Annotated in this window: 49 protein-coding genes and 1 riboswitch (1 of these 50 running past the window's edge); of the genes, 22 read left to right on the top strand and 27 right to left on the bottom strand. The window is 48.1% G+C overall.

Annotation, left to right across the window (positions count from 1 at the left end; all coding sequences use genetic code 11):
* A partial coding sequence (locus BMZ54_RS32860) for a transposase (protein ID WP_143081197.1) occupies nucleotides 1-284 on the bottom strand: 284 nt, incomplete at its 3' end.
* A 308-nt stretch (nucleotides 285-592) separates the two neighbouring features.
* On the opposite strand from BMZ54_RS32860, the gene BMZ54_RS30900 reads away from it, so the two are divergent.
* The 3 genes from BMZ54_RS30900 (at nucleotide 593) to BMZ54_RS30910 (ending at nucleotide 5,936) form a co-directional block, all read left to right on the top strand.
* Nucleotides 593-1,339: a DeoR/GlpR family DNA-binding transcription regulator gene (locus BMZ54_RS30900; RefSeq protein ID WP_089920921.1), complete on the top strand. Its 747-nt coding sequence runs from the start codon at nucleotides 593-595 to the stop codon at nucleotides 1,337-1,339.
* Between the two features lie 178 nt (nucleotides 1,340-1,517).
* Nucleotides 1,518-4,622, top strand: a complete 3,105-nt coding sequence (locus BMZ54_RS30905; protein ID WP_202909406.1) for a SusC/RagA family TonB-linked outer membrane protein — start codon at nucleotides 1,518-1,520, stop codon at nucleotides 4,620-4,622.
* Between the two features lie 18 nt (nucleotides 4,623-4,640).
* Nucleotides 4,641-5,936, top strand: a complete 1,296-nt coding sequence (locus BMZ54_RS30910; protein ID WP_089920922.1) for a RagB/SusD family nutrient uptake outer membrane protein — start codon at nucleotides 4,641-4,643, stop codon at nucleotides 5,934-5,936.
* Nucleotides 5,937-6,013: 77 nt separating this feature from the next.
* On the opposite strand, the gene pyrF is transcribed toward BMZ54_RS30910, so the two are convergent.
* Nucleotides 6,014-6,838, bottom strand: a complete 825-nt coding sequence (gene pyrF, locus BMZ54_RS30915) for an orotidine-5'-phosphate decarboxylase (protein WP_089920924.1) — start codon at nucleotides 6,836-6,838, stop codon at nucleotides 6,014-6,016.
* A gap of 431 nt (nucleotides 6,839-7,269) precedes the next feature.
* Here pyrF and BMZ54_RS30920 point away from each other — a divergent pair, with 431 nt between their 5' ends.
* A complete protein-coding gene (locus tag BMZ54_RS30920) occupies nucleotides 7,270-8,127 on the top strand; it encodes a sugar phosphate isomerase/epimerase family protein (RefSeq protein ID WP_162277723.1) in 858 nt (285 codons plus the stop codon).
* An 86-nt stretch (nucleotides 8,128-8,213) separates the two neighbouring features.
* A complete protein-coding gene (locus BMZ54_RS30925) occupies nucleotides 8,214-9,572 on the top strand; it encodes a Gfo/Idh/MocA family protein (protein WP_089920930.1) in 1,359 nt (452 codons plus the stop codon).
* A 76-nt stretch (nucleotides 9,573-9,648) separates the two neighbouring features.
* Here BMZ54_RS30925 and BMZ54_RS30930 read toward each other — a convergent pair whose 3' ends face one another.
* Together BMZ54_RS30930 and BMZ54_RS30935 are read right to left on the bottom strand one after the other, a co-directional pair.
* Nucleotides 9,649-10,263, bottom strand: coding sequence for an FMN-binding negative transcriptional regulator (locus tag BMZ54_RS30930; RefSeq protein ID WP_089920931.1), 615 nt, complete (start codon nucleotides 10,261-10,263; stop codon nucleotides 9,649-9,651).
* A gap of 80 nt (nucleotides 10,264-10,343) precedes the next feature.
* Nucleotides 10,344-11,441 (bottom strand): Mrp/NBP35 family ATP-binding protein, encoded by a 1,098-nt coding sequence (locus BMZ54_RS30935; RefSeq protein ID WP_089920933.1) that lies wholly within the window; start codon nucleotides 11,439-11,441, stop codon nucleotides 10,344-10,346.
* 134 nt (nucleotides 11,442-11,575) lie between these two features.
* On the opposite strand from BMZ54_RS30935, the gene BMZ54_RS30940 reads away from it, so the two are divergent.
* Nucleotides 11,576-12,223: a carboxypeptidase-like regulatory domain-containing protein gene (locus tag BMZ54_RS30940; protein WP_089920934.1), complete on the top strand. Its 648-nt coding sequence runs from the start codon at nucleotides 11,576-11,578 to the stop codon at nucleotides 12,221-12,223.
* Between the two features lie 159 nt (nucleotides 12,224-12,382).
* Nucleotides 12,383-13,270, top strand: coding sequence for a 3-hydroxyacyl-CoA dehydrogenase family protein (locus tag BMZ54_RS30945; RefSeq protein WP_089920935.1), 888 nt, complete (start codon nucleotides 12,383-12,385; stop codon nucleotides 13,268-13,270).
* Between the two features lie 58 nt (nucleotides 13,271-13,328).
* Here the strand turns inward: BMZ54_RS30945 and BMZ54_RS30950 are convergent, their stop codons facing one another.
* The 5 genes from BMZ54_RS30950 to ribD form a co-directional block, all read right to left on the bottom strand.
* Nucleotides 13,329-16,079, bottom strand: a complete 2,751-nt coding sequence (locus BMZ54_RS30950; RefSeq protein ID WP_089920937.1) for a glycoside hydrolase family 78 protein — start codon at nucleotides 16,077-16,079, stop codon at nucleotides 13,329-13,331.
* Between the two features lie 24 nt (nucleotides 16,080-16,103).
* Nucleotides 16,104-17,603: a RagB/SusD family nutrient uptake outer membrane protein gene (locus tag BMZ54_RS30955; RefSeq protein WP_089920938.1), complete on the bottom strand. Its 1,500-nt coding sequence runs from the start codon at nucleotides 17,601-17,603 to the stop codon at nucleotides 16,104-16,106.
* A gap of 17 nt (nucleotides 17,604-17,620) precedes the next feature.
* Entirely contained in the window at nucleotides 17,621-20,752 is a 3,132-nt protein-coding gene (locus BMZ54_RS30960) for a SusC/RagA family TonB-linked outer membrane protein (RefSeq protein ID WP_089920940.1), read from the bottom strand.
* 418 nt (nucleotides 20,753-21,170) lie between these two features.
* A complete protein-coding gene (locus BMZ54_RS30965) occupies nucleotides 21,171-21,779 on the bottom strand; it encodes an IMPACT family protein (protein ID WP_089920942.1) in 609 nt (202 codons plus the stop codon).
* A gap of 92 nt (nucleotides 21,780-21,871) precedes the next feature.
* Nucleotides 21,872-22,909 (bottom strand): bifunctional diaminohydroxyphosphoribosylaminopyrimidine deaminase/5-amino-6-(5-phosphoribosylamino)uracil reductase RibD, encoded by a 1,038-nt coding sequence (ribD, locus tag BMZ54_RS30970; RefSeq protein WP_238386740.1) that lies wholly within the window; start codon nucleotides 22,907-22,909, stop codon nucleotides 21,872-21,874.
* Nucleotides 22,910-22,968: 59 nt separating this feature from the next.
* Between ribD and prmC the strand changes: the two genes are divergently transcribed.
* On the top strand, nucleotides 22,969-23,838 hold the full coding sequence (gene prmC, locus BMZ54_RS30975) for a peptide chain release factor N(5)-glutamine methyltransferase (RefSeq protein ID WP_089920945.1): 870 nt from the start codon (nucleotides 22,969-22,971) through the stop codon (nucleotides 23,836-23,838).
* Between the two features lie 389 nt (nucleotides 23,839-24,227).
* Here the strand turns inward: prmC and BMZ54_RS30980 are convergent, their stop codons facing one another.
* From BMZ54_RS30980 to pepT, 3 genes are all read right to left on the bottom strand, one after another.
* Nucleotides 24,228-24,638, bottom strand: a complete 411-nt coding sequence (locus BMZ54_RS30980; RefSeq protein WP_089920947.1) for an ExbD/TolR family protein — start codon at nucleotides 24,636-24,638, stop codon at nucleotides 24,228-24,230.
* A 91-nt stretch (nucleotides 24,639-24,729) separates the two neighbouring features.
* Nucleotides 24,730-25,446 carry a MotA/TolQ/ExbB proton channel family protein gene (locus tag BMZ54_RS30985; RefSeq protein WP_089920949.1) on the bottom strand — a complete coding sequence of 239 codons (717 nt, stop codon included), beginning with the start codon at nucleotides 25,444-25,446 and terminating at the stop codon, nucleotides 24,730-24,732.
* A gap of 143 nt (nucleotides 25,447-25,589) precedes the next feature.
* Nucleotides 25,590-26,837, bottom strand: coding sequence for a peptidase T (pepT, locus tag BMZ54_RS30990; protein ID WP_089920950.1), 1,248 nt, complete (start codon nucleotides 26,835-26,837; stop codon nucleotides 25,590-25,592).
* Nucleotides 26,838-27,034: 197 nt separating this feature from the next.
* A riboswitch (cobalamin riboswitch) is annotated at nucleotides 27,035-27,240 on the top strand.
* Between the two features lie 182 nt (nucleotides 27,241-27,422).
* Between pepT and metE the strand changes: the two genes are divergently transcribed.
* From metE to BMZ54_RS31005, 3 genes are all read left to right on the top strand, one after another.
* Nucleotides 27,423-29,723, top strand: a complete 2,301-nt coding sequence (gene metE / locus BMZ54_RS30995; protein ID WP_089920952.1) for a 5-methyltetrahydropteroyltriglutamate--homocysteine S-methyltransferase — start codon at nucleotides 27,423-27,425, stop codon at nucleotides 29,721-29,723.
* A 179-nt stretch (nucleotides 29,724-29,902) separates the two neighbouring features.
* Nucleotides 29,903-30,145, top strand: a complete 243-nt coding sequence (locus tag BMZ54_RS31000; RefSeq protein WP_089920954.1) for a cysteine-rich CWC family protein — start codon at nucleotides 29,903-29,905, stop codon at nucleotides 30,143-30,145.
* A 4-nt stretch (nucleotides 30,146-30,149) separates the two neighbouring features.
* Nucleotides 30,150-30,545, top strand: coding sequence for an acyl-CoA thioesterase (locus tag BMZ54_RS31005; RefSeq protein ID WP_089920956.1), 396 nt, complete (start codon nucleotides 30,150-30,152; stop codon nucleotides 30,543-30,545).
* Between the two features lie 205 nt (nucleotides 30,546-30,750).
* On the opposite strand, the gene BMZ54_RS31010 is transcribed toward BMZ54_RS31005, so the two are convergent.
* On the bottom strand, nucleotides 30,751-31,179 hold the full coding sequence (locus BMZ54_RS31010) for an FKBP-type peptidyl-prolyl cis-trans isomerase (protein WP_089920958.1): 429 nt from the start codon (nucleotides 31,177-31,179) through the stop codon (nucleotides 30,751-30,753).
* 319 nt (nucleotides 31,180-31,498) lie between these two features.
* On the opposite strand from BMZ54_RS31010, the gene fmt reads away from it, so the two are divergent.
* Nucleotides 31,499-32,437: a methionyl-tRNA formyltransferase gene (gene fmt / locus BMZ54_RS31015; RefSeq protein ID WP_238386741.1), complete on the top strand. Its 939-nt coding sequence runs from the start codon at nucleotides 31,499-31,501 to the stop codon at nucleotides 32,435-32,437.
* A gap of 208 nt (nucleotides 32,438-32,645) precedes the next feature.
* On the opposite strand, the gene BMZ54_RS31020 is transcribed toward fmt, so the two are convergent.
* From BMZ54_RS31020 to BMZ54_RS31040, 5 genes are all read right to left on the bottom strand, one after another.
* On the bottom strand, nucleotides 32,646-33,701 hold the full coding sequence (locus BMZ54_RS31020; protein ID WP_089920960.1) for a LysM peptidoglycan-binding domain-containing protein: 1,056 nt from the start codon (nucleotides 33,699-33,701) through the stop codon (nucleotides 32,646-32,648).
* Between the two features lie 92 nt (nucleotides 33,702-33,793).
* The gene (locus tag BMZ54_RS31025) at nucleotides 33,794-35,191 is read right to left on the bottom strand and encodes a methyltransferase RsmF C-terminal domain-like protein (protein WP_089920961.1); all 1,398 of its coding nucleotides are present in this window, start codon (nucleotides 35,189-35,191) and stop codon (nucleotides 33,794-33,796) included.
* Between the two features lie 118 nt (nucleotides 35,192-35,309).
* Complete coding sequence (locus BMZ54_RS31030) at nucleotides 35,310-36,707, bottom strand: NAD(P)(+) transhydrogenase (Re/Si-specific) subunit beta (protein ID WP_089920964.1); 1,398 nt, start codon at nucleotides 36,705-36,707, stop codon at nucleotides 35,310-35,312.
* 3 nt (nucleotides 36,708-36,710) lie between these two features.
* Nucleotides 36,711-37,007, bottom strand: coding sequence for an NAD(P) transhydrogenase subunit alpha part 2 (locus BMZ54_RS31035; protein WP_089920965.1), 297 nt, complete (start codon nucleotides 37,005-37,007; stop codon nucleotides 36,711-36,713).
* 83 nt (nucleotides 37,008-37,090) lie between these two features.
* A complete protein-coding gene (locus tag BMZ54_RS31040; RefSeq protein ID WP_089920967.1) occupies nucleotides 37,091-38,227 on the bottom strand; it encodes a Re/Si-specific NAD(P)(+) transhydrogenase subunit alpha in 1,137 nt (378 codons plus the stop codon).
* Nucleotides 38,228-38,519: 292 nt separating this feature from the next.
* Between BMZ54_RS31040 and BMZ54_RS33275 the strand changes: the two genes are divergently transcribed.
* Complete coding sequence (locus BMZ54_RS33275) at nucleotides 38,520-39,347, top strand: DoxX family protein (protein WP_202909407.1); 828 nt, start codon at nucleotides 38,520-38,522, stop codon at nucleotides 39,345-39,347.
* Here the strand turns inward: BMZ54_RS33275 and hemG are convergent.
* Together hemG and hemH are read right to left on the bottom strand one after the other, a co-directional pair.
* Nucleotides 39,277-40,644, bottom strand: coding sequence for a protoporphyrinogen oxidase (hemG, locus tag BMZ54_RS31050; RefSeq protein WP_089920968.1), 1,368 nt, complete (start codon nucleotides 40,642-40,644; stop codon nucleotides 39,277-39,279). The genes BMZ54_RS33275 and hemG overlap by 71 nt on opposite strands.
* 112 nt (nucleotides 40,645-40,756) lie before the next feature.
* Nucleotides 40,757-41,794 carry a ferrochelatase gene (gene hemH / locus BMZ54_RS31055; RefSeq protein WP_089920969.1) on the bottom strand — a complete coding sequence of 346 codons (1,038 nt, stop codon included), beginning with the start codon at nucleotides 41,792-41,794 and terminating at the stop codon, nucleotides 40,757-40,759.
* Nucleotides 41,795-41,918: 124 nt separating this feature from the next.
* Here hemH and hemA point away from each other — a divergent pair, with 124 nt between their 5' ends.
* The 7 genes from hemA to hemL all read left to right on the top strand — a co-directional run bounded on the left by hemA (nucleotide 41,919) and on the right by hemL (nucleotide 49,280).
* The gene (gene hemA / locus BMZ54_RS31060; protein ID WP_238386742.1) at nucleotides 41,919-43,262 is read left to right on the top strand and encodes a glutamyl-tRNA reductase; all 1,344 of its coding nucleotides are present in this window, start codon (nucleotides 41,919-41,921) and stop codon (nucleotides 43,260-43,262) included.
* A gap of 8 nt (nucleotides 43,263-43,270) precedes the next feature.
* Nucleotides 43,271-44,191, top strand: a complete 921-nt coding sequence (gene hemC, locus BMZ54_RS31065) for a hydroxymethylbilane synthase (RefSeq protein WP_089920972.1) — start codon at nucleotides 43,271-43,273, stop codon at nucleotides 44,189-44,191.
* Nucleotides 44,181-44,912, top strand: a complete 732-nt coding sequence (locus BMZ54_RS31070) for a uroporphyrinogen-III synthase (RefSeq protein WP_089920978.1) — start codon at nucleotides 44,181-44,183, stop codon at nucleotides 44,910-44,912. The genes hemC and BMZ54_RS31070 overlap by 11 nt, the downstream gene beginning before the upstream one ends.
* Before the next feature lie 9 nt (nucleotides 44,913-44,921).
* Nucleotides 44,922-45,947, top strand: a complete 1,026-nt coding sequence (gene hemE / locus BMZ54_RS31075; protein ID WP_089920980.1) for a uroporphyrinogen decarboxylase — start codon at nucleotides 44,922-44,924, stop codon at nucleotides 45,945-45,947.
* 99 nt (nucleotides 45,948-46,046) lie between these two features.
* A complete protein-coding gene (hemF, locus tag BMZ54_RS31080) occupies nucleotides 46,047-46,958 on the top strand; it encodes an oxygen-dependent coproporphyrinogen oxidase (protein WP_089920981.1) in 912 nt (303 codons plus the stop codon).
* Between the two features lie 24 nt (nucleotides 46,959-46,982).
* On the top strand, nucleotides 46,983-47,954 hold the full coding sequence (hemB, locus tag BMZ54_RS31085) for a porphobilinogen synthase (RefSeq protein WP_262487628.1): 972 nt from the start codon (nucleotides 46,983-46,985) through the stop codon (nucleotides 47,952-47,954).
* Between the two features lie 33 nt (nucleotides 47,955-47,987).
* Nucleotides 47,988-49,280 (top strand): glutamate-1-semialdehyde 2,1-aminomutase, encoded by a 1,293-nt coding sequence (hemL, locus tag BMZ54_RS31090; RefSeq protein ID WP_089920985.1) that lies wholly within the window; start codon nucleotides 47,988-47,990, stop codon nucleotides 49,278-49,280.
* 74 nt (nucleotides 49,281-49,354) lie between these two features.
* On the opposite strand, the gene BMZ54_RS31095 is transcribed toward hemL, so the two are convergent.
* From BMZ54_RS31095 to BMZ54_RS31110, 4 genes are all read right to left on the bottom strand, one after another.
* Nucleotides 49,355-49,909 carry a FecR family protein gene (locus BMZ54_RS31095; protein WP_089920987.1) on the bottom strand — a complete coding sequence of 185 codons (555 nt, stop codon included), beginning with the start codon at nucleotides 49,907-49,909 and terminating at the stop codon, nucleotides 49,355-49,357.
* A 91-nt stretch (nucleotides 49,910-50,000) separates the two neighbouring features.
* On the bottom strand, nucleotides 50,001-50,792 hold the full coding sequence (locus BMZ54_RS31100) for a carboxylesterase family protein (RefSeq protein WP_202909408.1): 792 nt from the start codon (nucleotides 50,790-50,792) through the stop codon (nucleotides 50,001-50,003).
* Nucleotides 50,793-51,122: 330 nt separating this feature from the next.
* Nucleotides 51,123-51,917, bottom strand: a complete 795-nt coding sequence (locus BMZ54_RS31105; protein WP_238386743.1) for an O-methyltransferase — start codon at nucleotides 51,915-51,917, stop codon at nucleotides 51,123-51,125.
* Nucleotides 51,918-52,107: 190 nt separating this feature from the next.
* Nucleotides 52,108-52,845 carry a glycosyltransferase family 2 protein gene (locus BMZ54_RS31110; protein WP_089921183.1) on the bottom strand — a complete coding sequence of 246 codons (738 nt, stop codon included), beginning with the start codon at nucleotides 52,843-52,845 and terminating at the stop codon, nucleotides 52,108-52,110.
* Nucleotides 52,846-53,001: 156 nt separating this feature from the next.
* Here BMZ54_RS31110 and BMZ54_RS31115 point away from each other — a divergent pair, with 156 nt between their 5' ends.
* Both BMZ54_RS31115 and BMZ54_RS31120 read left to right on the top strand, forming a co-directional pair.
* Nucleotides 53,002-54,261 (top strand): hypothetical protein, encoded by a 1,260-nt coding sequence (locus BMZ54_RS31115; protein ID WP_143081198.1) that lies wholly within the window; start codon nucleotides 53,002-53,004, stop codon nucleotides 54,259-54,261.
* A gap of 166 nt (nucleotides 54,262-54,427) precedes the next feature.
* Nucleotides 54,428-55,393, top strand: coding sequence for a hydrogen peroxide-inducible genes activator (locus tag BMZ54_RS31120; protein WP_089920990.1), 966 nt, complete (start codon nucleotides 54,428-54,430; stop codon nucleotides 55,391-55,393).
* Between the two features lie 128 nt (nucleotides 55,394-55,521).
* On the opposite strand, the gene BMZ54_RS31125 is transcribed toward BMZ54_RS31120, so the two are convergent.
* From BMZ54_RS31125 to prmA, 3 genes are all read right to left on the bottom strand, one after another.
* Nucleotides 55,522-56,325 (bottom strand): M48 family metallopeptidase, encoded by an 804-nt coding sequence (locus BMZ54_RS31125; protein ID WP_089920992.1) that lies wholly within the window; start codon nucleotides 56,323-56,325, stop codon nucleotides 55,522-55,524.
* 294 nt (nucleotides 56,326-56,619) lie between these two features.
* Nucleotides 56,620-57,270, bottom strand: coding sequence for a glycerol-3-phosphate 1-O-acyltransferase PlsY (plsY, locus tag BMZ54_RS31130; protein WP_089920993.1), 651 nt, complete (start codon nucleotides 57,268-57,270; stop codon nucleotides 56,620-56,622).
* A 124-nt stretch (nucleotides 57,271-57,394) separates the two neighbouring features.
* On the bottom strand, nucleotides 57,395-57,671 hold the 3' portion of the coding sequence (prmA, locus tag BMZ54_RS31135) for a 50S ribosomal protein L11 methyltransferase (RefSeq protein ID WP_089920995.1). Its footprint extends 539 nt past the window's final position; 277 of the gene's 816 nt are visible here — the last part of the coding sequence; the start codon falls outside the window, past its right edge; the stop codon is at nucleotides 57,395-57,397.

Genomic DNA, 57,671 nt, shown 5'->3' on the forward strand with positions numbered 1-57,671 from the left:
TTTAAAAGGGCTTCCTTTAATTGTTTTTCCTTATCTGTATTGGAGGCTCCTGCTTTTAGGTCCGGTGAGCCAACTGCTGGATCTTTTTTAACTACTGGCAGCTGATCCTGGCTGTAATGCCTTTCGTACCAGGACACCATACTCCTAACGACCTCTCTGTTTTTAAGGCCGTACTTCTTTGCCAACTCTCCATAGCTTTGATCTGTCGATAGATATTCCCGGGCAACGCTGATTTTCAAGGTCTCGGCGTAGATAGGAGGTGGTCCTAATGATTTTCCTTTCATGTTAGTAATTTAATTAATCCTTAATTAACCCCCAACATGTAAAGTCAATTCTGAATCAATACAGGAATCACTAGGGAAAACCATGGGATTTAGTAGGGAAAGACATGAGAAACTCATGAGATAGACACAGGAAACACATGGGAAAGTCATAGGAAACAGGCTCCTTTCACTCCAATATTTTCTTATCCTCCACAAGATTAGTTTGCGTGTTTTTGCAGGTTTTTTACTATCACTTGCTTCTTTTTGCTTGTTTGTTTGCGTTTTTGTGCCGACATTAAAGTAACCAATGTCTATTTCGCTGTTCCGTCATGCTTAAAAAAGAAAGGCAAACCTATATACTTCACCAGGTAAACCTGCATAACCGGGTATTGTCCGCCGATCTGAGCCAGGAGATCAAAGTATCGGAAGATACCATCCGGCGTGATCTGGCAGAGCTGGCAGATCAGGGAAAGCTTATTAAGGTACATGGCGGGGCCTTGTCGCAGGGGTATCATTTCTCCGTACATGCACAACAGGTATATGCGCTGGATGAAAAAAAGTGCATTGCGCAAAAAGCCGCAAAGCTGATCCAGGATGGCATGTTTGTGCTTACCACTGGGGGCACTACCATCATAGAGCTGGCCCGGGCACTGCCGCCGGAGTTAAAGGCTACTTTTTTTACTGTAAGCCTTACGGCAGCTATTGAATACATGCAGCACCCGAACATTGAAATTATTCTCATAGGCGATAAACTATCAAAAAATGCGCAGATCACCGTGGGGGGTGAGGCGCAGGCCAAGATCAAACAAATTAAAGCGGACATCTGCTTCTTAGGGACCAATGCCATTGACATTACTCATGGATTAACAGAAAACGATTGGGAAGTCATGCAAATTAAAAAGGCCATGGTAACCAGCGCACAAAAGGTAGTGGCGCTTACCATTGCGGAAAAGGTGAATACCGCACAGCGCATACAGGTATGCGATATACACGGTATTCATACACTTGTTACTGAACTGGCGCCAGAGAGCCAGGTATTATCCGCTTATAAAAAACAAGGACTGGAAATCCTTTGATTTAAGATTTAAGATTTACGATTTTAGATTTAGATCTGATGAAGTGAAGGCTGTAGCGGCTTTCTTCTATGTGATATATTTTTTGTGAATGTAGACAAGGATCACATGTAGCACACTCAAATCTAAGATCGTAAATCAATATTTATGTAGACATCCAAATCTAAAATCGTAAACAGTTATGATGAATTTGTTATTACCAGCATGCAGGAAATGGCGGCTATTATGCCTCTTCCTGTTAACCGGCTTAAGTGTTACGCAGGCCTTTGGGCAGGTGCGTATAGCCGGTAAAGTTACCAGTGCCGAAGGCGCCGGCATACCCGGTATCACAGTACAAATAAAAAGTACTACTTATGGCGCGGTAACCGGCACAGACGGCGACTTTAGCTTTAACGCCACCTTAAAACCCGGCTCCTATACCGTAAAATTCTCCGGCGTTGGTTTTGCCAGCAAAGAACAAGCCTTACAAATAGGCGATGCCAGCACCTACAGCATGATCACCCAGCTGTCTGAAGATGCTTTAGGCCTGGATGAAGTAGTGGTGACCGGTACTACAGAAGGTACTACCCGTAAACAATTAGGCAACTATATCAGTACCGTGAAAGCAGAGCAGCTGACCAAAGGCGCTACCGGTAACGCCCTTGCAGCCCTGCAGGGTAAAACCGCCGGTGCGCAGATCTCGCAGAACTCCGGCGACCCTGCCGGCGGCATCTCTGTAAGGCTGAGGGGTATCAGCACTATCACCGGCTCTTCTGACCCGCTGTACATTGTAGATGGTATTATTGTAAATAATGCTACCAACCGTGTAACCAATACAGCCGGCACCTATGACGGCGCAAACTTTATTGGCACTGTTGGCCAGAACAGGATGGTGGATATTAACCCGGCCGACATTGACCATATAGAAGTGCTGAACGGCGCTGCTGCAGCAGCTATCTATGGCTCACGCGCCAATGCAGGGGTAGTGCAGATCTTTACCAAAAGAGGCAGCTCCGGCGCGCCGGTGGTAAGCTTCTCCACCAGCATGATGGTAAGCCAGCTGCGTAAAAAACTGGATGTGAACCAGGCGCCGATTAAATTCGGCGGCTCACCGGATGTGCAAACGCAGGACATCTTAACCCCCGCGCTTACCAATACCACACCGGTGAAGCGTTACGATTACCAGGACTATATTTTCCATACCGGTTTAGGTACGGATAATAACGTGTCTGTAAGCGGCGGCAGGGACAAAACAAAATATTATGCTTCTGCATCTTATTTCTACAACCAGGGCATTATTAAGAATACAGATTTTCAGCGTTACAGCTTCCGCCTGAACCTGGATCAGCAGCTGACCGACTGGATGAGCTTTAATGCCGGTGTGAACTATATTAACAGCGCGGCCGATGAAAAGCCGGATGGGAACTCCTTTTACTCTCCCATGAACTCTGTTACCATTATTGCCAACGAACACGATATTTTTACCCGCGATGCTGCCGGCAACCTGAAGGCAGTAGGTGAAAGAGGCCGTGTGAACCCGGTATCTGTAATAGAAGATTTTAAACAGAAACAGCAAACCAGCCGCGTACTGGCCAATGTGGGATTGAAGGTATACCCGGTAAAGAACCTCACCCTGAGCTATAACCTGGGTATTGATAATTACAGCCAGCAGGGTAATACCTTTATGCCGCCCTTTGCTTACAATGTAAGCACCGGTTTCTTTGGCGGCGGCCCTACCCTGGATGCCACGCAGAATGGTTATGCCAGCACCGCTACCGATAACTTTTTCCAGATAAACCACGACCTGAGCGCCAACTACAAATGGAATATCTCCGACAATTTTGGCGCTACCACACAGGTAGGCTACTCTGTACAATATGAAAAGAACAACTACCTGCTTACGCAAGGCAGGGGCCTGGCGCCGTTTGTAGAAGCGGTGAACAGCGCAGCCACTCCCTTACCTACGGCCGACAGCCGCAGTGAAATATCCATTTCCGGTGTGTACCTGCAGCAAAGCTTCCAGTACAGGAACCAGCTGTTCCTGACCGGCGCCGTGCGTATGGATGGCTCTTCTGTATTTGGTAAGGATGAGCGCAACCAGGTGTATGTAAAAGCCAGCGGCAGCTATGTGTTATCAGAATCTGATTTCTGGAAAGATGCCAGCGTAAACAGCTGGTGGAACTTATTGAAAGTACGTGCCGCTTACGGTGAATCCGGTAACCTGACCGGCATTGGTGCGTATGACCGTTTTAACTCTTACACCACCAATGCTTTTAATACCAAAATATCTTTTGTGGGCAGTTCTATCTTAGCTAATGAAAATGTTGCTCCGGAACGCCAGAAGGAAATTGAGTTCGGTACAGACATGGCTTTTCTGAATAACCGGATTGGCCTGCAGTTCAACTACTACATTAAAAAGGTGAACGACCTGCTGCTGAACCGCGTAGTAGCCCCTACCACCGGCTATTCCAGCTACCAGAACAACATTGGCTCCCTGCAGAACAAAGGGATAGAAGTAGTACTGAACCTGGTGCCGGTATTAAACAAAAATTTCCGTTGGGACGTTACCGGTATCTTTAACCGCAACCGTAACAAAGCCCTGAAAATAGGTCAGTCACTGATCCTGTATGCTACCAATGGCGGCGCGCCGGTGGCTATCCTGGAAGGGCAGCCGATCGGGGTATTTTACGGAACTTTCTTTGCCGATAACGGTCAGCTGAAGAATGCAGCCGGCATTCCGCAAATGGAAAGAGGTATCCAGAACAGCCCATTAACCTACACGCCTCAACGTGATGCTAACGGCCTGCCGGTGGCCAACGCCACCCCGCTCCGCAAGATCATAGGTGATCCTAACCCGGATTATACCGCTTCTCTGGTGAATGAATTCAGCTACAAGAAATTTAATGTGCGCGTACAGCTGGATGCTGTGCAGGGTAATGATGTATTTAACGCCGACTTCCGTACCCGCCAGGGCGTAGGTAATGGTAAAGTAGCAGAACAAGAGTACCTGGGCCAGCTGCCCCGCGGTTACATTGCAGGGGTGTACAATACAGAGCAATGGCGTATTGACGACGGATCCTTTGTAAAGCTGCGTGAAGTATACATTGGCTACAACATTGGCAAGCTCAAAGGCTTCCGCGATCTGACTGTGAATGTGAGCGGCCGTAACCTGATCTCATGGGACAATTACAAGGGCTATGATCCGGAAGTGAATGCAGCAGGACAAAGCACTGTGTTACGCGGTATTGACTTTGGCCCTGTACCGGTGCCCAGAACATTTAGTGTGGGGCTGTCTGCAAAATTCTAACCTATTAAAAAGCATTGTATGAAAAAAATAATAGCAGGTATCTGTATCGCCAGTACGTTGTTGAGCGCATCCTGCAAAAAGGATTTCACCAACCCGTCTGCCGCTAAGGAAGACGATGTATTTACCTCCACGCAGGCGGTAACAGCCGTTGCTACCGGGTTGCAGCGCATTTACTCTACTAACCGCGCGGGCGCTTTATATAATATTGTTACGGCGAATGGCTTCAGCACCAATGAGCTGCTGTTAATGAACCCGGGGAATGTGCCTGAGAACCAGCTGAATTCCGGTGGTGGTACGGTAGATGGTACCAACACCATCCTGGCTAATATCTGGTCCAATGGTAACAAGATCATTTTTGATGCGAACCGTGTGATCAATTATGCGCAGGGTATGGAAGATAAAGCCTATGCCAGTGGCCTGATCGGCTATGCCACTATTTTTAAAGCGCTGGCGCTTGGCAACATGTCTATGTACTGGCAACAGGTGCCTGATACCACCGGTACGCTTACCACCAGTGTAAACTTCATAGACCGGGTTGCCGGCTTTAACAAAGCCATTGGCTGGATTGACCGGGCACTTGCTGCTATGGCAGCCAATGCACCCAGCAGCGGCTTTTTAACCAACATTCCTGCCGGCATAGATATTCCTAATACGCTGCAGGCGCTGAAAGCGCGTTATGCATTATTTGCCGGTAATTATGCACTGGCTTTAAGCACTGCTAATAATGTTGATCTTACCAAAACAGCGGTGTTCAATTATGATGCGGTGTTCACCAATCCTATCTGGGAAACCTCTACCTCTACCAACAACGTATGGCAGGTAATAGATTCCACTTTGGGATTGCCGGTTGGCTTACAGCCTAACCTTGCAGACCAGCGTGTGCCTTTTTATACCGCGCTTAACTTAACCATCGCACCGCGTTACCGTATTAAAGGTTTTGGTGCAGATAAGAACACGCAATGGCCGGTGTTCCTGCCGGGCGAGATAACGCTGATAAAGGCAGAATGTTATGCGCGGCAGAATGATCTGAATACCGGGTTAACAGAGTTAAATAAAGTGGTTACCAAAACGGCTGCTAACGATCCGTTAAAGGTTGGCGCTGCCTTACCCGCCATTACAGGCCCGCTTTCACAGGCACAGCTGCTAACGGCTATTTACCAGAACCGTTGTATAGAGCTGTATATGTCCGGCCTGAAAATGGAAGATATGCGCCGCTTTAACCGTCCGCTTACTGAACGTAAGCGGAACTTCTTCCCCTATCCGTTTGCTGAAAGGGATAACAATCCCAACACACCTGCGGATCCTGATTTTTGAGGAAACGATATAAGCATAAAAAAAGAAGCAGGACGCTGGTCCTGCTTCTTTTTTTATGCTATTTAGTATTCTTACTTCTACATTGTTTGCGATACTGCCTGCGATAAATACTCTGCCATTTCCCGCTGGTATTGCTGCGCCGCCTGGCGGGCATCCACGGCAAAATCGTCGCCGTTACCGGCATAGATTATAGCACGGCTGGCATTCACCAGCAACCCGCAATCTTTATTCATAGCCAGGGAAGATATTTCCTGCAGGCTGCCGCCCTGTGCGCCTACACCGGGCACCAGGAAAAAGTTGTCCGGCGCCAGTTGGCGGATAGCCGCCAGCTGCGAGGTTTGCGTGGCGCCTACCACGAACATCAGGTTATCCGGCGTACCCCATTCCATGGTGGTGCGGATCACTTTTTCGTACAGGTATTCATCTCCTACCCTTTGCATTTGAAAGTCCTGCGCACCTTCGTTGGAGGTAAGGCCCAGCACAATGGCCCACTTTTCCGAAAAGTGCAGGAAGGGTTCTACGCTGTCGCGGCCCATGTAAGGTGCTACGGTAACAGCGTCAAAATTATAGGTATCAAAAAATGTTTTGGCATATTGGGTGGCGGTGTTGCCTATGTCGCCGCGTTTGGCATCGGCAATGGTAAAAATGCCGGTGGGAATGTACTCTACCGTACGTTGCAAGCTTTCCCAGCCACGCATGCCCATGCACTCGTAAAAAGCGGTGTTGATCTTGTAGGATACGCACAGATCGCGGGTAGCATCAATAATGGCTTTGTTAAAGGCAAATACCGGGTCTGCGTGTGAAAGCAGGTGCTTCGGAATCTTATGGATGTCCGTGTCCAGGCCAACACACAGATAAGATTGTTTTTCCTTGATCAGGCCCACTAATTCCTGTCGATTCATAGTCAGTTAAATTTGGGGCGCAAAGTTAAGCAAAACTTAACCATTGCAGGTGATTGAAATATTTGATTTGATCCATTGTTCGTGGCACAATGTCCACTGCGTATATTAACAGGTAAGCTTCCCGGGTTACTTGGTTGTTGTCCTGGCATGATGGCTACTGTTGGCAAAATCAGACTCACTCATTAAAGTTCCGCTATTTTTAGCAAATTCAGCCGATCATTTTTTCACAATTCCGGGCACTGAATGTGGATTGCAGGGAGCAGTCCGTCTGGCATTTAAATTTTGATCTTCCGGATTTACTTATTAACTTATCCACCGGAAGCAGATTATAACACCCAGAGGTTAACTGCAGCGCCGCATGACCTGATCTTCACCCGTTTATGAACAGTACATGCCCGGCTGCATCCTCCACGTTCACTGAAAAAATTACCATGCAACAACGCTTTTTTTTACTCTTTTCCATCTTCCTGACACTGATCCTGCAATCGAATGCACAAAAACTGCCTTCTATTGGCGTTTGCAGCAATTATAAGAACGACAGCATATTTGGCCCGGCCGGGTATGTTTATATAGAAGATGGGGTAAGCCATCTGCTGGCGCCCACGGTGAGTGAGGAGCAGTTTAAGGCCCAGGTGGCCGACCTGCAGCATACCCGCTGCAAAGTGGAAACCTGTAATGGTTTTATTCCCGGTACCATTAAAATTGTGGGACCGCAGGTAAATGAAGCCCGGGTGCTGGGTTATATAGATACGGTAATGCAGCGTGCGCAAAAAGCCGGCATACAGCTGATTGTACTCGGTAGTGGCGAGGCCCGTAGAATACCGGAGGGCGTGGACCATGCTGTCGTAAAAAAGGAGTTTATTGCGCTTTGCCGCAAAATGGCGGAAGTAGCGGCGCGTTATAACCGCATTATTGCTATAGAGTGCCTGAACCGCACGGAAACCAATTTTGTAAATACGCTGGAAGAGGCGAATGAAGTAGTGAACGGCGTTCACCATCCCAATTTTAAACTAACGGCCGATATGTACCATATGTTAATGGAACATGAACCCGCAGCTCATATTGACAATGCCCGCGGTAACCTGGTGCACTGCCATATTGCAGAAAGGGAAAAACGTGCTGCCCCGGGTGTGGCCCAACAGGATTTCCGCCCCTACTTTGCAGCCCTGCACCGCATTGGCTTTGAAGGCCGCATTATGGTGGAATGCCGCTGGGATAATATGGCTGCACAGGCTAAACCGGCACTGGAATATTTACAAAAACAGCTGGAAGAAACTTATAAGGACTAACAACCTCGTACAATTTTTAAACTGGTACATATTAACGGCTAAAGGCTAAACGCCGGTAGCTGACAGCTCAAAAAATTATCTGTTATATGAACAACTCACGTCGTGATTTCCTGAAAAAATCTATTATGGGCGGGGCCGGTATCACCCTCACTGCTATGGGTATGCCAGCCAGCAGCTATGCGCGTATCCTGGGCGCTAATGACCGTGTAAATGTAGGATTGGTAGGCTTTTCAGACAGGGCGCGCCAGGCGCTGCTTCCCTGTTTTTTTGCCAACAACAAGGAGCTGAACTTTGACCTGATAGGCGTATCTGATATCTGGAACCGCCGCCGTGATGAAGGCAAGGCTTTCCTGGAAAATAAAACAGGGCATAGCATACAAACCTATGTGAATAATGATGAACTGTATAAGAATAAGGACCTGGATGCAGTGATCATTGCCACGGCTGATTTCCAGCATGCCTACCATACCATTGAGGCCGTAGGTCACAAAATGGATGTGTACTGCGAAAAACCTTTTGCAGAAACCATGGAAGATGCACGCGCTGCACTGAAAGCCGTAAAAGGCTCCGGCAAAATATTCCAGGTAGGCACGCAACGCCGTAGTGGGCCCAGCTACCATGCTGCTGCCAACTTTATAAAAGAAGGCAAATTCGGACCTATTACCATGGTGGAAATGACCTGGAACGTGAACCAGCCCGGCCGCTGGCGCCGTCCTGAACTGGTAAAATCCATCCGTGAATCTGATACTGACTGGAAACGCTTCCTGGCAGGCCGCCCGCAGGATAGCTGGGACCCGCGCAAATACCTGGAGTTCCGCCTGTTCTGGCCTTATTCCAGCGGCATTTTTGGCCAGTGGATGACCCACCAGATCGATACCGTACACTGGTTCAGCGGGCTGAAACATCCCCGTTCTGCTGTAGCCAATGGCGGCATTTATGTATGGAAAGATGGCCGTGCAAATGCAGATACCCTAACCGCGGTGTTTGAATACGGGCCGGAAGATGATCCCAAGAGTGGCTTCCAGGTAATGTACAGCTCCCGCTTTCATAACTCTGCCGGCGGTATTAAGGAGATCTATTACTCCAACGGTGGCACCATTGATATGGATAGCAATAAGATCAGCCATACCGGCGGCTTAACAGAAAGGGAAGCGCAGGAAATGGGCATGCATGCAAATCTGCTGCCGGATATTACCCTGACCAGCGATGCTGTTAAAGCTACTACCAGCGCCAATACCGGCGGTGATGCATTAACCAACGGGCATGTGCGTAACTGGATGGAGTGTGTACGTTCCCGTAAGGAAACCAATGCGCCCATAGAAGCAGCCTACTCCCACTCTATTGCACTGATCATGGGGAATGCTGCTTACCGTACCGGCCAGAAGGCTACGTTTGATGAAGGCAAGCAGGAGGTGATGGTAGGCGGGAAAGCGTTTATTATGTAGTAATGCAGCGATCTATATAAAAAAGCGAATGTTCCATCTGCTGAAACATTCGCTTTTTCATTTGCACATTTGTATATCATTTCCTTCGTTTCTCCATCTCCTCTGCAATCCGCAACGCATCTTCATCGCCACGTTGTTTCAGGTGATGGATCACGCTCTTATAATCACGATCGTTCTTATTCTGGCTAAGCTTATAACGTGCCTGCACATCGGCTATCGTCATTTCAAAACCTACAATAGCTTTGAGGTTGTTGTGTAATTCCTTTTCCGGGATGTCGTGCAAATGCACGGGGTGTTCGGAGGCGGCCTCATAATGGTTCATCAGCTTTTCAAGAGACGCTGCTAATTCTTCGTCCGTTAAAATGCGCATGGGGCCATAGATGTGTACCGCAATGTAATTCCAGGTGGGGATCTTCTCCTTCTCATACCAGGAAGATGATATGTATGCGTGCGGAGCAGTGAAAATAGCCAGGGCCGGGCCGCTGGTAAAGGCCTCCCACTGCGGGTTATTTTTTGCGATATGCCCTTTCAGCACAAAAGCGCCATCTGCCTTTTCCTCCAGCTCAATGGGAATGTGTGTAGCCAGCGGCGTACCGGCAGCTACATTGACCAGGATACCAAAACCGTTTTCGCGGATAAAGGAGGAGATCTCCTGCCAGTTGGTTTCCTGATTTATTTTAGGGACATGCATAAATGTGTAGCGTTAAGGGCTAAAAAGAAAAGTGAAAAACGAAGAACGGCTCCGTTTTTCACTTTCAATATCATTTCAAATTACAATACTATTTCTACGATCTTCGTTGGCTCCATATTGGCATTGCGCATGGCTATGCTGCGGGCGGCATTACCGGCAAATTCAATGAACGCATTTTTCGTGATCTCATCTTTGCCTACCATTACCGGCTCGCCTTCATCGCCGCCTTCACGGATGCTTTGCACCAGGGGTATTTGTCCCAGGAAAGGAATTTCCATATCTTCTGCCAGTCGTTTACCACCATCCTTTCCAAAAATGTAATATTTGTTATTGGGCAGCTCTGCCGGTGTGAAGTAGGACATGTTCTCCACCAAACCAATGATGGGTACATTCACCTGCTGGCCGTTAAACATCATGATGCCTTTTTTAGCATCGGCCAGGGCTACATCCTGCGGGGTGGTTACAATCACCGCGCCGGTAACCGGAACGGTTTGTACCAGCGTCAGGTGAATATCGCCGGTGCCGGGCGGCATATCAATTACCAGGTAATCCAGGTCGCCCCAGTATACATCGGTAATAAACTGACGCAGTGCGCTGCTGGCCATAGGACCGCGCCAAACCACGGCCTGCTTTTCATCTATCAGCAACCCGATAGACATGAGCTTAATACCGTATTTTTCCAGCGGCACTATCATGCCTTTACCATCCACATTGGTCATTAAAGGCCTTTCGCCGCGTACGCCAAACATAATGGGTACAGAGGGGCCGTAAATATCGGCATCCATCAAACCCACGGTGGCGCCGCCTTCTGCCAGTGCCAGGGCCAGGTTGGCCGCTACGGTGGATTTACCTACGCCGCCTTTACCGGAAGCTACTACAATAATATTTTTAACGTTGGGCAATACAGCTCTGCCATCTTTACGGTTAGAGTTTACGTTGGCGGTCATATTCACCTGCACCTCGGCCTCTTTGCTCACCATCAGGTGGATGGCAGTGATACACGCATTGCGGATCATATCTTTCAGCGGGCAGGCGGGCGTGGTAAGTACTACAGTAAATTTTACTTTATTGCCGTCTATCTCTATGTCTTTCACCATGTTCAGTGTTACCAGGTCCTTGCCAAGGTCCGGTTCTTCTACATTGCTCAAAGCCTGTAACACCTGCTCTTTTGTGATCATAAAAAGTTGTTAAATTTGATTCCAGACTGCAAAGTTAACCTAATCGGGGGTTAATTTGGGCGATAAATTATAGTTTTTGTCAATGTGGTCATAAGCGATGGAACATTTGACAAATTCTTTTATCTTAGGACCACATGCGAAAGATTAGTTCCTACATACTGTTATTCTTTTTTTTACTATCTCCCTTCCTGCTGAAAGCGCAATTCACGCAGTTTAAAGACAGTATTATCCAGATCTCCGGTATTACTATGACGGCAGACAGCCTGCGGGCCATTCCGGCAGTAAGCGTGGTCATAAGAGGCCAGGGACGCGGTACCATCTCCAACAGCCAGGGTGTATTTTCCATTGTGGCATTTAAAGGAGATACCTTGTCGTTCACAGCGGTAGGTTTCAAAAGGAAAATGTTCCGCATACCCACTGACCTGAAAGGCAATAATTTTTCCATGATACAGCTGATGGTGGAGGATACTACTTACCTGCCGGTAACCATCATTAAGCCCTACCCTACCAAAGAAGAATTTGAAAAAGCTTTCATTGGCGATGATATACCTGATGATGAATATGAAATAGCCCGTAAGAACACGGATGCCGCCAGAATGCGGGCCCTGGCGCGTTATTTGCCGGTGGACGGGCGCGAGGCGTCGAATATGTACATGAAAAAACAGGCGCAATCCCTCTATTACGCCGGGCAGCAGCCACCCCAGAATATCTTTAACCCGCTGGCCTGGGCACAATTCATACAGGCCTGGAAACGGGGCGATTTCAAAAGAAAAGACGATTAGTTAATGTGCGAATATGCAGATGGATGGACATTTGCAAAAATGTTTGTACCTGAAATTTTCTCATATTTGCAAGCTAATATTTACGCAGTGCGTATGTACTTAATCCGCATATTTGCACAGCAATAAATTTCACGACCTCATACACTAAAACAAAAACGCATGCAACAAATAGCTGTTATTGGCGCCGGAACTATGGGAAACGGCATAGCTCACGTATTTGCACAGCATAATTATAAAGTAAACCTGATAGATGTTTCTGCGCCTGCGTTGGAAAAAGCCCTGGGCGTTATTCAGAAGAACCTGGACCGGCAGGTAGCCAAAGGCAGCATTAACGAAACCGTGAAAACTGAAACCCTGCAAAACATTACTACCTATACTTCCCTTGCAGACGGCGTTAAGCATGCAGGGCTGATAGTAGAAGCAGCCACAGAAAACATTAACCTGAAACTAAAAATATTTGCAGAGCTGGACCAGCATGCACCGGCAGATGCGATACTGGCCACCAATACCTCCTCTATTTCCATTACCCGCATTGCTGCAGCCACCAAAAGGCCGGAGAAAGTAATTGGCATGCACTTCATGAATCCCGTACCGGTTATGAAACTGGTAGAGATCATTAACGGTTATGCTACGGATGCGGAAGTAACTAAAACAATCGTGAGCCTGTCTGAAAAGCTGGAGAAAGTACCCTGTGTGGTGAATGATTATCCCGGCTTTATCGCCAACCGCATCTTAATGCCCATGATCAATGAAGCCATTTGCTCTTTATATGAAGGCGTAGCAGGCGTGCAGGAAATTGACACCGTAATGAAGCTGGGCATGGCGCATCCCATGGGACCTTTACAGCTGGCGGATTTTATAGGGCTGGATGTGTGTTTATCTATTTTACAGGTGCTGCATGATGGTTTCGGAAATCCTAAATACGCCCCTTGCCCGCTGCTGGTGAATATGGTTACGGCCGGTTATTTAGGCGTAAAAAGCGGAGAAGGTTTTTATAAGTACACGGCCGGCAGTAAAGACCTGGTAGTGAGCAGCCGTTTCAAATAATATAAAAAGAAAGAGACCAGCTTTAAAGGGCCGGTCTCTTTCTTTTATGCAGCTCCAATCACTCTCCTGCGCTGAAATTATACTCTCCTGATCCTACCTCAAATACGGCATATCCTCCATCCATCTTTACAAATTTCACACCTTTATTTCCGGATATAACGGCATTGCCCTCTTTCACCTGCTGTTCCGACGCTGCGGGTACATATACCGCTGCCCGGGTATTAACCGGCACGGTGATCTTCCAGTTAAAGGTATTACCTTCCTTTTCCCAGGCGCTGCGGATCCAGCCATGTACAGAGTGGTAGCTGGCGCTTACCTTCTTCAGGTCTTTTACCGGCAACGGTTTCATAATGATCTTCTTAAAACCGGGAGCTGAAGGATCAGGCTTGATGCCTGCCAGGTTTTCGTAATACCATACTACCAGGTCGCCCAGCAGCATTACGTGATTACCTGAGTTCATGGCCGGGTCCGCGGTGTTGCCGTTCCACAACTCCCAGATAGTGGTGGCCCCATGTTCGGCCATATAACCCCAGCTGGGATAAGTGGTATTAGTGGCCAGCTGGTAAGCCAGGTCGCCACGCCCGTAATTGGTAAGCACCCGCATCAGCCATTCTGCGCCTACCAGGCCAGTGCTTATATGCCCATTGTAGTCCTGCAGGGTTTTATCCACCACATGGCGGAATACTGTATCCTGGCTGCCGGAAGGTGTAAGCCCGTAAGCCAGCGAAAAGATATTGGCAGTAGGTGTGTTGTTCGCATAATAACCTTCTTTTTTATTAAGGAACTTGTCGTTGAAAGCCAGCTTCACTTTTTCGCCCAGCTCCTTGAATGCGCTTACATCGGCTGTATTACCGGTGATGGTTGCAAAACGTTCCATCACTGTCAGCAGGTGATAATAGAAAGCAGTACCCAGGTAATCGCCGGCAGTTTTACGTGCAGGGTCTTTGGAGTGAATGAGCTCCGGCGACTCCGGAGGCATACACCAGTCGCCATAGGTGTCCTTTGTGAGGATATAATCTTTCATGTATTTATCCTTCATGTAGTACATCCACTTTTTCATGGAAGCATAGTGCTTGCGCAGCGGCTGGTCATCCCCATACTGCTCATACAGCAGGTTGGCGATGATCAGGTAAGCAGCCGGCCAGGTCATGTTATCCGAATATATTTTCCAGTAAGTGGGCGCCACATCGGGCACACTGCCCTCCGGCTTTTGCGCATCTTCTATATCCTGCAGCCATTTGGCATACAGCATGTGGTTATCGAAAATAAAGCTCTCTCCCCTGGCGCCTACAGCACGGTCGCCCAGCCATCCCATACGCTCATCACGCTGCGGACAATCCGTAGGCATGCCGCGGTAGTTACCGCGTATGCCCCAGTAGGCGTTCCTGTATATTTTGTTGATCACTTCATTGGAGGTTTCAAATTGGCCGGTAGTTTCCATTTCGTCATACACTACCCTGCCTTCAATAGCCGACAGATCCGGCTTGCCGGGATATCCTGTTACCTCTACATAACGGAAACCATGATAGGTGAAACGGGGCTCCCATTCTTCCGTGCCTTCTCCTTTTAGTGTATAGATGTCCGTTACCTTTGCAGAGCGGAGGTTATCCATGTACAGGGTGCTGTCATCTTTCAGGCGTTCTGCGAAACGCATGCTCACTTTGGCGCCTTTCTCCCCTTTTACTTTAAGATGCACCCAGCCTACAAAGTTCTGCCCCATATCGTAAATGAACATGCCGGGTTTGATCTCTTTCACACTCACTGCTTTCACGGTATCCATCACTTTGATATTATTGTTGGGCTGTGCCACCAGCAGGTCTGCAGGTTCCTGCACCAGCTGCACCGGCAGCCAGTTAGCGGTGTTATATCCCGGCTGGGCCCATCCTGTCAGCTCTTTGGTGGCATCGTACTCTTCACCGTCATACTCATTGTTAGCGATAATAGGCCCTGCGGCAGTTAGTTTCCAGCTATCGTCTGTGATCACGTTGCCGGTGCTGCCATCGTCATATACGAGGTTCAGCTGGCAGATCATTTTAGGATAACCGTAGTTTGTTATGTTTGGTTCCCGCATATGAAAGAAGCGGCCGTTACCGAGAATGGCGCCGATGGCATTATTGCCTTCTTTCAATTCAGCGGTTACATCAAAGGTGTTGTAAAATACGCGCTTATTATATTCCGTGGGGCCGGGCGCCAGCACCTGGTCTCCGATCTTTTTACCATTGATGTAAAGCTCATATAATCCCAGTCCGCTGATATAGGCGGTGGCGCGCTTTACCTTTTTGCCAACAGGAAATTCTTTCCTGAGATAACGTGCAGAAAGCCGGGTGAGGGTGTCTTTAGGCTTTTCCCATCCGAAAGCGGAATCAAGTCCTATCCATTTTGCCTGCCAGTCCGTGAGTTGTAACAACCCTGTACTCCAGCTGGCAGGCTTGCTCCAGCCGGATTCTTTACCATCCTTTGTCCACACTTTCACTTTCCAGTAACATTGCGCGCCGCTGCTGAGCGGCTTACCTGCGTAGGCTACATTAATGGATTGATCGGAGCTCACCTTCTCTGAGTTCCAGAGGTCTGCTTCATCGTTGTTGAGTGCATCTTCAGAAGAGGCAACCATGAGCTGGTAGGCCGACTGTTCGATGCCTCTGCCGCTGCTTTCGATCTCCCAGCTTAACCTGGGATTGCTAAGGTCAATGCCTGAAGGGTTTTCGCGGAATTCGCAGCGCAGGTGCGCCAGCGTAAGGTCATTGCTGGTTTGTTTACAGGAGTAGATCAATACTACCGGCAAGAGTAAAAGAAGAATCCGTTTTATCATGCTGTTGTATTTAAATAATAAATGCTATTGTGGGTTCTGTTCAAGGTTATCGAGATTCACATCTGTTTGCGGCAGGGGTAACAGCAACCGGTTGTTGCTTACCTGGTAAGCGTTTGACGGAATGTAAGTATGCTGCTGTTTTTCCCGCACACCATGTGCGTTCATGACTGTAACGGCATTGCCTGAACGTACCAGATCGTACCAGCGGTGGTTCTCAAACGCCAGCTCTACCTGCCTTTCATGAAACACCGCATTTCTGAAAGCAGTCTGGCTGTTCAGCTCCGCGGCTGTTTTGTTTGGCAGGCCTGCCCTTGTTCTCACCTGGTTCAGGAGGTCAAATGCTTCGCCGTTGGCCACAAAGCCCTGTTCATTGAGGCATTCGGCGATCATCAGCAATACATCTGCATAACGCAGCACAGGAAAATTATCGTTGGTACGTCCTACTTCAGTAAAGCCGTGGTTATACTTTTTTACATAGGGAATGTTCACAAAAACGCCATTGATGGTATAACCTTCTGAAAGGGAAGCTGCTTTACGTTTATCTCCTGCTTCATAAGCCGCGATCATGTCCTGTGTGGGAATATTCCAGCCCGAGCCGCTGCCGTTGATGCCTGTTTTGGTATCGCCGGTTACTGCGCTGCCGGATGTATAAGGGGCAAACGTGTACATGAAGCTACTGAACAATCCTGTTTGTGAGCCCAGGTACTGGATCTCGAAAATGGATTCAGGACCGTTCTTTTTATTCGGGTCAAAGATATCTGCATAATTAGGTACCAGCTGGTATCCCAGGGCAGTAACCTTGCGCAGCTCAGCTAAGGCTTCGGCATATTTCTTTTGTGTCAGGTATACCTTGCCCAGCAGGGTGCTTGCTGTAGCGGAGCTTGCCCTTCCTACATCAGCGCCGTTATATTTTGCAGGCAGCTTTGCAGCAGCAGCGGTAAGGTCAGCTATAATAACGGCATATACCTGCTCAACGCTTGCACGTCCTTTGGAAAGCGAGGAATCGGGCGATTGCACAGCGCTCATGCGCAAGGGCACACCACCGAACTGACGCACCAGGTTGAAATAATGAAAGGCCCGCAGGAACTGCACTTCGCCGGTGTACTGGTTGCGTGCAGCATCAGACATAGTCACTTCATCTATATGCGCCAGCACATCATTACAGCGGGAAATGCCGATATAGCTATCCTGCCAGAAGTTACGGATACATTCGGCGGTAGCGCCTACCAGGAATTCATCTACAAACTCCCACTGTTCTCTTCCCCTGTCTGCGTTGTTGTACTGGAACGCGCTGTTATCCGATCTCATTTCGCCGAAGATCCAGTAGCTTTCGCGGCCTAGGTCCTGCAGTATGTTGTAGGCTGCATTCACCGCCTGCTTGATCTCGTCTTCGTTCTTGTAAAATACATTGCTGTTGATGGTGGCTTCCGGGTTCAGGTCCAGGAAGTTTTTGCCGCAGCCGGTGGTCAGCAGCGCTGCCATCAGCGGGATGAGTATATATTGAATAGATCTTTTTCCTTGCATAACAGATGATTTTGCGGTTAAAAGGACAGGTTAAGGCCCAATGTGAACGTACGTGCGATCGGGTAGTTAGTAAAATCCTCACCGGGTGTAAGCGCCGTGCTGGTGGCGTTACCAGAAACGGTTTTACGGCTCACTTCCGGGTTGGCGCCACTGTACCCTGTAAAGGTGTGCAGGTTCTGTACACCGGCATACAGCCTTGCGCCGCTGATGAACTTTGTATGTTCCAGCCATCTTTTGCTGAAGTTGTAGCCCAGCGTAATGTTCTGGATACGCATGAATGAGGAGCTTTCTATCCAGGAGGAATTTACGTCGCGATAGATCACCCTTGCGCCATTGGTAGTTGGCGTAACACCGTCGCCAGGCTGCTCCGGCGAGCGCCAGCGGTTCAGCACTTTACGGTCCACGTTAAAGATGCCATCTATATTCAGCAGGTATTGATTAGCGGTTTTCATTACCTGTCCGCCCTGTGAGCCAACCAATACAATACCCAGGTCAAAGCCTTTATAGCTGAAATTATTCGTGAGCCCCCAGATGAACTTCGGGTTAGGATCGCCGATGATTGCAAAGTCATTCACCGGTTCTATGATACCGTTACCATCCACATCTTTATACTTGATAGAGCCTACTACAGAGGTAACATGCTTAGGCGAGCGGTTAAGATCGTCCTGGTCTTTATAAACGCCTTCTACTACATAACCGTAGAACAGGCCTACCGGTTTGCCTACTTCTGTAATATGCTGAAAAGAGCCTTCGCCACTGCGGCCGCTGTAAATAGGATCGTTCTTGGCATTTAATGCCAGTACCTTGTTACGGTTAAAAGCAATGTTGGCGTTAGTGGTCCATTTTAATGCACCATCCAGGTTATCGCTGCTGATGCCTATTTCAATGCCCTGGTTTTTTATTTTACCGGAGTTGATGATCACGTTCGTGTAACCGGATGACAGCGGGATCTCCGAATTGTATAACATGCCTTTGGTGATACGCCGGTAATAATCAACCGTAAGGTTTATGCGGTTGCCGAACAGGCCTGCATCCATACCTACATCCAGCTGGGAAGATTCTTCCCAGGTAAGGTCGAAATTGCTCAGGGAAGATGCGCTTCTGCCATTGGCGATCTGGCCGCCGAAAGCATAGTTATAAGCGGCAATGTTAGACATGTAAGTGTAGTTGCCGATATTGTAGTTACCTGAAAGGCCATAGCTGGCGCGCAGCTTCAGATCGCTGAGCCAGGAAACGCGTTTCAGGAATTCTTCTTCTGAAGCGCGCCAGGCAATAGCGCCGGAAGGGAATGTACCGTAACGGTTATTGTAACCGAAGCGGGAAGAACCATCGGAACGTACTGTTACAGTGAACAGGTATTTATCCTTCAGCGAATAATTGATCCTGCCCAGGTAAGAAAGCACGGCCCACTCCTGCACATCCTGCGAATAGGAAGGAATGGTAGCAGCAGCGCCAATAGGCTGGATCTTGTCATCCGGGTAATTGGAAGCATTGATCTGCAGGAAATCCCGGCGCTCTTTCTGCGCAGTATAACCCAATACAACGTTCAGCGCATGATCTTTGCCAAAGGTTTTATCGTAGGACAGCAACATTTCCGTGAGCCAGTTCATCGCATTGGCCTTTGACTGGGAAGAATTGGGAATGCTGGGCGGCGGGTTATTCACCCCGCCCAAAAAAGAGGGATTGAATACAAAAGTAGAGCCGTTGCCGTAGTTAACATTAAAGCTTGCCTTTGCTTTCAGCCCGTTAATGATCTCGTATTCACCATAAATATTGCCAAGGCCATTAAAGCTCTTTACATTGGTTACGCCAAACTCCAGGGAATTCAGGGGGTTGGCAGCACTGAACATACCGGGTGAGCTGATGTAAGGTGTGCGCTGCCCGGTATTATCATACACCGGGATCAATGGACTGAGCCAGAGGCTTTGCGTAAGCACATCGGTAAAGCTGTTCTCAAAATTGTTCACCTGCTGCGTGCTGTAGGTAGGCGCCAGGTTGAGGCCTATCTTCACTTTGCGGCCTATACGGCTTTCGATATTTGCCCGCACACTGTAGCGGTCATAACCCGTGTAACGCACTACGCCATCCTGGGTATAATAACCTGCTGAAAAATTATATTTCGTATTCTCTGTGCCGCCGCTAACGCTAAGGGTAGTATTATGCTGCAGCGCTTTTTTCAGTACGGTGTTGTACCAGTTGGTACCTGTGCCGTATTGTTCGGGATGACGATATTCTTCCGGTATATCCGCATCGGTAGCGGTTTGCCCGCGGGATGCAAAATCATCTATAATAATATCTTTCCGGAATTGGGCAAACTCACGCGCATTCAGCATTTGCGGCCGGCCCTTTTCAGGCACTTCCTGGAAGCCGGTATTGGTGTTAAGGCTTACACGCGGCACACCGCTTTTGCCATGTTTGGTAGTAACCACTACTACGCCGTTAGAGCCGCGGGAACCGTAGATGGCGGTGGAAGAAGCATCTTTCAGTACGGTGATGGATTCGATGTCATCAGGGTTGATGATGTTCAGCGGACTGGCTTGCTGGTCAAAACCGGAGGACAAAGGAAAACCATCCACTACATAAAGGGGATCGCTACCTGCGCCTATTGAGCCGGAGCCCCGGATCCGCACGGCTGCGCCGCCGCCGGGTGTACCGGTTACACTGCTTACCTGCACGCCGGGCACCTGCCCGGTTAGTTTCTGATCCATACCTGCTACCGGCAGGTCCTGCAGCTGTTTGCCGCTTACATTGGCCACTGCGCCGGTAAGGTCTTTCTTTTGCTGGGTACCGTAACCGATCACCACTACTTCGTTGAGCCCTGCAGTAGAAGTAATAAGCCGTACATTGATAACCGGCTGGCTGCCTACTTGCACACGTTTTTCATCATAGCCTATATAATGAAAAGAAAGCACATCGCCAGTAGCAGCAGCAATGCTGAACTGCCCGCCGGCATTGGTTTGTGTGCCTTGTGACTTACCGGCTATCTGCACGGTAACACCCGGCAAAGGATTGCCGGTAGAATCGGTCACCTGTCCGCTAACGGTGCTCTTTTGCTGTGCTGCAGCGGACAGGCAGCAGAGCATCAAAACCAGATTGCATAGAAAAACAGGCCAGCGCCCTGTTTGTTTGTTGGTAATGCTGTTGTACATAACGGGATGGGTTTAGCTGTTAGGAATGGATAAATGCAAAGAGATATCCCTGCCTTCCGGATGATGGCGGAGGCAAAACATAATGACGGTTTAAGTATGGTATTAGCTATCTGTGAAAGCTACCTGTACGCATGATAATAGTGATGATACCTTTTCATAACCGAGGAATTTTTAAGTGTTTTAGTTTAAATAATATGGCATGGCAGGAGATGGCTCTCCTGAATTACTGAGTACAATTTGAAGATGAGGTTAAATTAGAATAAAAATTCAGGGCAACTGTCCTATACTATCTTAATCATTGTAAAATATAAAAAGCCCTGTTCATTCCGTACAGGATGAACAGGGCTATGCGCTGTACTACTTCAGCAATAGCGGATTATTGGCAATTATTGGGAACAGTCTAACGGTAAGGGCTATATTACTTAACCGCTTTCAGCTCCCTCATTTCCAGCCCGTAGATCTCTTTTAAGCGCAGCAAACAAAGCTCTTTATTGGCCTTGGGTATGCCTATTTGCATGGCACAGAACAGCTGCAGTTCCTGGGAAAGAATGGAGCAGTTATTTTGTTTTACGGTGTTGATCACTTCATTTAAGATGGTGTAGTCGAAGCTAAGCTCGTACTTTACCTCTACATTCTTCTGCACGGCGGGTATCAGCTGTAATACCAGAGCAGTGGCCATTTTGTAGGCATTGATCAAACCGGGTGCGCCCAGTAAGGTGCCGCCAAAATAACGCACTACGATCACTAAAGTATCTGTAAGCTGTTTGCTGTCTATTTGTCCCAGTATGGGTTTACCGGCCGTACCGGAAGGTTCGCCATCATCGCTGGCGCGGAACTGCAAACCATCTGTACCCAGGCGGTAAGCAAAACAGTGGTGGGTGGCTTTGGGGTGTTCTTTTTTAACAACCAGCAGACATTCTTTTACATCATCTGTATTTTTTACCGGGAAAGCGTATGCAATAAATTTACTGCCTCTGTCCTTATATTCTGCGGTGGCAGTTTTCTCAATCGTAAAATAAACTTCCATTTCTTTAGTGGGCAGTTGGCAGTGTGCAGTTTGCAGTCAGGCGAAGGTACATGTGGTATATATACTGCCAACTGCGGACTGCTTACTGCCAACTATTCTGTGTTTCTATAATATGTTATATTATCCCCTTGCAGGGTTGTTTGTTCCATTAATAATGCACGGGGCAGTACCGGCGCCTTTACGCCATCGGGCAGCATGGTGCTGCCGTTAATTACCCGGGCTTCGTCCCACAGGCCGGCTTCTATAAAACGCTGTAACAGATACGCGCCCCCTTCTACCAGCACACTGTTAATATTCCTTTCATACAGGTGTTCCAGCACCTGTGGTAACAGCGGTTGCCGGAAATCTATCTGCACCGTTTCCGTAAGGCCATTTGTGCCGGATGCTTTTTCTGTAAAGAACCAGGTAGCTACGCTGCCATCCCACAGGTGATAATGCTGCGGTGTTTTCAGCTCCCGGTCTATTACTGCGCGTACCGGGCTTTTGCCGGTCCACAGGCGGTTGTTCAGGCGGGGATCATCGGTAAGGGCGGTATTGGTGCCTACCAGTATGGCCATTTCCTCATTCCGCCAGCGGTGTACCAGCCGGTCGCTGTATTCATTGGAAATACGTACCGGCTCGCCGGTTAGCGTGGCCATAAAACCAGCCGGGCATTGCGCCCATTTGAGCACAATATAAGGCCGTTTCTTTTCATGATAGGTAAAGAAACGTTTATTCAGCTCCCGGCAGGCCCTTTCCAGCACGCCAACAGTTACCTGTATGCCGGCCTGCTGCAGCTTTTCAATGCCTTTGCCGCTTACCTGTGAAAAGGTATCGGTACAGCCGATCACCACCCTGGGAATGCCTTCTTTCACGATCCTGTCGGCACAGGGCGGCGTTTTACCATGATGCGCGCAGGGCTCCAGCGTTACATACATAGTGGATTGGGGTATGAGGTATTTATCGGCCTCCGGCACCCGTTCAATACAATCCACCTCCGCATGCGCCTGGCCATATACCCGATGGTAACCTTCACTGATAATACGGTCCTGGTGCACCAGCAGCGCCCCTACCATGGGGTTAGGCGCTACCCGGCCGGCGCCCAGCTGGGCCAGCTGCAGGCAGCGTTGCATAAAAAGTTCGTCGTGCATAGGGTTCATGCGCTGAACGTTGGTTATGTTTGCAAAAGTATTATTTTCAGACCATTTGCATGAATATACAAGCGGCATTTACCTATATCATCAATACCATCGCCCCTATTTATGAGCCCAGGGAAGCGGCCAACATAGCCCATATAGTGGTGGAACATATTACCGGCCTCAATAAGCTGGACCGTATTGTATACAAAGACCGGAACCTGGACCCTGGGCAGCAAAACCGGCTGGAAGAGGCGGTGGCTGCGCTGCTGCAGCACCAGCCCGTACAATATGTAACCGGTACGGCCTGGTTTTATGGTATGGAGCTGCTGGTGAACCGCAATGTGCTGATACCCCGCCCGGAAACGGAGGAGCTGGTAGAATGGATCTTAAATGATGTGCAGATGATACCCGCGGCAGGCCTGCAGATGCTGGATATTGGCACCGGTAGCGGCTGCATTCCCCTGGCTTTAAAACAGGCACTGCCGGCAGCCAGCGTATGGGGTATTGATGTGAGCGACGGCGCTTTAACCATTGCAAAGGCCAATGCCGCCAAACAGCAGCTGGATGTACATTTTACGCAGGTAAATGTGCTGGATGAGGAAGCAACAGCGGCCTTGCCTTTATTTAATATTATTGTGAGCAACCCTCCCTACATTAAGCAAAGCGAACGTTTGGGTATGCAGCAGCAGGTACTGGATTATGAACCTTCCTTAGCGTTGTTTGTGCCGGATGAAGATGCCTTATTGTTTTACCGCCGTATTGTACAACTGGCTGGCAGCAAGCTTTCCAAAGGAGGCGCTTTATACTTTGAGATCAATGAAGCATTAGGGGCGGAAGTAGTGACCTTAATGGGAAAGGAAGGGTTTGCCAATGTGCAGCTGCGGCAGGATATTTTCGGAAAAGACCGCATGGTGAAGGGGGAAAACCTGCGCGATGTGTAGTACTTTTTCCTAGGCAGTGAGGCCTTGTTACCACAGTATTTTACGGCTGTTTTTGCTGCTAGGAGGGGAAACTTTAATTAATCATATTGGCATGATAATGGTGCATATTTAATCAAACGGACATTGATTTCCTAATTCACCTTATCCGTTTCCCTAAAAAGAAACAGTGATAAAAAACGAAAGGAATAAATGTTCTGAAAAGGAACGGTGATGTCCTAATTAACCTTATCTTCTTTCCTTGTAAAAGGGGGAAGGTAAAAAACAAAAGGAATAAGCGTTCCGACCCTAAGAGGTCGATGAGAAAGTTAAAAAAATGAAGGCGATGAAGTTTGCAAAAATTGTAGTTTCACCTCCATCATTAAACTGATCATCGATCTCTTTTTTTATGCCTATTCTTTCCGGTTTGGATTTGCGGTAGCCAGTACTACTTTAGCCCCAATTTCCCGCGCTACTTCCATTACTTTTACAATATCTTCTACGGGCACAGATCTTTCCGCATTTATTACAATGGTGGGATCTACATTTTCGCGGGCAATGGCCGGCACCAGCATTTGCTTCAGGCTTTCAAAAGGTATTTTATTGGTGCCAATGTAAAACTCTCTTTTATCGTTAATGCTTACCACTACTGTTTGTTTAGCCTTGGTGTTACTCTTGGCTTTAGGCAGGGTAAGTTTAATAACGTTGGGATTAGCCAGGGTAGATACGATCAGGAAGAACAGCAGCAGAATGAACAAAATATCGTTCAAGGCCGAATTATGCAGCTCCACCTGCCGTTTTCCTCTTCTATCTCGTAAATTCATGAGTATGATTTTAGATCTTAGATTTTAGATTTTAGATTTGATGAAAGCGGATACCTGCCCAAATCTAAAATCGTAAATCTACAATCGTAAATTATCTTGTTGGTTCCTGTAAGATATCAATAAACTCTGCGGATGCAGCTTCCATCTTATTGATCACTTTATCTATCTGCGCATTCAGGAAGCTGTAACAGATGTATGCTACGATACCGATTATTAACCCGGTAGCAGAGGTGATCATTTTTACGTAGATACCGCCGGCGATGGTGCCCAGGGTAATATCAGAGGTAATGGAGATGTTGAAGAAGGTCTGGATCATACCGGCAATGGTACCCAGGAACCCGAACATAGGCGCTATACCGGATATAATAGCCAGTATCACCAGGTTCTTTTCCATTTTATAGATCTCCAGCTTACCTACGTTCTCCATTGATTTCTCAATGTTCTCAATGGGCTTGCCTATACGTTGTATGCCTTTATCTATCATACGGGCAATTGGGCTGGCCGTATTTTTTGAGATAGAACGCGCTGCCTGCATGTTGCCGCTGGTAATATGGTCGCGGATCATGGGCATAAAATTGTTTTCCAGCTTACCTGCCTTGGAGATGGTGATATATCTTTCTACAAACACAAATACCGCTATAAGGGATAAGATGCCCAGCGGGATCATTAGCACACCTCCTTTCATCAACAGGTCCAGCAAACGTATCTGCTGATCGGCCGTGGCTGCGGCATTGGCAGCTGTGGCCACCGTATCAGCCTTGGGGGTCAGTAAAGAATCCTGCAATAATGTAACAAGTCCTAATAGCATGTACTGATTTTTAAACCTTGCAAAAGTATTAAATTAAGATACAATAAGTTAACGGAAACGAACGAAAATTAGTATATAGTTGGCAGTTTGCAGTTGGCAGTCATTGTACTACGGACTGCAAACTGCCAACTAACGACTGCCAACTAGCTCCTTTCCTCCCAAACCTGCACCAGATACACAATGGTTTCCACGGCCTTTTGCATATCCTGTATGCTTACATATTCATGTTTGCTGTGCAGGGCCATTTCACCGGTAAAGATGTTGGGGCAGGGCAATCCCATAAAGGAAAGGCGGGAACCATCCGTGCCGCCACGTATGATCATCTTTAAAGGCTCCACACCTGCACGGCGCATAGCATCGGCAGCATATTCGCATACCTGTGGGTGCTGGTCCAGCACCTCCTTCATGTTACGGTATTGCTCTGTTACCTGGAAGGTAGCGGTAGCCTGCGGGTAGCTTATTAACACACTCTCCATAATGCTGCGCAGGAAAGCTTCATGGCTGGCCAGTTCCGCGGTTACAAAATCGCGGATAATGAAGTCTATCTCTGCTTTTTCCACCACGCCCTGTATACGTACGGGGTGAATGAAGCCCTGCCGGTTTTCCGTAGTTTCCGGCGACAGGCCGTTAGGGGGTAAGGCGGCCACTATTTCACTGGCTACCTTAATGGCGCTCACCAGCTTATCTTTAGCTGTACCTGGATGTATGCCTACGCCGTGTATGGTGATCTTCACAGCATCGGCAGAAAAGGTTTCATCTTCCAGGGAGCCCCGCTCTCCCCCATCCAGCGTATAGCCGTATTGTGCATTCAGCTTTTGCATATCCAGCTTTTCCACGCCACGGCCGGTTTCCTCATCGGGCGTGAACAGAATGCGGATAGCGCCATGCTTTATTTCCGGGTGCTGTAATAAGAAGTGGGCGGCATCCATAATGGCCGCTACACCGGCTTTATCATCCGCGCCTAATAAAGTGGCACCACTGGCGGTAATAATATCCTCTCCCTTTTTTAATTGCAGGTAGGGATGTTCAGCGGGGCGTATTACCTGCAGCGGATCATCCGGCAGTATAATATCACCGCCGTCATATTTTGGGTGGATGATAGGTTTAACGTTGGTGCCACTGCAATCGCTGGAAGTATCCATGTGTGAGCAAAAGCAGATCACCGGCACCTTTTTATCCGTATTAGCGGGAATGGTGGCGTAGATGTAACCATGTTCATCCAGCTCCGCATCTGTAACACCCATAGCCAGCAGCTCCTGCAACAGCAGGCGGCCCAGGTCTTTTTGTTTGGCGGTGGAGGGAAAGGTAGCGCTTAACGGATCGGATTGCGTATCTATCTGCACATAACGCAAAAAACGTTCTGTAACGGTGTACTTGTAATTCGTAAACATCTTACAAACGTAAGATTTTCTTTTTAGCAACGCTTACCGGTTATAAAATAGAATAATAATCCTTAAAACTCCATTACAGTAATACAAAAAACCAAATTTTAAATACTTTACTATTTATATGTACTGTATATCTAGGTTTGTGTAGAAAATTGGCATGTATTAATGAAAGGTGTTTATATTTGCGTTGGTTCTTTACAACACTCAATACTGTTTGCGGTTCCCTTCACCAGCAGGTGCAGGGGATTAAAAAGGAACCGTGTGCAATTCACGGGCTGACGCGCAACTGTAAGTAACCTTTAAGGTGATGACCCATAGCGGTCCATTGCGCCGGCACTATGCCGGTGTGAGAAGGACGGTCTTCATTGTTACAAGCCAGGATACTTGCCGTAAACAATTTGATGTATGCTTTCGCGGATAAAGCAATACAATTTTAGATTTGAGATTTTAGATTTGAGATTTGAATAAAGCGAAGACTTGCCAGGTTCAATCTAAAATCGTAAATCTAAGATCGTAAATTCTCTCTCTTTCCCGCAAGCCTACCGTTGTAAGCATCCTATTCTTTTTACCATTTAAATTATTGCAAGTATGCAGACCAATGTACTTGGCTATCCGCGTATTGGTAGCCAGCGGGAATTGAAAAAGGCATGCGAAGCCTATTGGGCGGGCAAAATGTCTTTAGAGAAATTACAGCTTACTGCACGGCAGCTTCGCCGGCAGAACTGGGAAACCCTGCAGCAGGCAGGCATTGACCTGATCCCCTCCAACGACTTTTCCCTGTATGACCAGGTGCTGGATATGTGCCTGATGACCGGTGTAATACCGGCACGCTTTCAGCTGCTGATGTCAAGCCTGGCCAGCGCCAGCAGCCCGGAGCTGTACTTTGCCATGGCAAGAGGTTACCAGAAGAACGGCCTGGATATTACCGCTATGGAAATGACCAAGTGGTTTGATACCAACTATCATTACCTGGTGCCGGAGTTTGATGCCAGCCAGCAGTTCCGCGTGCTCTCCACCAAATGTGTGGATGAATTTAAAGAAGCAAGATCCCTCGGCATTCATACCAAACCAGTGCTGTTAGGCCCTGTGAGCTTTTTGCTGTTAGGTAAGATTAAAGATGAGGGCCTGCACGCCGCAGCGCTGCTGGAACAGCTGCTGCCGGTATACACCCAGCTGTTACAACAGCTGCAGCAGGCCGGCGCTACCTGGGTACAGATAGATGAACCCTGCCTGGTGCTGGACCTTACCGCAGAGCAAAGGAGCTTTTACCAATATGCCTATACGAAAATAAAGGCAGCAGCTCCTTCTTTACAACTACTGCTGGCCACTTACTTTGGCAGCCTGCAGGAGAATACTGCACTGGCGCTGGAGCTGCCGGTACAGGCCCTGCACATTGACCTGGTGCGTGCACCGGAGCAGCTGGATGCTGTGCTGAAAAATTTCCCGGCAGATAACCAGCTTTCCCTGGGTGTGGTGAACGGCCGTAACATCTGGAAAAATGATTATACACAATCCTTACAGCTGGTAAGCAAAGCAGCCGGCGCCATTGGCTTGCAACGATTGCTGTTGGCCACTTCCTGCTCCCTGCTGCATACTCCGTATGACCTGGAGCTGGAAAAAGATGAGCAGGTTTTAACTCCGCAGATTAAAGGCTGGATGGCCTTTGCCCGCCAGAAAGTGCAGGAGCTAACAGCGCTGAAGGCCATACTGGATGGCAACGAAGCCCTGCTGGAAGCCAACCGTAAAAGCCTGCACGAAAAAAGTATTGCCTCCATTGTGCATAAACCCGCTGTAAAAGCCAGGGTGGCCGCGCTTACAGTTGCCGACGCCACCCGCTTACGGCCTTTCCCTGCAAGACAAAAGGTACAGGAAAAAATATTACAGCTGCCCCTGTTCCCCACCACTACCATCGGCTCTTTCCCGCAAACGGAGGAGATCCGCAAGCTGCGGGCCGATCTGAAGAAAGGCAATATTACCACTGCGCAATATGATACGGCTATACGAAAAGCCATTGTAGACGCTGTACAGTGGCAGGAAGGCCTGCGCCTTGATGTGCTGGTGCATGGTGAGTTTGAGCGTAACGACATGGTGGAATATTTTGGCGAGCAGCTGGAAGGTTTTGTATTTACGCAGAACGGCTGGGTACAGAGCTATGGTTCCCGCTGTGTAAAACCGCCGGTTATTTACGGGGATGTGCAACGCAGTCAGCCCATGACCGTAGCATGGAGCAGCTATGCGCAATCCCTTACCCGCAAGCCCATGAAAGGTATGCTCACCGGGCCGGTAACTATTTTGCAATGGTCTTTTGTGCGGGATGATCAGCCCCGTTCTGAAACTACTTTGCAAATTGCGCTGGCTATACGCGATGAAGTAAAAGACCTGGAAAACGCCGGTATTAAGGTGATACAGGTAGATGAACCTGCCATCCGTGAAGGATTGCCCTTGCGCAAAGCGGATTGGGAAACCTACCTGGAATGGGCGGTGAAGGCCTTTCGTGTATCCGTGTCCTGCGTTAAGGATGAAACGCAGATCCACACTCACATGTGTTATTCAGAGTTTAATGATATTATTGATCATATTGCTGCAATGGATGCAGATGTGATCACCATAGAAACCTCCCGCTCGCAAATGGACCTGCTGGAAGCATTTGCAGCCTTCCGGTATCCGAATGAGATAGGGCCTGGCGTATATGATATTCACTCTCCACGCGTACCAACTATTCATGAAATGACGGAGCTGCTGGAAAAAGCCGTGCAACTATTGCCGGCACGCAACATCTGGGTAAACCCCGACTGCGGCCTGAAAACCCGCAAGTGGCCGGAAACAGAACAGGCGCTGCGTAACATGGTAGCGGCTGCACAGAATATGCGGGCTGCTGTACCGGTGTGATGATGTATTAATGTGCTGATATGCTAATGTGCTGGTGTTTGTTGATGTGCTGATATAATTTGATAATGTGTTAACGTTAATGGTGATAATGCTTGCTTAAATTCATTACATTTATTAACGCAATATTTTCAAATTGACGTCAGCAAACTAGCATATTAGCACATTAGCACATTTAGATTATGGCCTGTCACGAAACCGTTACCTGTCCCAGCTGCAAAACTACTTTTGAATGCCGTGTAGGTACTATTCTGCGCTGTCAGTGCCAGGATGTGCCGCTAACGGAAGATGAACGCCAGTATGTTGCAGAACGTTTTTCCGGATGCCTGTGCGCTTCCTGTTTGCAGGCCATGAAATCCAGCTACAAACAAGAAAAATTCAAACAGCGGCTACATAATATTTTCAACTTATTTGGAAAGCGATAAACGAATGTCATACGAAGCTCAGATTGCCCGTTCCGTTACCCGTATTTACAAAGCTGTTTTCCCGAATACGGTAAACCACTATGATACTATGTTTGGCGGTACCGCCATGCAGTTAATGGATGAAGTAGCTTTTATTACGGCTACCCGTTTTTCCCGTATGCGGGTGGTAACGGTATCCAGCGACCGTATAGATTTTAAGAAACCTATTCCGCATGGCACTATTATAGAGCTGGTAGGAGAAATAATACATGTGGGTAAAACCAGCCTGCAGGTGCGGGTAACCGTATATGTGGAGCAGATGTATTCCAATCACCGGGAGAAGGCCATTGAAGGCACTTTTGCTTTTGTAGCGATCGATGACCAGAAACGGCCGACGGCGATTGTGCTGCCGCACGAGTAATTACGAATTATTCAATTACGAATTACGAATTAAATGCAGCGGAGATGAGCATTATTTAATTCCTGGTTCATAATTGACTTATAGTAGTTTTATATGCATTGCTCAATTCGTAATTGACCATTCTTAATTAAAAAAGTCCTGCATCTAAGACGCAGGACTTTTTTATATGTACTACTCAATTCGTAATTGAATAATTCGTAATTAACTATTTTATCTCTACCAGCTCAATTTCAAAGATCAGGTCTTCACCTGCCAGCGGATGGTTGGCATCCAGCGTAACAAATTCAGTGCTTACACCGGCTACTTTTACCGGGAATACCTGGCCCTGCGCATTGCTCATTTGCAGCTCCATACCTATTTCCGGTTTAAGGTCGTCTGGTATATTGGCTTTGGGAAAATCCATGATCAGCTCATCGTTCTTGGGGCCATAAGCCTGATCCACAGGGATTTCCAGCCTTTTTTTGTCGCCTACCTGCATCTCGAGTACGCCACTATCAAAGCCTTTGATCACCATGCCGGCACCTACTTTAAACTCCAGCGGGTCCCTTCCTTCAGAAGAATCAAACGTAGTACCGTTGATTAAAGTACCGTGATAATGTACACGTACCGTATCCCCGTTTTTAACTGTTTGCATAACGAATAATAATTAAGTGTTAACAGATGATGTCTGCTGCAAGGTAAGGAAAAAAGATCATGGCACACAAGCTGAGCAATCCGTATTTTTACACGCCTGGCATGCATTGGTTCCGGTAAGATGCCTGGTACTGCCGGGCTGGCAGCAATGGTTACAGGGCGATCCGTATTGACTAAAACCTGCAACAGCACTATATAATTGCTATCATCCGGGCCGGCCTGCCATATGCCTGTATGGTTCATATAAGGCAGTATCGTAGCGTAACATAATGTTATACGGCTACTTGTAATTATAAATTTTTAACTATTTATTATAAAAAATGATCGAAAAACAAGACCTGCGTATTGTGTTTATGGGCACACCTGATTTTGCAGTGGCATCGCTGGATATACTGGTACAGGAAGGCTACCAGATCGTTGGAGTGATCACGGCGCCGGATAAACCCGCTGGCCGTGGCTTGCAGCTGCAGGAAAGCGCCGTAAAGAAATATGCAGTAGCGAAAGGACTAAAAATATTGCAACCGGAAAAGCTGAAGAACCCGGAGTTCCTGGAAGAATTAACCGCCTTAAAGGCGCATCTGCAGGTGGTAGTGGCATTCCGCATGCTGCCGGAAGTAGTGTGGAATATGCCGCCCCTGGGTACTATTAACGTACATGCGTCCCTGTTACCTGACTACCGCGGCGCTGCGCCTATTAACTGGGCCATTATTAACGGCGAAAAGGTATCCGGCGTTACTACCTTTAAACTGCAGCATGCTATTGATACAGGTAATGTGCTGTTCAGTGCTCAGGTACCCATTAGCGATGATGAAACAGCCGGTGAGCTGCATGATGATCTGATGCAGACCGGCGCACAGGTGCTTTTAAAAACCGTAGCCGCCATTGCAGCCGGTACTGCTGAAGAACGGCCGCAGCCCGCGCTGGACCCGGAAAAGATAAAACATGCTCCCAAGATCTTTAAGGAAGACGGGCGTATTAACTGGCAGCAGCCTATTGACAAGATCTATAACCTGGTGCGGGGCCTGAGCCCCTACCCCACTGCCTGGACCACCCTGCAGGATAAGCAGCTGAAAATATTCAAAGCAACCAAAGAACATGCTACCCCCTCCGTAGCACCCGGCGAGCCGGTAACAGATAACAGAACTTACCTGAAAATAGCCGCCAGTGATGGTTACCTGGTATTACAGGAGATACAGCTGGAGGGGAAAAAGAAGATGGAGGTTGAGGCGTTCTTACGTGGGTTCCGGCTTGGTAATTAATAATTAAGAATGAATAATTAATAATCGTGTAGCAGGTATACCGGGAAAGGATAAAGCCAAAACGGTGGTATCAAAAATAACCTGCTTACACCAATACATAAATAAAGAAGGCTGCTCAAGGTAATGAGCAGCCTTTCTTTTATGATTCGTTGTAGCGGTGTATCATTGAACACCGGCCCTATGATTATTAATTATTCATTCTTCATTATTAATTCTCGTAGCTCAGCTCACAATAGAACTTCGTTTCATTAGTTCCCAGAGCTTCAATGGCGGAATCGCTTAGCTTGATGATCAAACCGGCATTCTGCTTCATTTGCGGAATGGCTTCCAGCACTTTGGCATAAATGGATTTACCATTCAGCGGGTTGGTAACTTTTATAATAGTGCCACGGGAAGCGGAGTTATGCAGGGCATAATACTTACCCGCACCGGCATTGCTCTTAAACCAGGAGCCAGGGCCTTTTTCAGTGGTTGGCTTTTTACCGGCGGTTTGCTGAGAGTAGATCTGCTCAAAGCTGGAACCGGATGGCGCAGGAGGCGGCGTGCTGGCTGCGGGTGCAGGAGCTGGCGCAGGCGCTGATGCATGTGTTTCGCTGGCGCTATTGTTATCACTGTCTGTTGTAGTATTGCTGCTTACCGGCGGCGCAGGCGTAACTACCGGGGGAGCCGGTGTTAATACGGTAGACGGCGCAGGATTGTTCTTTACAACGGTGGTGGTTTCTGTTACCGGTGGTGCGGGCGCAGGGCTGGCAGGTGCAGCAGCAGGAACGGTTGACGGCGGCGGGGCGGCGGGTGTATGAGATGCGATCACAGCGCCATTATTAGTACCTTTCACGTATCCTACTACCAGGTAACTGTCTTTCTGTACACCATCACCTGTCAGGTTATTCCAGTGGCGGATGTTATCCAGCGATACTTTATTATAATTAACGCTGATGCGGTACAGGGTTTCTTTTTCCAGTACTTTATGATATACCGGGTGGCCGGCTGCTTCGCCGCTTTGCACAAAGTTGCCTTTGTTCAGCGGGATCTTTACGCTTTGGCCCAGCTGTAATCCACCATCAAAATTAAGATTGTTCTGTGCGGCAATTTCTTTGGGGGGCACGCTGTAGGCGCGTGACAGGCTATAGAAGGTCTCTCCTTTTGTTACAGTGTGCATTAAATACAGATCAGGAGCAGTGCCCTGTACCTCTAATATGTCCTGTGCCTGTACACCTGCTGCACCCAACATAATTCCCATGATAATCAACAATGATCTGACCATACTGACTCTTTTTATAATGCTAAACGCATTTTCCGGCAACGAATATATGCGTTAAAATTGATAAATTTTGATTCTCCGCCGGTGTGAAAACCTCAAACCTCTTTCAAAATACGGAGTTCTTTAGGATAATAATTGTTGATGCGGTTAGGCAGTATCTTGGCCCATCCCAGGGGCATTTGCTCATATACCATCAGCGCCCAGCCCTTTACACCGGTGGGTACTGCCGGATCTTCCTTACGCAGGTATTGTAAGGCTTGTGCTTTATTCAGCGCTACCTGCGGTATGTTGGCAGCCAGTAAAGTGCTCATGGCTAACTGGTGGTCCGGTACCAAATCTTTCGCAGTCAACTGCCCGGCTTTTACGCCGGCTTTCCGCAAATATAACTGTTGTTGCAATACGGCCACTGCGGGCGCCAGGCTAGCGGGTAAAATAATCGCATCGCCCTGATGCTCCATTAAGAACATTTCTGCCGTGGTATTCAACCAGGGAAATACTTTTTCCTGCTCTTTTTTAGATAACGCCGGCAGGGTGTCTTTTAGTTTGCGGGAGACCACGGGATCTGCGCTGGTCTTGCGGAAACAGGCAATAAAAAAACCTTCGCCCATTACCTGGTCCGGGTAAAAACGGTAACCTTCACAATTTCGTTTATCCGACCTGGTGGTTACAATATGCCAGTCTGCCGGCACCTGCAAGGGTATATTTTCAGCTTCCAGCTCTGTTGATAACCAGTCCAGGATGGCTTCATCTTCTTCTTTGGAGTAAGAACAGGTGGAGTAAATGAGCACACCGTTCTCTTTCAGCGCAGGCCATGCATCAGCCAGAATGCGCTGCTGGCGCTGGCTGCAAAGCGTCACATTTTCCGGCGACCATTCCTCCACTGCTTCCGGATCGCGGCGGAACAAACCAGAGCCTGAACAGGGCGCATCTACCACCAGCACATCAAAAAAGCCTGGCAGGCGGCCCATATCCCGCGGATCATTATTCGTAACCACCACATTCTGCGCACCCCAGCGGCTAATATTATCTGCCAGCAAACCGGCACGGGCGCGGATCACTTCATTGGACACCAGCAAACTATCTGCAGAAAATAAAGCCTGCAGCAACGTGCTTTTACCGCCCGGTGCAGCGCAGAGGTCCAGTACCTTCAAAGGCTGCGACAGATCACAGGTTTGGCGGATGGCATGTTCCAGGAACATAGACGAGGCTTCCTGCACATAATAAGCGCCGGCATGAAAAAAAGGATCGAGCGTAAAGGATGGACGTTGTGGCAGGTAATAACCGTACTGCGACCAGGGCACCGGGCTTACCGGCGCAGCGCTGAGCGACTGTAATACCTGTGCTGCTTCAGCAACATTGTGCACTTTAGCCGGATTCAAACGCAGGGAAGTAACCCGCTCTCCGCTTGCATGCACCTGTAAAAATGCTTCCTCATTATAACCCGGAAGCCCCCGCAAACCGGCTAACAGCGCAGGAGGTAAATATGTAGACAATGGAAAAACTTTTGCGCAAAAATAATTAATAATGAAGAATGAATAATTAATAATCGCAGGGCTGGCTTACTCTCAGCACTGGCACTACGTCTATTAATTCTTAATTATTCATTATTAATTAAACCTGCTTGATCTCCGAGATCAACTGTTGCAATACCTGCTTGGCATCGCCAAACAGCATGGAGGTTTTGGGTTGAAAGAAAAGATCGTTCTCAATGCCAGCATAACCGGGTTTCATGCTACGCTTATTTACGATCACCATTTTGGCGGTTTCCACTTCCAGGATGGGCATACCGTATATAGGGCTGTCGGGGTCATGTTTTGCTGCGGGATTCACCACATCATTAGCGCCTAAAACCAGCACTACATCTGTAGTAGGCAATGCGGCATTGGCCTGCTCCATTTCCAGGAGCTTGTCGTACGATACATCTGCTTCTGCCAGCAGCACATTCATATGGCCCGGCATACGGCCTGCCACCGGGTGAATAGCATACAGTACGCTTACCCCTTTTTCTTCCAGCTGCTTTTCCAGCTCATGACAGGCATGCTGGGCCTGCGCTACTGCCAGCCCATATCCCGGCACGATCATCACTTTTTGTGCATATGCCAGCACCACTGCGGCATCTGACAAAGAAATAGCTTTGTATAATCCCTGCTCCTTAGCCACACCGGCTTTGGCGCCGCCAAACGAGCCAATGAGCACATTTTTCAGGGAGCGGTTCATGGCCTTACACATTAAAATAGTAAGGATGGTACCTGCAGAACCTACCAGGATACCACCGGTAAGCATTACCTGGTTATTATACAAAAAACCGCCGCAAGCCGCAGCTACACCGGTAAAGGAATTCAGCAGGGAAATTACCACCGGCATGTCTGCACCGCCAATAGGCATCACAAACAATACCCCGTATAACAACGCTAACACTAATACAATGTAAAACAAAATGTGGTGGTGCACCTGTAATCCGTCATTGCTCCAGAGCAGCCATACAGCGCAGATGACCATTACGGCCAGCACAACCTGGTTCACAATATGCTGCCCCTTAAATGCAAAATCTTTGATACGCCCGTTCAGCTTTCCCCAGGCGATCATACTGCCGGCAAAGGAAACAGCGCCTATCATTAACCCCAGTAAAATAGTCAGCAGCTCTCCGGTTGTTACCACATTCTCACTTAAATGCCGGAACTCTATTGCAGAGATCAATGCCGCGCAGGCCCCGCCGGTACCGTTGAACAGGCTTACCATTTCCGGCATAGCGGTCATTTTTACCTTTTTTGCGGCCAGCACACCTATTACCCCGCCAATGAGCAAGCCCGTGAAGATCCATCCATAATTATGCAATCGCTCTCCGTTGTGCTCATACAGGAAGATGGTGCCCAGGATAGCCAGCGTCATGCCTCCGGCCGCTATCAGGTTGCCTTTGCGGGCAGTAGCCGGATGGCTGAGCATTTTTAAACCAATAATAAACGTAACAGAGCCAAGCAGGTAAATGATGGATAACACGCTGAAGGACATACTTTATTTTTTGGATTTAAACATTTCCAGCATCCGGTCCGTAACTACAAAACCGCCCACCACGTTCAATGTGCCCAGTATTACGGAAAGGAAACCCAGTATCAGTGCAATGTAATTATCTGCTTCTGCCTGCCCCATAACAATAATAGCGCCTATGATCACTACCCCATGAATGGCATTGGCGCCGCTCATGAGCGGTGTATGCAGTACTGCAGGTACACGGGATATTACTTCTATACCCAGGAAAATGGACAGGATAACTATGTAGATGAGCTCTATGTGCTGGTGGATGAACGCCATGAATTACGAATTATTCAATTACGAATTACGAATTAAAATGCAGCGGTTTTTAATTTTTTACTTTTTACTTTTAATTTTTTACTTCACACCTCCTCCTTCAACCCGCACAGCGCTTTTACTCTTTCATTGGTAATAGCACCATTATGCGTGATACAGGCGCCCTGCACAATATCATCTTCAAAATCCGGCACGGCCTGGCCATTGCGGATAATGAGCTGTAAAAAGTTGAACAGGTTGCGGGCGTACAGTTTGCTGGCATCTGCCGGCATAGCAGCAGCCAGGTTAGAGTTACCGATAATGGTAACGCCGTTATGCAGAATGGTGCTGTCGTTCTTTGTAAGCGCCGTATTACCGCCGGTAGCGGCTGCCAGGTCCACGATCACTGCACCGGGGCGCATGGTGTTCAACATTTCCTGTGAAATAAGCTGCGGCGCTGTTTTACCGGGTATTTGCGCCGTGGTGATCACAATATCTGCCTTGGCAATGCTGGCGGCTATTTTCTCCTCCTGTTTGCGTTTATACGCTTCCGTTTGCTCTACGGCATACCCGCCGGCGGCTGATGCATCTGCTGCGCCTTCCACTTCAATAAAGCGCGCGCCTAAGCTCATTACCTCTTCCTTCACAGCAGGGCGGGTATCAAACACTTCTACTACTGCGCCTAAACGGCGGGCCGTGGCAATGGCCTGCAAACCTGCTACCCCGGCGCCTAAGATCAATACTTTGGCGGGGGCAATGCTGCCTGCGGCGGTCATAAACATCGGGAAATAACGGCTATAGGTATACGCTGCCAGCAGCACCGCCTTATAACCGGCAATGTTAGCCTGGGAGCTTAATACATCCATACTTTGGGCACGGGTGGTACGGGGAATGTTATCCAGGCTGAAAAGTGTGAGCTGGCGGTCAGCTGCCTGCTGCATTTGCCGGCTATTATAAAGCGGCTGGTACACACCGGCCAGTATTTTACCGGGCTGCAGGTTTTCCCATATAGCCGGTTCCGGTAGTTGAATACTGAGGATAATATCGGCCTCCTGTACAATTTCAGCGGCCGGTTTAATGATGGCGCCCGCCTGCGTATAGGCATCATCGGGGTAAAAGGCCAGGGCGCCCGCATTGGGCTCTACCCACACAGTAACAGATTGCTGGCTCAGTTGCTTTACGACTTCCGGTACTAAAGAAACACGTTGTTCGCCTGTTTTTTCTTTGAGGACACCTGCAATCATCTGTGAAAGTTTATTGATGAAATTTAAAGAAAAAACAGCAGGAATGGAAAAGAAAGTTGGAAAGCAGCGTAAGGCGTTAGCAGTTAGCTGTTAGCCATCAGCTGTTAGCGCTGGCAGGCCCTGAAGGTTATGGCAATTGAACGGCGATGGCACTGTAGCTACCAGGGCCCATGCACAAACCGGGAGTGGTAACCTGGATGCCCATACTTATTTCCCCGGAAAAATTTTCCGGGATCTGTCCAATTCCGGTTTGCCCGGTCATTATTGTAATGAACCACAAACTTATACTACCATGGACAACGCTATCAAATATCAACAATCAACCACCGCGTACCGCATACGTACCATTGCCTACTGGCTTGTTACCGGTTTCCTGGCCTTTGAGCTGGCCTATGGCTCCACCTGGGACCTGCGGCAAATACCCTTTGTACGGGAGGTGATGACGCAGCTGGGCTACCCTGCCTATGTACTGCTTATTATCGGGGCATGGAAGCTGCCCGGAGCCGTGGTTTTATTGATACCAGGTACTCCCCGCCTGAAGGAATGGGCATATGCAGGCGCATTTTTCATTTTCTCCAGTGCCTTTGTATCTCATCTGGCAGTGGGTGATGTTAAGGGAAGCATCTGGCCGGCTATTTTCGGCTCGCTAACGGTTGCTTCCTGGTTTTTACGGCCGGCCTCCCGCCGTATGGCGCCTGTTGCTGCCGCTCCCGCCGCTCAACCGGCAAAATGGAAGTCCATTACATATTGGGCTACCATTGTAATCCTTGGATTTGTGCTGCTGTCGGGCGGTGCAGGGGAAATGTTGCATTTATGGGGTACTGTAGAAGGCACGGTAGATCATTTGGGGTATCCCCTGTACTTCCTCACTATCCTGGGTATCTGGAAAATACTGGCTGGTATAACGCTGATCGTGCCGCGGTTTCCGTTATTGAAAGAATGGGCGTACGCGGGTATTGTATTTAACCTTACCGGAGCAGTAGCTTCACACATAGCCTGTGGCGACAGCATAGGTCATTTTATTGCGCCCCTTCTGTTTGCAGCTGTGGCTATGCTTTCCTGGTGGCTGTTGCCGGCCAGCCGGCTATTTTCTCCGCCAACACGCCTGCCTGCTGAATAATAGCCGGTACCGCTACGCCGCTAATATAATTGCCGCTGATATGTATACCGGGATATTGCTGCTCAAAAGCCTGCACCGCCATGCGTAGCTGCCGGTGGCCTACATTCAGCTGCGGAATAGCTTTATCCCAGCGGGTAAACTCCTGCAGCACAAGGGGCTGGGTTATTCCCAGCAAGGTGGTGAGCTCGCTCACAATGGTTTGCTGCAGCGTGGTTTCATTCATTTCATCAAAAAAATGCTCCTGCTGCACGCCGCCGGTAAAAACAGTCAGTAATACTTTATCATCCGGCACTCGGGAGGGAAAGATCGCTGAATTGCAGATAGCTCCCAGGAAATGCAGCTTCGCTGCATGCGGCACCAAAAAGCCAAAACCTTCCGGCAGCTGCTGTACGGCGGCCCGCTCAAAACCAACATGCAGCACACCCATACGGGGGTAATACAGCTGCTGCAGTAAATGTGCGGCAGCAGCATCCAGGCCCTCTATAACCGGCGCCGTGGCATAAGCAGGTGTAGCAAAGATCACGCGGCCTGCCTGTACAGTTTCCGTTTGCCCGTTACTGTTATATTGCACCGTATAACCTTCCGCTGCAGCAGTAACACCGGTTATGCGGCTGTTGTAACACACAGGGGTCTTCAATAATTGCTGCAAACGATCCGTCAATGTTTCATTCCCGCCCTTAAAGGCAATAATTTTACGGCCGCCCATCATACCCTTGTTCTTAAAGAGGCCCTTGGTTACGCTGCCATACTCCTGCTCCCATTTGGGTAAAAAGGGCAATACTTCCTGCACAGATAAACGCGCAGGGTCTCCGGCATAAATACCGGACAGGATGGGATCAAACAAATAATCGCTGATCTCTTTATTAAAACGGCGCTGTACAAAGCTGGCCACGGTTTCCTCACCGGTAACAGGTTGCGGCTTCCTGAAACGTTCGGTGAACAGGCGCCATTTGGCCCCGCCGCTAATGTATTTAGACGATAATATTTTTACAGGATTGGGAGATACCGGGTGTAAAGCGCCATCGCGCACCAGGAAACGGTTCTTACTAACCGCTGCTGCTTCCAGCACCTCAGCTTCCAGCCCGATCTCTTTGATAAAGGCCATGGTAGCCGGTGTAGCGCCAATAGAATTGGGACCGGCATCCAGTGTAAAACCATCTTTTTTAAGGGTACGGATCACGCCGCCGGGTGTATTACCGGCTTCCAGCAACAGATAAGGAAGGTTACGTTTCTGCAGTTCGTAGGCAATGGTTAAACCGGTTAAACCGGCGCCGGCGATAAGGATGGTGTTGTTCATGAGGAAGTTTTTTTAAGCTATCAGCTTTTAGCTGTTGGCTTTTAGCTAAGAGCTGTTGCTTTCAATTATAGCAATTCAATTTACCTCCCCGCTAACAGCGAAAAGCTAACAGCTAACAGCTTTTTGTTATATCACCGCACCACTTCACTACAGCCTGTACCCACAGCGGATGCACATTCAAACAGGGGATCATGGTAAAGCTATCTCCCCCATTGCTGATAAAGGAATGTTTACCTTCCACGGCAATCTCTTCCAGCGTTTCCAGGCAGTCGGATACAAAAGCAGGGCATACCACCAGCAGCTTCTTTTTACCTTCTTTGGGCAGCTCTTCCAAACGCGCCGCTGTATAGGGCTGCAGCCATTCTTCCCGGCCCAGCCGTGACTGGAAGGATACGCTCCATTTATCGGCCGGCAATCCCAGTTTAGCCGCAACCAGCTCTGAAGTATTTTTCACCTGGTGGCGGTAACAAAACTCATGGGCCGGTGATTGCACATGGCAGCAGTCATTTACCTGCAGGCAATGTTTGCCCGTTATATCACCTTTTCGTATATGCCGTACCGGTACACCGTGGTAGCTGAACAGCACATGATCATAATCCTGCTGCAGGTAGGGCCGCATGCTTTCCGCTACTGCGTTAATATAATCGGGTTCGTCAAAATAAGGCGGTATAACTGTAAGCTTGAACGGGTATTTCTTCTTTTTATACACCTCTTTGGCGTATTCCGCAGCCGTTTCGTAAGACGACATGGCATAATGCGGGTACAAAGGCAGCAGGACCACCTCTTTCAGCTGCGGATTTTCTTTCAGCAATTTATCATATGCAGCTGCTGGCGAGGGAGTGCCATAACGCATAGCTATTTCCACAGGCATCTGCAGATCATGCTGCACAGCCTTTTGCAGTTGTTTGGTTAATACGATCAATGGAGAACCTTCTTCCCACCAGATGGAACGGTAAGCCTCTGCCGACTTAGGCGCACGCCGCGGCACAATGATGCGTGTAACCAGCAGCCAGCGGAATAGATAAGGATAATCTATTACCCGCTTATCCATCAGGAATTCGTTCAGGTAACGCTGTACATCGGGAACCGAAGTAGAATCAGGTGATCCCAGGTTCATAAGCACTACGCCTACATCAGATCTTGCTTCCATTTATCAGAAATTGTTGCAAAAGTAACGGTTCTATCATGCGAATAAACAATGAAATGTCATACAATTGTTAGAATACAGGCGCAGTAAAGCTGATAAAAATCATTTTTTAAGAAGCCTTACTACCATGAGGAGAAATGACACACTAATGACCAGCTACATGCCTTTTGTTACTGCACTTGCCAGTATTTTTGCAGCCGGAAGCTTATATATTAAAATGCAGGTTGCGTACTCAAAAGATATTACCAATTTTCATAGTATTGGGATCAATTACAAAAAAACAGATGCTGCGATCAGGGGCTTGTTCGCCATTAATCAGGCGCAATACCTGAGCCTACTGGAGCATGCGAAAGCAGCGCAACTGGATGATCTTTTTGTACTCTCTACTTGTAACAGAACAGAAATATATGGTTTTGCACCCGATGCACAACAGCTGATGGACCTTGTATGCAAGGTAACCAATGGCGATTGTAACCTGTTTGCACAACTGGCTTATATACGTTCCGGTGAAGATGCGGTAAAGCACCTGTACCAGGTAAGCACCGGCCTGGATTCACAAATACTGGGCGACTATGAAATTGTAGGGCAGATCCGCACGGCCTCCCGCTTTGCCAAAAACCATGGCTGTTTGGGCGGCTTCTCCGAAAGGCTGGTGAATAGTGTTTTACAGGTATCCAAATTAATTAAGAACGAGACAGGACTGAGCGCCGGCACAGTATCCGTGGCATTTGCCACCATACGTTTACTGGAAAAAAGGGTGCCGGATATACAAAATAAAAAGATCGTGCTGGTAGGTGTAGGGAAAATAGGCCGTAACACCTGCAAGAACATGATCAGCTACCTGGGCGCACAGGATATTACCCTCATTAACCGCACCGCTACTGTAGCCGAAGACTTTGCCTGTGTGCACGGTTTAAAGTTTGCACCATACGAGGAAATGGTGCCGGCCCTTCAACAGGCCGATGTAATACTGGTAGCCTCCAATGCACCACATCCTACAGTGCTGGCATCCCACTTACAGGCAGCTACGCCTAAGCTGGTGATCGACCTCTCTATTCCCTTTAACGTAGAACCGGCCGTGGGCGGGCTTTCTCATATAGAGCTGGTGAATGTGGATGAATTATCCAAAGTGCAGGATGAAACCCTGCAGATGCGCCAGAAAGAAGTGCCCCGCGCACAGGAGATCATAGAAGAGCATATGGCCGAATTCCTGTACTGGTATAAAATGCGCAAGCATGCCGTGGTATTAAAAGCAGTAAAAGATAAGCTGCACGAGATCCACACGCGCGAGATACAGCAGCAGAAGAACGGCGCCCAGTATGACCTGGAAGACATAGAAGAAGTATCTTCACGCATTATACAAAAAATGATCAACCTGATGGCAGGTAAAGTACGCAAGGAAACCGAAAAAGGCGACCTGTATATCTCCATGATCAACGACATTTTCGAGACCGGCATAAAACAGGATTAATACAATTCATGCAAAAAGAAATACGGATAGGTACACGGGAAAGCCAGCTTGCCCTGTGGCAGGCTAATTTGGTAAAGGATCTGTTAGCAGCGCAGGGGTTTGCCACCACGCTGGTGCCCATAAAAAGCGAAGGCGATATAGACCTGGTCACCCCCCTGTATGAAATAGGCGTACAGGGCATTTTTACCAAAACGCTGGATATTGCCCTGCTGAACAACCGTATAGACATTGCAGTACACTCCCTGAAAGACGTTCCCACCCAGCTGCCCAAAAATATTATACAAGCCGCCGTACTGGAAAGAGGCCCTGTAAAGGACCTGCTGGTATATAAACAGGATACTGCTTTCCTGGAACAGCCGGGCTATGCGGCCAATGTAGCTACCAGCAGCCTGCGGCGTAAAGCCCAGTGGCAGCGCCGGTTTCCGCAGCACCAGATCCATAACCTGCGCGGTAATGTGAACACGCGTTTGAAAAAGCTGGCAGAAGAGAACTGGGATGCCGCTATTTTTGCAGCCGCCGGTTTAGAGCGTATCCATTTACGCCCGGCGCAGTCCATTGAGCTGGACTGGATGCTGCCCGCACCCGCACAAGGCGCAGTAGTAGTAGTGTGCCGGGAAGATGATGCTTTTTGCCGGGAAGCCTGCGCGCCCTTACACCATACTGTAACCGCGCTTTGCACACAAATAGAAAGAGATTTCCTGCGCATTTTAATGGGCGGCTGTACTACGCCCATCAGCGCATATGCACATATAGAAGGTGATACCTTACTCTTTGCCGCTGAACTCAGCAGCCTGGATGGGCTCACCTTCCTGGAAACCCACCGGCAGGTACCGGTACAACAAGCCGCTGACCTGGGAAAAACCGCCGCTGAAGAGATCCTGGCAAAAGGCGGCGACAAAATAGTAGCCGCTATCAGAGATGCAAAATAAACGCCCCCGCATATTATGCACCAGGCCTTTGCCGGAAAGCCTGCTGGAAATGGCAACCCGGGAGGGTGTGGATATAACAGTGGAAGCGTTTACAGCCATACATCCCATTGTATCAAAGGAGGTGTGGGATATAATATTTCCATTATTGCAGCAGCGCATTACCCTGGTATTTACCAGCGCACATGCGGTAGAGATACTGGAAAACCATTACCTGCACCAGCCGGATACCTACTATGTGCCAGGGCGGCTATGGAACATTTGCTGCCTGGAAGCAGGCACCCTGGATGCAGTGAAGGAAGCGCTGCCGCAATGCACCATCAAGGCCACTGCAGCCAATGCTACTGCGCTGGCTAATGCCATTACAGCATTAGGAGATGTGAGAGAGGTATATTTTATTTGCGGCAAACAACGGCGGGATGAGCTGCCCACTATACTGCAGGAACACAACATAACCGTGCATGAATTAGTGGTGTATGAAAATGCTGCCACACCTGCAAAGCTGGATGCTGCTGCATATGATGGCATTTTCTTTTTTAGTCCCAGCGCAGTACAAAGCTTTTTTTCGGTGAATACACTGCCTGCAGCTACTGTTTGTTTTGCCATAGGCGAAACCACCGCAGCAGCATTACGGACAATAGCCAGCAATAAGATCATTATCAGCGAAAGCCCCAGTGCATATGCACTGCTGGCCGCTGCCACAGCATATTTTAACAAACCTTAACTGCAACGAATGAGCGCTTTGAAGAATGACCTTTTGCTGAGAGCTTTACGCGGAGAAAAAACAGAACGCACACCCGTATGGATGATGCGCCAGGCCGGCCGCTACCTGCCGGACTATATTAAACTGCGCGACAAATATTCATTTTTTGAACGCTGCGAGAACCCCGAGCTGGCTACGGAGATCACGGTAATGCCTGTAGAGCAGGTAGGCGTGGATGCCGCCATTATATTTTCAGATATACTGGTAGTGCCGCAGGCCATGGGGCTGGAAGTGCAGTTAATAGAAAAATTAGGCCCTTTATTACCGGCCCCCATTAAAGGCGCTGCTGACCTGAAACGGGTATGCGTGCCTGATGTAAAGGATAAGCTGCATTATGTATTTGATGCGCTGCGCCTTACCAAACAAACCCTGGCCGGCCGCGTGCCGCTGATAGGTTTTGCAGGCGCTCCCTGGACACTGCTGTGTTACATGGTACAGGGCAAAGGCTCCAAAACATTTGATGAGGCCAAAGGTTTTTGCTACCAGCAGCCGGAAGTAGCACACCAGCTGCTGCAAATGCTGACAGATACTACCATTGCTTACCTGAAAGAGCAGGTGGCTGCCGGCGCCGACCTGGTGCAGCTGTTTGATTCCTGGGGCGGTTTACTGAGCCCGGAAGATTTTGAAACATTCTCTTTACAATATATGCGGCAGATAGTGGCTGCGCTGAAAGATGTGTGCCCTGTGATCATGTTTGCCAAAGGCGCCTGGTTTGCGCTGGAAGAAATGGCCGCCACCGGCGCACATGGCTTAGGCATAGACTGGAGTATACAGCCACAGCGGGCCCGCGCTTTTGCAGGCAACAATGTAACCTTGCAGGGCAACTTTGATCCTGCGAGGCTGCTGCTGCCCATACCGGAAATTGAAAAGGCGGTAAAAGCCATGTTAAAAGCCTTTGGCCCGCAGCGGCATATTGCGAACTTAGGCCACGGCATTTTACCGAATATACCGGTGGACCACGCGAAGGCGTTTGTGCAAACAGTAATTAATAATTAATAATGAACAATTAATAATCGTAGTGTGGTATAATAAGTGAAGGCTGGCCCTGCGATTATTAATTATTAATTCTTCATTATTAATTAAAAATGGAAAAACATGCTTATAAAAGAATCCTTCATATCGTTCATAGGCAGCCTGCAGGATGAAATATGTACCGCACTGGAAGGCATTGACGGTAAAGCCACTTTCCGGGAAGACCGCTGGGAGCGGCCCGGCGGCGGTGGCGGCAGATCGCGGGTAATTGCGGATGGAGCAGTGTTTGAAAAGGGCGGCGTAAATACCTCTGTAGTACACGGCGCTTTGCCGGAAGTAATGGCCCAGCAGTTTGGCGTGCAGGACAGCCAGTTTATGGCTTGTGGTATTTCATTGGTGATACACCCGCTGAACCCTTTTGTGCCTACCGTACATGCCAACTTCCGTTATTTTGAGCTGTATGATAAGGAGGGGAACCTGAAGGATTGCTGGTTTGGCGGCGGCGCAGACCTTACGCCGTATTACCTGTTTGAGGAAGATGGTAAACATTTTCATCAAACCTTTAAAAATGCCTGCGATCCTTTTGGGAAAGAGCTATACCCGCAGTATAAAAAACATTGCGATGAATATTTCATTAATAAACACCGCAATAACGAAGCCCGCGGCATAGGCGGTATCTTTTACGATTACCTGCGGCCGGATGCCAACAGGAGCGCTGAACAGCTGTTCCTGTTTGCACAGGCTAATGGCAATGCTATATTACCGGCCTACCTGCCTATTGTGAAAAAAACAAAAGACCTGCCTTTTACTACTGCTCATAAAGACTGGCAGGAGTATAGGCGCGGCCGTTATGTGGAGTTTAACCTGATCCACGACCGCGGCACCCTGTTTGGCTTAAAAACCAACGGGCGTATAGAATCTATTTTGATGAGCCTTCCGCCCCGGGCCCGCTGGGAGTACGACTACCATCCGGAACCGGGTAGTAAGGAGGCAGAGCTGCTGGAATATTTAAAACCCAGGGAATGGGCAAGCTAATGGAATAATTTTAATTTACTGATTATGATACGCAGAAACAGAATACTCAGAACTTCTCCGGCTATACGCGCCATGGTAGCGGAAACAATATTAACGCCCAGCGATTTTATTGCCCCGTTATTTATAACAGAAGGAGAAAATGTGCAGGAAGAGATCAGCTCTATGCCCGGTTATTTCCGCTACTCGCTGGATAATACCGTGAAGGAAGCTAAGCTGTTGTGGAGCATGGGTATTAAAAGTATATTGCTGTTCATTAAATGTGCAGATGAGCTGAAAGATAATTTAGGCACGGAAGCGGTAAACCCGGAAGGGCTGATGCAGCGTGCCATCCGGAGCATTAAGCACGCTGTTCCGGAAATGGTGGTGATGACAGACGTAGCGCTGGACCCTTACTCCTCCTACGGCCACGATGGTATTGTAAAAGGCCAGGAAATTGTGAACGATGTCACCGTAGAAGTGCTGGCCCGCATGAGCCTGAGCCACGCACAGGCCGGCGCCGATATTGTAGCGCCCAGCGATATGATGGACGGCCGCATACTGGCCATCCGCAATATATTGGAGGAAAATAATTTCGACAAGGTGGGTATTATGGCCTACAGCGCCAAGTATGCCTCCTGCTTTTACGGCCCCTTCCGCGATGCGCTGGATTCCGCACCCGGCTTTGGCGATAAGAAAACCTACCAGATGGATTATGCCAATACCAAAGAGGCGATCAAAGAAACCCTGATGGATGTGGAAGAAGGCGCTGATATTGTGATGGTAAAACCCGCCCTCTCCTATCTGGATATTATACGTACCATTAAAGACCGTGTAAACGTACCCGTTAGTGCTTACCATGTAAGCGGCGAATACTCCATGGTAAAGGCTGCTGCTAAAATGGGCTGGCTGAATGAGGAAAAGGCCATCCTGGAAATACTGACCAGCATTAAACGCGCCGGCGCTGACCTTATCGCTACCTATTTTGCCAAGGATGCGGTAAGATTATTGCAGGCATAACATAACTATGTTTCACCCTTCACAACAAACACCATGTATTTTCAAAGTAAACTGTTATTTGAAAAGGCGCAGGAGCTGATCCCCGGCGGGGTAAATTCACCGGTACGTGCATTCAAAAGTGTAGGCGGCACGCCCATCTTTATGAAACACGCCAAAGGCGCTTATATGTATGATGTGGATGGTGCGCGCTACCTGGACTATATTAACTCCTGGGGCCCTATGATCTTAGGCCATGCCTATGAGCCCGTGGTAAAAGCTATACAGGAATATGCCACCTACTCCACCTCTTTTGGCACGCCTACAGAGCTGGAAATTAAAGTAGCGGAGCAGATCGTGAAAATGGTGCCTAATATAGACCAGGTGCGTATGGTGAACTCGGGTACAGAAGCCTGCATGTCGGCACTGCGGCTGGCTCGCGGCTATACCGGGCGTAACAAGTTCATTAAGTTTGAAGGTAATTATCATGGCCATGCTGATGCGTTCCTGGTAAGCGCAGGCAGCGGGGTGGCCACACTGAACATACAGGCCGTGCCCGGCGTTACGCAGGCCGTATCGGAAGACACTTTAACCGCGCCCTACAACAACCTGCCTGCTGTAGAACAGCTGATAGCAGATAACCCGGAGCAGATAGCTGCCATTATTGTAGAACCGGTAGCCGGTAACATGGGCTGTATACTGCCACAGCCGGGCTTCCTGGAAGGGCTGCGCCAGCTGTGTGATGCCAATGGCATACTGCTGATATTTGATGAGGTAATGACCGGCTTCCGCCTGGCCCGTGGCGGCGCACAGGAGCTGTTCAATATAAAAGCTGACCTGGTAACCTTTGGCAAGATCATTGGCGGCGGGATGCCCGTAGGGGCTTTTGCCGGCCGCAGAGAAATTATGCAGCATATTGCACCTGCCGGTAAGGTGTACCAGGCCGGTACGCTGAGCGGTAACCCCATTGCCATGATAGCCGGTTACACCGTGCTGCAGATCCTGGATGAACATCCGGTGATATACAGCCGCCTGGAAGAGAAAAAAGATTACCTGGTAAAAGGAATGCGCGAAGCCCTGGGCGCAGCGGGCATTGTACACCAGATCAACCACGTAGGTTCTATGCTCAGCGTGCATTTTGCTGAGTACCCCATTATTGATTTCAGCGCTGCTTCAGGCGCCAGTAACGAGCTGTTTAAACGTTTCTTCCATGCCATGCTGGAAAGGGGCGTATATCTGCCACCCTCTGCTTTTGAAAGCTGGTTCTTAAGCAATGCGCTGACCCAGGAGGACCTGGATTTCACCATAGATGCAACAAAAAAGGCCATTAAAGCTATTACAAATAGTTAACAAATCAATCCAGTGCAGCGTGAAAAGTCCCGGCCAATGTGCCGGGATTTTGTTTTAGAGAAGATGTTATAAGCTCAGGGATGGGCTGCAGGGAACACCTGTACGCTATCACCGTTATATTCCAGCGTTTCGCCGGGCTGCAGCAAACGGTCGTGCAGCTTTTTATCTTTGAAATGAATGTGAATGCGGCCGTTATTCAGCGTAACCCGTATTTGCTGCTGATAGGCTTTTACGCCAAACTCAGTGCCGGTGGCTATAACGTCCAGCGGAGCAGTGTGTACTACAAAAGGCCGTAAATGCTGATTTGCTTCCTTTTCCCGTACTACGGAAAAAACAGCTTCCCCTTTCAGCCATACTTCCCGCTGCTCCCGTTCATTAAAATGCTGGCGGTAACGTAAGGTAGAGCTGGCATCCAGCAGTACTTCGGAAGCATCCGGTAGCAGCACTTTACGGTTGCCGGCATCACCGGTGCGCACCTGCACCATGTTCATGCCAAACCATTGCCATAAAATAAAGGAAAGCACAAAGAGTATTACAGCAGCCACCCACATCCACTTGCCGTACCAGAACTGGCGGCGGATCTTATCATACAACGTGGGAGGCACGTCGAGAGTTTGTTCTTGATTCATAATTATGAATTACGAATGATCAATTATGCATAACATTTTTGATCTAGGTCCATTATGCACAACTAACGTTGCGTAATTTACAAAAAAGCATTTATTTATGATGTTTGAATAACCAGGGCACTAATCCGGGTTCTGCGAAAGCATTATCCCAGCTGTTGTGGCCTACGCCAGGGTATTCTGTATACTTAACCTCACCATGCAGGCGTTGCAGCTCCGCGTAAAAATCGCGGGAGAATTGTACCGGTACCACAGGATCGGCGCCGCCATGGAAGATCCATACGGGTATTTTTTTCGCATAATTGGCCGCAGTGCTTACATCACCGGCTCCGCAAATGGGAAAAGCAGCGGCAAATACGTCCGGGTAGCGGGCTATCATATCAAATGTACCCATACCGCCTAAAGAAAGGCCGCCAATGTACACCCGCTTGGGGTCTACCTTACCGGATGCCAGCAGGCTGTCCAGCAGGGCTTTTACCAGCGCGCCCGGTTTAGGCTGTGGCACATCTGCCGGGAACTCTGCACCGGTAACCTTACCCGAAGTATCCCGTTTTAGCCGGAAAGGCGCCCAGGTCATACCCGGCGGGCATTGCGGGAATATTACGATAGCCGGGAATGCCTTCCGGAGGGAATCTTTCAGGAACAGCGCGCCTCCATGCAGCAGCTGGGCCGCATTATCCCTGCCACGCTCCCCGGAGCCATGCAGGAAAATAATGACCGGGTATTTTTTATAGCTATCGTAATGCAAAGGCTCCAACATACGGTATTGCAGGGTATCGCCATCTTTGTAAAAGTTCTCGCGGCTATACGCGCTCATATCCACATCCTGGGCCTGCATATAAAATATATTCGTAAACGTTAGCGCAAATAATAAGAGGTAACGCATGGGGAAAGTTTTCTTTAAATTACGAATTATCAATTACGATCCCGCCAAAGCGGGACACAAATTCCATTAAAAATAATTATGATTATGAATAATTACGAATTAGGTAGTACGGATGGCAAATTCGGGCTATAAGACTGTTTTATTTTAACTGCCCGCCTGTGATCTATGGTTATCCGTACCAGGGTACCTGTTACCGGCCGCTGTCAGCTTACATATGCGCATTACTGCATTTTAACCTGAATTACGTAATTAGTAGCTGAGAATAGCTAATAATTAATAATCATAATCTCCGCTGCATTCCATTCGTAATTCGTAATTGATAATCCGTAATTAATACTTCAGTATGAAGTGTTGCTTCACCTTCACTTCCGGCCTGAAAAATACCAGCCCAATGAAAAACAGGTCAATGGTGAGCGTTACGCGCGGATGCTGCTGAATGGTAGACCAGGCTTCTTCCATGCCCGGCGTCCAGTGAATATCGTCAAAAATAAACAGCGATTGGTCGTGCGCCTGGGTAAGGCACTGCTCAAAATAAGCCAGGGTAGGGTCTTTACGATGGTTGCCGTCAATAAATACCCAGTCCAGCCGGGGCTTTTCCTGCAGCAGGGCGGGCAGCACATCATCAAAATTACCGGTGCGCTGTTGAATATTCTTTATATCCAGCAGCTCAAAGTTCTGACGGGCACGGGCGGCAATATTGGGGCAGCCTTCAATGGTCAGCACCTGTGCATCTGGTTTTGCCAGGGCCATATAAGCAGTGGAAAGACCCAGGGAAGTGCCTAATTCCAGCATGTATTGCGGTTGCAGATATTGCACCAGGCGGTAGAACAGCTGCCCGAATTTGGGCGGTTTGGCTGCATAACGGGCAATGTCGCTTACTTTACGTACGGTACCGGCGCCGGTGAGCGAGCCGGCTCCCAGGTCCGTAACCGTTAGCTCCTCTTTGGTTTGCAGCAGCTGGCGGCGCAGGGCCTCCACCTCCTTGAATATATTAGGCTTACTTTTATCGCGCAGTACTTCTTCTATCAAAGCATACACAAAAGGCGAATGCACATCGTGCCGGTTGCCCGCGGTAAAATAGTAGCGCAGGTATTTTTTAGCAAATTCAAACTTGTGGGCCATCATCTGATTTACGATTTCAGATTTACGATCTTGGATTTTTTGTCCTGCGTATGGTGCGCACTGTAATTCAATCTAAGACCGTAAACTGTAAATCTATAACTGTTTATCAGATATACGATCTTAGATTGACTTGCAGGCGGTTAAAGTATAGCTGGTCAAAATCTAAAATCGTACATCTAAAATCTAAAATTGTTTAATAGATCTTCCCCTTGATCCATCCCCAGCGGTGCAGGCAATGCTGCAGCGATACCCGCAACACGCCCAGGCCATAGATACTGCTACGCCGGAAATTAATGCTGGACGCTTCTTCAAAATACTTGGTCGGGCAGGTAACCTCCCCTATTTCATACCCTTTCATGAAGATCTGCGATATCATTTCATTATCAAAAATAAAATCGTCGCTGTTATGCATGTAACGGATGTTCTCCAATACTTCACGGGAAAAGGCCCGGTAACCGGTATGGTACTCACTCAGCTTCTCGTTAATAAGAATGTTCTGCGCCAGGGTCAGGAACCGGTTAAAAATATATTTATAGATGGGCATTCCCCCTTTCAGGGCGCCTTTTCCTAAAATGCGCGAGCCTAACACTACCGGGTATACCCCGTTTGCAATAATACTGCACATAGCCTGTATTAGCTTAGGAGTGTATTGATAATCAGGATGTACCATAATTACAATATCAGCGCCCAGCTCCAGGGCCTTGTTATAACAGCTCTTCTGGTTACCGCCGTATCCCTTGTTACGGTCATGGCGGATAATATGCTGTATGCCCAGCTCCCGGCCTACCTGCGATGTATCGTCCCGGCTGGCATCATCTACCAGCACCACCTCATCTACAATGTCAAATGGGATCTCCTGATAGGTTTTTTCCAGCGTTAATGCTGCATTATAGGCTGGTAATACCACTATTATCTTTTTACTATTCAGCATAAAAAGTGGCCATTTGGCTTGCAAATATAACAGGAAACCTGGCAATCCTACCTATCAAATAAAATCGTACTATCTTTGCACCTGAATTTATTTTTGGCACCATATTTTCTTAACATATTGTTAATAAAAAGCGAACACTGCATGAACTTGCTTTATATGAAAAATGCTTCAAGATGTGTTTCCCTGTTTTCACTGATGATAAGTGGCATTGTGACGGCCCGGGCCCAGGAAAAGCCGAAAACAGATACGGTGCCGGTAACGGTAACACAGCCACAGGAAATGCGGACCAACATCAGAACAGCCGATACCACTATCAGGAGGCTTATTGAAGACCTGCAGAAAGTAGCGGACAGCGACCGTCAAAATTCCAGCGCCATTCAGGGTTTATTACAGGGAAAGGAAATAGACAACCTGACCAAATACGAGCTGATTAAGAATAACCTGATCAACGCCAGTGAAACTTACTACTTACTTAACAAAAAGATAATTGACTTAAAATCACGTACCACTACCAATAACCTGGACGTGTTCATTACTGCGCTGAACAACCCGGAAAGTAAAGAGCTGGGCTTTTCCTTCAGCGACCGTATTGTAGAACTGGTAGAAAAAATAGTGCTGAAAGGCAATGCAGACAAAGGCGAAAAAAATGGCAAAATAGTGGAATCCACTAAATCCATTATTAACAGCCCCATTTTCCAGAGCTTTACCTCATTAACTCCTCCCCTGGCCATTGCCAACTCCGTAATGAACTTCCTGCACAGCGTAAGCGTGAACAATAAGCAGATCAACCAGAAAACGCTGCAGGAATTTGAAAAAGAGCTGAATAAATACGTAGTATACTATACGGCATTAAATGATGCCAATCAGAAATTTGAGTTTGGCCTGAACTTTAACAAAGACCAGCTGACCCTGTTGCAGGATAACCTGTATGATCACCTGATGTTCACTGCCAGCGCGCTTAAATTTCAGCTGCCGCAGCGGGGCAACAAACCCATTGGAGAAACCATGAATGATTTTTTCCTGGACTTCAAAAAAGAAAAGGTAGTGGATTTCTTTGGCCAGCTTGAAACCAAGTACTCCAAAGGCAAACGGATAGATTATGAATTGCTGCTGCGCGAAAATCCGAACCTGAAAGAAGTGAATAACCAGCTGGAAGACCTGATCCTGCAAACCAAACGTTTTGAGAACCTGTATAATGAGTACTTTACCCTGCTGGATTCTTATTACAGCAAAGTGAACAGCTCCCTGAAAATAGCGCAGGATAACGGTTTGGCAGCGCAGAATATTATTGACAGCAAGCAGGCGGAATTCCGTAACCTGAAAAATGAAGCGGTGGCCGATATACAGGCTTCCATAAACATTAAGGAGCTGTATAACAATACGGATAAGGTGAAATACCGTTACCGCATCTTTTAATTACGAATTTTCAATTACGAATTGAGTATAGCATATTTCAGTATTACGTTTTAATTAGGAGTCCTGCATTTATGATGCGGGACTTTTTTTGTGCAGAACCAATTCGTAATTGAAAATTCGTAATTATAGATATTCTCTATACCTTTAATCTATAAAATAGGGAACAATGACCACTGTACAACTGGAATACATTGTAGCGGTAGATACGTACAGAAGCTTTGTGGTAGCAGCAGAAAAGTGTTTTGTAACACAACCTACCCTAAGCATGCAGATACAGAAGCTGGAAGATGAACTGGGTATCAAGATCTTTGACCGGAGCAAGCTGCCCGTAGTACCCACAGAAATAGGCATCTCTGTAATAGCGCAATCCCGCGTAATATTAAAAGAAAGCTCCCGCATTAAGGAAATTATTGCCGGCCATAAAAAAGAGATCCAGGGCAACCTGAAGGTAGGTATTATCCCTACCCTGGCCCCTTACCTGCTGCCGCGCATTCTTACGGGCTTCATGAAAAAATATCCCAAGGTTAAGCTGGAAATATGGGAATATCCCACAGAACAGATCATGCAGCAACTGAAGCTGGAACTGCTGGATTGCGGGCTGCTGGCCACTCCCCTGCATAATCCCAACCTGGAAGAGCAGCCGCTGTTTTATGAATCCTTTGTAGTATATACCGCTAAAAGCAATGAGCTGTTCAGCAAGAAATTCATTAAACCGGAGGACCTGGATGTAAAAGAAGTATGGCTGCTGAATGAAGGGCATTGTATGCGCAACCAGGTATTAAACATTTGCCGCGATAAGTTTACCATGGGCGAATACAAGAATTTGGAATATAATACCGGGAGTGTAGAAACCCTGAAAAGAATGGTAGACCTGAATGAAGGATATACGATCTTACCGGAGCTTTCCCTGCAGGACCTTAGCACCCGCCAAATGAACATGGTACGCTATTTTAAGACACCGGAGCCGGTGCGGGAGATCAGTTTGGTCACGCATCGCTTTTTCATTAAACAGGCGCTGATCGGGGCCTTTAAAAAGGAAATACTGTCGCAGGTACCGGAGAAAATGAAAGTGCAGAAGCAAAGAAGAGTAGTGGATATTGTGCCGGAGAAAGTGCTTAAAGCTGAAAGCTAAAGATAGAGCTGAAAGCGCAAAGCAGAAAGCATAAAGCCAGGTACACCGTCTAAAATAATAGCAATAAAAAAGCATAAAGCTGCTGCAATCGCTGCATTAGCTTTATGCTTTTTGCTTTATGCTTTCCGCTACTTCGCGGGCGTATAATACTTCATTGCCTCCGGCATCAGCTGTTGCAGCTGCTGTACGCGGCGGGCGTCACTGGGGTGGGTGCTTAAAAGCTCAGGTGGTTTTTGTCCGCCGCCGGTATTGGCCATACGCTGCCAGAAGGGAATAGCTTCCTGCGGGTTGTAACCGGCCATCGCCATAAAGATCACGCCCAGGTGATCGGCTTCCAGCTCGTTCTGGCGGGAAAAGGCCATCAGGCCCACATTACCACCTACGCCAAAAGATTGTAAAAAGATGTTCTGTGCCTGCGGGTTGCGGTTCAGCGCTACGGAACCTGCTACCTGTATACCTTGCGCTATCAGGCCCTGGCTCATACGCTCATTACCATGGCGGGCAATGGCGTGCGCAATTTCATGTCCCATTACGCAGGCAAGCGCAGTTTCATTCTGCGTAACCGGCAGCAGGCCGGTGTACACTACTACCTTACCACCCGGCATACACCAGGCATTCACTTCCTTATTATTTACCAGGTTAAATTCCCATTTATAGGTGGAGATCTCTTTGCCGGCATTATGATCGTTCATATAACGGGTTACCGCACCGGCTATGCGTGAGCCTACCCTTTTAACCATTTCAGCATCTTTACTGGCCGCAGGGGAAACCGCTTTGTTCTCTGTTAAAAAGCTCTGGTACTCCTGCAGTGCCATAGACTGCATTTGACTTTCGGGGATCAGGTTCAGCTGACTGCGGCCGGTAATAGGCACCCTGGTACAGGCAGCCATAAATCCCAGGCCGGCAGTTAAAAATAAAACAGTCTTTTTCATGGGTGAAGTCATTTGTTTTTCTTAAGCCAACTATACCAACTCCTATACTACAGGTTCGCATATTTCTACCATAACAATCCAGGATGATTGTAAGTTGGTTCAGTGGCAAAAATACTTAGTGCAATCGGTATGCCAAACAAACAGGGTCAGCAAATTTTCGGGAATCGTGCAAAACCGCTATCAAAGCAGGTATGCAGGTTGCTCTTTTATAAAAAAGAACCACCTGCACTACCTGGCAGTGATATTTGACTGATGTATATAAATAAGTGGAACTTATATCGAAAGGAAAGATGATCAGGGTTTACGGCGGAAACCCCTTCTGTTTTTGAACAGCGGCACCTTGTTCTCGTTACCGGTAAGCAGGCGCGCAATGTTCTTCTGGTGGGTTAATACCACCATCAAGGCTACCGCTATGGCAAAAATGCGGTAAAAAACCTCCGGCTCGTTAAAGATGTAAAGGATCAGGATCGGGAATGCAATACTGGCTATAATAGAGCTCAGTGATACATACCTTGTAAAGAACAGGATCATTAAGAATACGCCTACACAACAAACGGCTACAATAGGCTGTATGGCCAGCACCAGCCCAAACAGGGTGGCAATACCTTTACCGCCTTTGAAACCGGCCCATATCGGAAAAATGTGGCCCACTACAGCGGCCAAACCTAACCCGATCTGGAAGTTTACGAGCTGTGTTAAATGATCTGAGTTCTGGTAATAGGGTAAAAGATAGGAAAGCCTGACTGCTATAACTCCCTTCAGCATATCCACCACCATTACAAAGGTTCCGGCTTTAGGGCCCAGTACACGGAAAGTATTGGTAGCACCGGCATTGCCGCTGCCATACTCCCGTATATCCATACCAAAAACCCCTTTGCTAACCCAAACGGCGGTAGGCACTGATCCTATGAGATAGGCACAAATAAGGAATAACAATTCTATCATCACAATAAGTTAGAATGCTAAGATAACGAAAATCTGCGCCAAAATTAATAAAATATTATTTTTTTCTTTAACACGAAAGTTGAATAATTCTTGTTTTTTATGATTGTTAAATATAATTATTTTTTCACTCCGCTACCAGTCTTATAGCCAGCCAATTATCCTTCTCTACCTGTTCCAGCCTCTGCAGGCCTGCTTTTGCGGCACTTTCTAAAATTATTTTTTCATCCTGCGTCATAATACCACTTAACAGCAGCTGCCCGCCCGGGTTCAGGAGCCTGCGCATGCTGGTCATGAATTGCAGCAGAATGTTACGATTAATGTTAGCGAGTATAATATCATAAGGGCCTTCCAGATCGTCCAGGCTGTCTGCCTGCCAGATATTTACCTCCACCTGGTTACCG

The sequence above is a fragment of the Chitinophaga rupis genome (assembly GCF_900109685.1).
In the GTDB taxonomy this organism is placed as follows: Bacteria; Bacteroidota; Bacteroidia; order Chitinophagales; family Chitinophagaceae; genus Chitinophaga; species Chitinophaga rupis.

Excerpts from the sequence above, each read along its gene's own strand:
- hemG (WP_089920968.1), bottom strand. The coding sequence starts at position 40,644 with ATGAACAACACCATCCTTATCGCCGGCGCCGGTTTAACCGGTTTAACC.
- BMZ54_RS30960 (WP_089920940.1), bottom strand. The coding sequence starts at position 20,752 with ATGTACAACAGCATTACCAACAAACAAACAGGGCGCTGGCCTGTTTTT.
- BMZ54_RS30980 (WP_089920947.1), bottom strand. The coding sequence starts at position 24,638 with ATGAATTTACGAGATAGAAGAGGAAAACGGCAGGTGGAGCTGCATAAT.
- pyrF (WP_089920924.1), bottom strand. The coding sequence starts at position 6,838 with ATGAATCGACAGGAATTAGTGGGCCTGATCAAGGAAAAACAATCTTAT.
- BMZ54_RS31070 (WP_089920978.1), top strand. The coding sequence starts at position 44,181 with ATGCAAAATAAACGCCCCCGCATATTATGCACCAGGCCTTTGCCGGAA.
- BMZ54_RS31105 (WP_238386743.1), bottom strand. The coding sequence starts at position 51,917 with ATGATGGCCCACAAGTTTGAATTTGCTAAAAAATACCTGCGCTACTAT.
- BMZ54_RS31000 (WP_089920954.1), top strand. The coding sequence starts at position 29,903 with ATGGCCTGTCACGAAACCGTTACCTGTCCCAGCTGCAAAACTACTTTT.
- BMZ54_RS31095 (WP_089920987.1), bottom strand. The coding sequence starts at position 49,909 with ATGAATCAAGAACAAACTCTCGACGTGCCTCCCACGTTGTATGATAAG.
- BMZ54_RS30950 (WP_089920937.1), bottom strand. The coding sequence starts at position 16,079 with ATGATAAAACGGATTCTTCTTTTACTCTTGCCGGTAGTATTGATCTAC.
- plsY (WP_089920993.1), bottom strand. The coding sequence starts at position 57,270 with ATGATAGAATTGTTATTCCTTATTTGTGCCTATCTCATAGGATCAGTG.
- BMZ54_RS30930 (WP_089920931.1), bottom strand. The coding sequence starts at position 10,263 with ATGCATGTCCCTAAAATAAATCAGGAAACCAACTGGCAGGAGATCTCC.
- BMZ54_RS33275 (WP_202909407.1), top strand. The coding sequence starts at position 38,520 with ATGGACAACGCTATCAAATATCAACAATCAACCACCGCGTACCGCATA.
- hemF (WP_089920981.1), top strand. The coding sequence starts at position 46,047 with ATGCTTATAAAAGAATCCTTCATATCGTTCATAGGCAGCCTGCAGGAT.
- BMZ54_RS30940 (WP_089920934.1), top strand. The coding sequence starts at position 11,576 with ATGCGAAAGATTAGTTCCTACATACTGTTATTCTTTTTTTTACTATCT.
- hemB (WP_262487628.1), top strand. The coding sequence starts at position 46,983 with ATGATACGCAGAAACAGAATACTCAGAACTTCTCCGGCTATACGCGCC.
- BMZ54_RS30965 (WP_089920942.1), bottom strand. The coding sequence starts at position 21,779 with ATGGAAGTTTATTTTACGATTGAGAAAACTGCCACCGCAGAATATAAG.
- BMZ54_RS31020 (WP_089920960.1), bottom strand. The coding sequence starts at position 33,701 with ATGGTCAGATCATTGTTGATTATCATGGGAATTATGTTGGGTGCAGCA.
- hemA (WP_238386742.1), top strand. The coding sequence starts at position 41,919 with ATGAGGAGAAATGACACACTAATGACCAGCTACATGCCTTTTGTTACT.
- fmt (WP_238386741.1), top strand. The coding sequence starts at position 31,499 with ATGATCGAAAAACAAGACCTGCGTATTGTGTTTATGGGCACACCTGAT.
- BMZ54_RS31110 (WP_089921183.1), bottom strand. The coding sequence starts at position 52,845 with ATGCTGAATAGTAAAAAGATAATAGTGGTATTACCAGCCTATAATGCA.
- BMZ54_RS30985 (WP_089920949.1), bottom strand. The coding sequence starts at position 25,446 with ATGCTATTAGGACTTGTTACATTATTGCAGGATTCTTTACTGACCCCC.
- BMZ54_RS30910 (WP_089920922.1), top strand. The coding sequence starts at position 4,641 with ATGAAAAAAATAATAGCAGGTATCTGTATCGCCAGTACGTTGTTGAGC.
- hemE (WP_089920980.1), top strand. The coding sequence starts at position 44,922 with ATGAGCGCTTTGAAGAATGACCTTTTGCTGAGAGCTTTACGCGGAGAA.
- hemC (WP_089920972.1), top strand. The coding sequence starts at position 43,271 with ATGCAAAAAGAAATACGGATAGGTACACGGGAAAGCCAGCTTGCCCTG.
- prmC (WP_089920945.1), top strand. The coding sequence starts at position 22,969 with ATGAATATACAAGCGGCATTTACCTATATCATCAATACCATCGCCCCT.
- BMZ54_RS31040 (WP_089920967.1), bottom strand. The coding sequence starts at position 38,227 with ATGATTGCAGGTGTCCTCAAAGAAAAAACAGGCGAACAACGTGTTTCT.
- BMZ54_RS31120 (WP_089920990.1), top strand. The coding sequence starts at position 54,428 with ATGACCACTGTACAACTGGAATACATTGTAGCGGTAGATACGTACAGA.
- BMZ54_RS31030 (WP_089920964.1), bottom strand. The coding sequence starts at position 36,707 with ATGTCCTTCAGCGTGTTATCCATCATTTACCTGCTTGGCTCTGTTACG.
- BMZ54_RS30945 (WP_089920935.1), top strand. The coding sequence starts at position 12,383 with ATGCAACAAATAGCTGTTATTGGCGCCGGAACTATGGGAAACGGCATA.
- BMZ54_RS31100 (WP_202909408.1), bottom strand. The coding sequence starts at position 50,792 with ATGCGTTACCTCTTATTATTTGCGCTAACGTTTACGAATATATTTTAT.
- metE (WP_089920952.1), top strand. The coding sequence starts at position 27,423 with ATGCAGACCAATGTACTTGGCTATCCGCGTATTGGTAGCCAGCGGGAA.
- hemH (WP_089920969.1), bottom strand. The coding sequence starts at position 41,794 with ATGGAAGCAAGATCTGATGTAGGCGTAGTGCTTATGAACCTGGGATCA.
- BMZ54_RS31010 (WP_089920958.1), bottom strand. The coding sequence starts at position 31,179 with ATGCAAACAGTTAAAAACGGGGATACGGTACGTGTACATTATCACGGT.
- BMZ54_RS31115 (WP_143081198.1), top strand. The coding sequence starts at position 53,002 with ATGAAAAATGCTTCAAGATGTGTTTCCCTGTTTTCACTGATGATAAGT.
- BMZ54_RS30905 (WP_202909406.1), top strand. The coding sequence starts at position 1,518 with ATGATGAATTTGTTATTACCAGCATGCAGGAAATGGCGGCTATTATGC.
- ribD (WP_238386740.1), bottom strand. The coding sequence starts at position 22,909 with ATGCACGACGAACTTTTTATGCAACGCTGCCTGCAGCTGGCCCAGCTG.
- BMZ54_RS30920 (WP_162277723.1), top strand. The coding sequence starts at position 7,270 with ATGCAACAACGCTTTTTTTTACTCTTTTCCATCTTCCTGACACTGATC.
- BMZ54_RS30955 (WP_089920938.1), bottom strand. The coding sequence starts at position 17,603 with ATGCAAGGAAAAAGATCTATTCAATATATACTCATCCCGCTGATGGCA.
- BMZ54_RS30935 (WP_089920933.1), bottom strand. The coding sequence starts at position 11,441 with ATGATCACAAAAGAGCAGGTGTTACAGGCTTTGAGCAATGTAGAAGAA.
- BMZ54_RS30925 (WP_089920930.1), top strand. The coding sequence starts at position 8,214 with ATGAACAACTCACGTCGTGATTTCCTGAAAAAATCTATTATGGGCGGG.
- BMZ54_RS31005 (WP_089920956.1), top strand. The coding sequence starts at position 30,150 with ATGTCATACGAAGCTCAGATTGCCCGTTCCGTTACCCGTATTTACAAA.
- BMZ54_RS31035 (WP_089920965.1), bottom strand. The coding sequence starts at position 37,007 with ATGGCGTTCATCCACCAGCACATAGAGCTCATCTACATAGTTATCCTG.
- pepT (WP_089920950.1), bottom strand. The coding sequence starts at position 26,837 with ATGTTTACGAATTACAAGTACACCGTTACAGAACGTTTTTTGCGTTAT.
- BMZ54_RS31125 (WP_089920992.1), bottom strand. The coding sequence starts at position 56,325 with ATGAAAAAGACTGTTTTATTTTTAACTGCCGGCCTGGGATTTATGGCT.
- BMZ54_RS30900 (WP_089920921.1), top strand. The coding sequence starts at position 593 with ATGCTTAAAAAAGAAAGGCAAACCTATATACTTCACCAGGTAAACCTG.
- hemL (WP_089920985.1), top strand. The coding sequence starts at position 47,988 with ATGTATTTTCAAAGTAAACTGTTATTTGAAAAGGCGCAGGAGCTGATC.